The sequence below is a fragment of the Sphaerotilus sp. genome (assembly GCF_031429695.1).
Classification (GTDB): Bacteria; Pseudomonadota; Gammaproteobacteria; order Burkholderiales; family Burkholderiaceae_C; genus Sphaerotilus.
Window position 1 is genome coordinate 1 of the sequence record NZ_JANPAB010000110.1, and the last position, 56636, is coordinate 56636.

52 protein-coding genes, 1 pseudogene and 1 riboswitch (1 of these 54 running past the window's edge) are annotated in these 56636 nt (G+C 69.1%); of the genes and pseudogenes, 36 read left to right on the forward strand and 17 right to left on the reverse strand.

Annotation, left to right across the window (positions count from 1 at the left end; all coding sequences use genetic code 11):
- The first annotated feature begins 398 nt into the window (after positions 1-398).
- From RMP06_RS20985 to RMP06_RS20995, 3 genes and pseudogenes are all read left to right on the forward strand, one after another.
- Positions 399-4667: a DEAD/DEAH box helicase gene (locus RMP06_RS20985; RefSeq protein ID WP_310463740.1), complete on the forward strand. Its 4269-nt coding sequence runs from the start codon at positions 399-401 to the stop codon at positions 4665-4667.
- An 83-nt stretch (positions 4668-4750) separates the two neighbouring features.
- Entirely contained in the window at positions 4751-4954 is a 204-nt protein-coding gene (locus RMP06_RS20990; RefSeq protein WP_310463741.1) for a plasmid stabilization protein, read from the forward strand.
- Positions 4951-5200: pseudogene (locus tag RMP06_RS20995) on the forward strand (PIN domain-containing protein). The gene RMP06_RS20990 and the pseudogene RMP06_RS20995 overlap by 4 nt, the downstream one beginning before the upstream one ends.
- Positions 5201-5234: 34 nt before the next feature.
- Here the strand turns inward: RMP06_RS20995 and RMP06_RS21000 are convergent.
- Entirely contained in the window at positions 5235-6533 is a 1299-nt protein-coding gene (locus RMP06_RS21000; protein ID WP_310463742.1) for an acetyl-CoA hydrolase/transferase family protein, read from the reverse strand.
- Positions 6534-6615: 82 nt separating this feature from the next.
- Between RMP06_RS21000 and RMP06_RS21005 the strand changes: the two genes are divergently transcribed.
- The gene (locus RMP06_RS21005; RefSeq protein ID WP_310463743.1) at positions 6616-7473 is read left to right on the forward strand and encodes a 23S rRNA (adenine(2030)-N(6))-methyltransferase RlmJ; all 858 of its coding nucleotides are present in this window, start codon (positions 6616-6618) and stop codon (positions 7471-7473) included.
- Between the two features lie 6 nt (positions 7474-7479).
- Here RMP06_RS21005 and RMP06_RS21010 read toward each other — a convergent pair whose 3' ends face one another.
- The 8 genes from RMP06_RS21010 to RMP06_RS21045 form a co-directional block, all read right to left on the reverse strand.
- Positions 7480-8802 (reverse strand): ATP-binding protein, encoded by a 1323-nt coding sequence (locus RMP06_RS21010; protein ID WP_310463744.1) that lies wholly within the window; start codon positions 8800-8802, stop codon positions 7480-7482.
- Positions 8799-9458 carry a response regulator gene (locus RMP06_RS21015; protein ID WP_310463745.1) on the reverse strand — a complete coding sequence of 220 codons (660 nt, stop codon included), beginning with the start codon at positions 9456-9458 and terminating at the stop codon, positions 8799-8801. The genes RMP06_RS21010 and RMP06_RS21015 overlap by 4 nt, the downstream gene beginning before the upstream one ends.
- Before the next feature lie 15 nt (positions 9459-9473).
- Positions 9474-10025 carry a cytochrome b/b6 domain-containing protein gene (locus RMP06_RS21020; protein WP_310463746.1) on the reverse strand — a complete coding sequence of 184 codons (552 nt, stop codon included), beginning with the start codon at positions 10023-10025 and terminating at the stop codon, positions 9474-9476.
- A 20-nt stretch (positions 10026-10045) separates the two neighbouring features.
- Positions 10046-10306, reverse strand: coding sequence for a PepSY domain-containing protein (locus RMP06_RS21025; RefSeq protein WP_310463747.1), 261 nt, complete (start codon positions 10304-10306; stop codon positions 10046-10048).
- Positions 10307-10406: 100 nt separating this feature from the next.
- Entirely contained in the window at positions 10407-11354 is a 948-nt protein-coding gene (locus RMP06_RS21030) for a cation diffusion facilitator family transporter (protein ID WP_310463748.1), read from the reverse strand.
- A 29-nt stretch (positions 11355-11383) separates the two neighbouring features.
- Positions 11384-12004 (reverse strand): bifunctional 4-hydroxy-2-oxoglutarate aldolase/2-dehydro-3-deoxy-phosphogluconate aldolase, encoded by a 621-nt coding sequence (locus RMP06_RS21035; protein ID WP_310463749.1) that lies wholly within the window; start codon positions 12002-12004, stop codon positions 11384-11386.
- Positions 12005-12067: 63 nt separating this feature from the next.
- Positions 12068-13885, reverse strand: a complete 1818-nt coding sequence (gene edd, locus RMP06_RS21040) for a phosphogluconate dehydratase (RefSeq protein WP_310463750.1) — start codon at positions 13883-13885, stop codon at positions 12068-12070.
- Between the two features lie 190 nt (positions 13886-14075).
- Positions 14076-14600: an OmpA family protein gene (locus RMP06_RS21045; protein WP_310463751.1), complete on the reverse strand. Its 525-nt coding sequence runs from the start codon at positions 14598-14600 to the stop codon at positions 14076-14078.
- A gap of 122 nt (positions 14601-14722) precedes the next feature.
- On the opposite strand from RMP06_RS21045, the gene RMP06_RS21050 reads away from it, so the two are divergent.
- Entirely contained in the window at positions 14723-15352 is a 630-nt protein-coding gene (locus RMP06_RS21050) for a gamma-glutamylcyclotransferase (protein WP_310463752.1), read from the forward strand.
- Here RMP06_RS21050 and RMP06_RS21055 read toward each other — a convergent pair.
- The gene (locus RMP06_RS21055) at positions 15293-15949 is read right to left on the reverse strand and encodes a nucleotidyltransferase family protein (RefSeq protein WP_310463753.1); all 657 of its coding nucleotides are present in this window, start codon (positions 15947-15949) and stop codon (positions 15293-15295) included. The two genes, RMP06_RS21050 and RMP06_RS21055, sit on opposite strands and share 60 nt — an antisense overlap.
- 251 nt (positions 15950-16200) lie before the next feature.
- Here RMP06_RS21055 and pdxH point away from each other — a divergent pair, with 251 nt between their 5' ends.
- Together pdxH and RMP06_RS21065 are read left to right on the forward strand one after the other, a co-directional pair.
- A complete protein-coding gene (pdxH, locus tag RMP06_RS21060) occupies positions 16201-16839 on the forward strand; it encodes a pyridoxamine 5'-phosphate oxidase (protein WP_310463754.1) in 639 nt (212 codons plus the stop codon).
- 82 nt (positions 16840-16921) lie between these two features.
- Positions 16922-17710: a YdcF family protein gene (locus RMP06_RS21065; RefSeq protein WP_310463755.1), complete on the forward strand. Its 789-nt coding sequence runs from the start codon at positions 16922-16924 to the stop codon at positions 17708-17710.
- Here the strand turns inward: RMP06_RS21065 and RMP06_RS21070 are convergent.
- On the reverse strand, positions 17697-19265 hold the full coding sequence (locus RMP06_RS21070) for a UbiD family decarboxylase (RefSeq protein ID WP_310463756.1): 1569 nt from the start codon (positions 19263-19265) through the stop codon (positions 17697-17699). The genes RMP06_RS21065 and RMP06_RS21070 overlap by 14 nt on opposite strands.
- A 257-nt stretch (positions 19266-19522) precedes the next feature.
- Between RMP06_RS21070 and RMP06_RS21075 the strand changes: the two genes are divergently transcribed.
- The 6 genes from RMP06_RS21075 (at position 19523) to RMP06_RS21100 (ending at position 24272) form a co-directional block, all read left to right on the forward strand.
- Complete coding sequence (locus RMP06_RS21075; RefSeq protein WP_310463757.1) at positions 19523-20461, forward strand: lytic transglycosylase domain-containing protein; 939 nt, start codon at positions 19523-19525, stop codon at positions 20459-20461.
- Between the two features lie 7 nt (positions 20462-20468).
- A riboswitch (ZMP/ZTP riboswitch) is annotated at positions 20469-20602 on the forward strand.
- 64 nt (positions 20603-20666) lie between these two features.
- Positions 20667-21920: a serine hydroxymethyltransferase gene (gene glyA / locus RMP06_RS21080; protein WP_310463758.1), complete on the forward strand. Its 1254-nt coding sequence runs from the start codon at positions 20667-20669 to the stop codon at positions 21918-21920.
- A gap of 19 nt (positions 21921-21939) precedes the next feature.
- Complete coding sequence (gene nrdR / locus RMP06_RS21085) at positions 21940-22389, forward strand: transcriptional regulator NrdR (protein ID WP_310463759.1); 450 nt, start codon at positions 21940-21942, stop codon at positions 22387-22389.
- A 154-nt stretch (positions 22390-22543) separates the two neighbouring features.
- Entirely contained in the window at positions 22544-23107 is a 564-nt protein-coding gene (locus tag RMP06_RS21090; RefSeq protein WP_310463760.1) for a GspH/FimT family pseudopilin, read from the forward strand.
- Positions 23101-23559: a type IV pilin protein gene (locus RMP06_RS21095; protein WP_310463761.1), complete on the forward strand. Its 459-nt coding sequence runs from the start codon at positions 23101-23103 to the stop codon at positions 23557-23559. Before RMP06_RS21090 ends, RMP06_RS21095 begins: the two co-directional genes overlap by 7 nt.
- The gene (locus RMP06_RS21100; protein WP_310463762.1) at positions 23556-24272 is read left to right on the forward strand and encodes a hypothetical protein; all 717 of its coding nucleotides are present in this window, start codon (positions 23556-23558) and stop codon (positions 24270-24272) included. The genes RMP06_RS21095 and RMP06_RS21100 overlap by 4 nt, the downstream gene beginning before the upstream one ends.
- 78 nt (positions 24273-24350) lie before the next feature.
- Here RMP06_RS21100 and RMP06_RS21500 read toward each other — a convergent pair whose 3' ends face one another.
- Positions 24351-24485, reverse strand: a complete 135-nt coding sequence (locus RMP06_RS21500) for a hypothetical protein (protein ID WP_409050215.1) — start codon at positions 24483-24485, stop codon at positions 24351-24353.
- 190 nt (positions 24486-24675) lie between these two features.
- Between RMP06_RS21500 and RMP06_RS21105 the strand changes: the two genes are divergently transcribed.
- From RMP06_RS21105 to RMP06_RS21165, 13 genes are read left to right on the forward strand one after another with little or no spacing between them, the layout of a single operon-like run.
- Positions 24676-25509, forward strand: a complete 834-nt coding sequence (locus RMP06_RS21105; protein ID WP_409050216.1) for a serine/threonine-protein kinase — start codon at positions 24676-24678, stop codon at positions 25507-25509.
- Entirely contained in the window at positions 25506-26699 is a 1194-nt protein-coding gene (locus tag RMP06_RS21110; protein WP_310463764.1) for a hypothetical protein, read from the forward strand. The genes RMP06_RS21105 and RMP06_RS21110 overlap by 4 nt, the downstream gene beginning before the upstream one ends.
- A gap of 35 nt (positions 26700-26734) precedes the next feature.
- Complete coding sequence (gene ribD / locus RMP06_RS21115; protein ID WP_310463765.1) at positions 26735-27883, forward strand: bifunctional diaminohydroxyphosphoribosylaminopyrimidine deaminase/5-amino-6-(5-phosphoribosylamino)uracil reductase RibD; 1149 nt, start codon at positions 26735-26737, stop codon at positions 27881-27883.
- An 18-nt stretch (positions 27884-27901) separates the two neighbouring features.
- Positions 27902-28993, forward strand: a complete 1092-nt coding sequence (gene ribBA / locus RMP06_RS21120) for a bifunctional 3,4-dihydroxy-2-butanone-4-phosphate synthase/GTP cyclohydrolase II (RefSeq protein WP_310463766.1) — start codon at positions 27902-27904, stop codon at positions 28991-28993.
- A gap of 16 nt (positions 28994-29009) precedes the next feature.
- Positions 29010-29474 (forward strand): 6,7-dimethyl-8-ribityllumazine synthase, encoded by a 465-nt coding sequence (gene ribH, locus RMP06_RS21125; RefSeq protein WP_310463767.1) that lies wholly within the window; start codon positions 29010-29012, stop codon positions 29472-29474.
- A complete protein-coding gene (nusB, locus tag RMP06_RS21130; RefSeq protein WP_310463768.1) occupies positions 29471-29989 on the forward strand; it encodes a transcription antitermination factor NusB in 519 nt (172 codons plus the stop codon). The genes ribH and nusB overlap by 4 nt, the downstream gene beginning before the upstream one ends.
- A 32-nt stretch (positions 29990-30021) precedes the next feature.
- A complete protein-coding gene (locus RMP06_RS21135; RefSeq protein WP_310463794.1) occupies positions 30022-31203 on the forward strand; it encodes a pyridoxal phosphate-dependent aminotransferase in 1182 nt (393 codons plus the stop codon).
- 33 nt (positions 31204-31236) lie between these two features.
- Positions 31237-32520, forward strand: a complete 1284-nt coding sequence (locus RMP06_RS21140) for a serine/threonine-protein kinase (RefSeq protein ID WP_310463769.1) — start codon at positions 31237-31239, stop codon at positions 32518-32520.
- Positions 32521-32540: 20 nt separating this feature from the next.
- Positions 32541-32948, forward strand: a complete 408-nt coding sequence (gene ybgC, locus RMP06_RS21145) for a tol-pal system-associated acyl-CoA thioesterase (protein ID WP_310463770.1) — start codon at positions 32541-32543, stop codon at positions 32946-32948.
- Positions 32945-33673, forward strand: coding sequence for a protein TolQ (gene tolQ / locus RMP06_RS21150; protein ID WP_310463771.1), 729 nt, complete (start codon positions 32945-32947; stop codon positions 33671-33673). Before ybgC ends, tolQ begins: the two co-directional genes overlap by 4 nt.
- 1 nt (position 33674) lies before the next feature.
- The gene (locus tag RMP06_RS21155) at positions 33675-34127 is read left to right on the forward strand and encodes an ExbD/TolR family protein (RefSeq protein WP_310463772.1); all 453 of its coding nucleotides are present in this window, start codon (positions 33675-33677) and stop codon (positions 34125-34127) included.
- A 6-nt stretch (positions 34128-34133) separates the two neighbouring features.
- Positions 34134-35063 (forward strand): cell envelope integrity protein TolA, encoded by a 930-nt coding sequence (gene tolA / locus RMP06_RS21160; RefSeq protein WP_310463773.1) that lies wholly within the window; start codon positions 34134-34136, stop codon positions 35061-35063.
- A gap of 10 nt (positions 35064-35073) precedes the next feature.
- A complete protein-coding gene (locus RMP06_RS21165) occupies positions 35074-35370 on the forward strand; it encodes a GNAT family N-acetyltransferase (protein WP_310463774.1) in 297 nt (98 codons plus the stop codon).
- Between the two features lie 23 nt (positions 35371-35393).
- Here RMP06_RS21165 and RMP06_RS21170 read toward each other — a convergent pair whose 3' ends face one another.
- The gene (locus RMP06_RS21170; RefSeq protein WP_310463775.1) at positions 35394-36473 is read right to left on the reverse strand and encodes a S1C family serine protease; all 1080 of its coding nucleotides are present in this window, start codon (positions 36471-36473) and stop codon (positions 35394-35396) included.
- A 119-nt stretch (positions 36474-36592) separates the two neighbouring features.
- Between RMP06_RS21170 and rarD the strand changes: the two genes are divergently transcribed.
- Genes rarD through RMP06_RS21185 form a run of 3 tightly spaced genes read left to right on the forward strand, consistent with a single transcriptional unit; the run spans position 36593 to position 40716 of the window.
- Complete coding sequence (rarD, locus tag RMP06_RS21175; protein ID WP_310463776.1) at positions 36593-37471, forward strand: EamA family transporter RarD; 879 nt, start codon at positions 36593-36595, stop codon at positions 37469-37471.
- Between the two features lie 4 nt (positions 37472-37475).
- Positions 37476-38876 carry a TAXI family TRAP transporter solute-binding subunit gene (locus RMP06_RS21180; RefSeq protein ID WP_310463777.1) on the forward strand — a complete coding sequence of 467 codons (1401 nt, stop codon included), beginning with the start codon at positions 37476-37478 and terminating at the stop codon, positions 38874-38876.
- 13 nt (positions 38877-38889) lie between these two features.
- Entirely contained in the window at positions 38890-40716 is a 1827-nt protein-coding gene (locus tag RMP06_RS21185) for a M24 family metallopeptidase (RefSeq protein WP_310463778.1), read from the forward strand.
- Positions 40717-40722: 6 nt separating this feature from the next.
- On the opposite strand, the gene RMP06_RS21190 is transcribed toward RMP06_RS21185, so the two are convergent.
- The 3 genes from RMP06_RS21190 to RMP06_RS21200 form a co-directional block, all read right to left on the reverse strand.
- Positions 40723-42072 (reverse strand): methyl-accepting chemotaxis protein, encoded by a 1350-nt coding sequence (locus RMP06_RS21190; RefSeq protein WP_310463779.1) that lies wholly within the window; start codon positions 42070-42072, stop codon positions 40723-40725.
- Between the two features lie 267 nt (positions 42073-42339).
- Entirely contained in the window at positions 42340-45132 is a 2793-nt protein-coding gene (locus RMP06_RS21195; RefSeq protein ID WP_310463780.1) for a zinc-dependent metalloprotease, read from the reverse strand.
- Positions 45133-45193: 61 nt separating this feature from the next.
- On the reverse strand, positions 45194-47248 hold the full coding sequence (locus RMP06_RS21200) for an NAD(+) synthase (protein WP_310463781.1): 2055 nt from the start codon (positions 47246-47248) through the stop codon (positions 45194-45196).
- Positions 47249-47318: 70 nt separating this feature from the next.
- Between RMP06_RS21200 and RMP06_RS21205 the strand changes: the two genes are divergently transcribed.
- From RMP06_RS21205 to RMP06_RS21215, 3 genes are read left to right on the forward strand one after another with little or no spacing between them, the layout of a single operon-like run.
- A complete protein-coding gene (locus tag RMP06_RS21205) occupies positions 47319-48476 on the forward strand; it encodes a GNAT family N-acetyltransferase (RefSeq protein WP_310463782.1) in 1158 nt (385 codons plus the stop codon).
- A 19-nt stretch (positions 48477-48495) separates the two neighbouring features.
- Positions 48496-49824: a DUF1615 domain-containing protein gene (locus tag RMP06_RS21210; RefSeq protein ID WP_310463783.1), complete on the forward strand. Its 1329-nt coding sequence runs from the start codon at positions 48496-48498 to the stop codon at positions 49822-49824.
- Positions 49825-49842: 18 nt separating this feature from the next.
- Complete coding sequence (locus RMP06_RS21215; protein WP_310463784.1) at positions 49843-50784, forward strand: LysR family transcriptional regulator; 942 nt, start codon at positions 49843-49845, stop codon at positions 50782-50784.
- Positions 50785-50793: 9 nt separating this feature from the next.
- Here RMP06_RS21215 and RMP06_RS21220 read toward each other — a convergent pair whose 3' ends face one another.
- A complete protein-coding gene (locus RMP06_RS21220; protein ID WP_310463785.1) occupies positions 50794-51714 on the reverse strand; it encodes a LysR family transcriptional regulator in 921 nt (306 codons plus the stop codon).
- Positions 51715-51805: 91 nt separating this feature from the next.
- Here RMP06_RS21220 and RMP06_RS21225 point away from each other — a divergent pair, with 91 nt between their 5' ends.
- The 4 genes from RMP06_RS21225 to tcuA all read left to right on the forward strand — a co-directional run.
- On the forward strand, positions 51806-53890 hold the full coding sequence (locus tag RMP06_RS21225) for a 4-oxalomesaconate tautomerase (RefSeq protein ID WP_310463786.1): 2085 nt from the start codon (positions 51806-51808) through the stop codon (positions 53888-53890).
- 120 nt (positions 53891-54010) lie between these two features.
- Positions 54011-54766, forward strand: a complete 756-nt coding sequence (locus RMP06_RS21230; protein ID WP_310463787.1) for an SDR family oxidoreductase — start codon at positions 54011-54013, stop codon at positions 54764-54766.
- Between the two features lie 49 nt (positions 54767-54815).
- Entirely contained in the window at positions 54816-55799 is a 984-nt protein-coding gene (locus tag RMP06_RS21235) for a Bug family tripartite tricarboxylate transporter substrate binding protein (RefSeq protein ID WP_310463788.1), read from the forward strand.
- Positions 55800-55817: 18 nt separating this feature from the next.
- Positions 55818-56636: the 5' portion of an FAD-dependent tricarballylate dehydrogenase TcuA gene (tcuA, locus tag RMP06_RS21240; protein ID WP_310463789.1), read on the forward strand. It continues 615 nt past the right edge of the window; only the first 819 of its 1434 coding nucleotides appear in the window; its start codon is at positions 55818-55820; the stop codon falls past the right edge of the window.

Here is a 56636-nt window from a genome sequence, read left to right on the forward strand (position 1 = left end):
GCGACCCCCTGGCTCTCAGCGCCTTCGTGTAGGGCGACCAGTTCTTCGTCGTGTACTTCTTCTTCGCCGGCTTGCTCATCCCGTCAGCCTACCTCACCGCTCGACCACCGGCCGGCTGGGTGGGTTGTGCAACAAAGCCACACCAGAATCTCTTGGTCCATATTCATTCCCCTTGCCCGTTTGCCGAGCTGACCCGCATGCGAGCAATTGTTAGGCGAATCTGATGAAGCGACTTGAAATCCATCACGTTTTGCCGGCGGTCGTTTTCCGTACCACGGCTTGACCCCGCGATCAGGTGTTTTCTCGGCATATTCCATATTCAGATCGGAAACCATTTCCGACAGCGGCATCCCGCAAACCGGGTGTCATCCCCCCTGAACCGGGCAGAATGCTGCGCCATGCGTTCCACCGAATCCCCCACCCTGTCTCCCGAGCAGCGCAACGTGCTGCAGGCCCTGGCACTGAGCGTTTCCTACCGCACCCGAACCTGGATCCTCACGCTGCTGGCCGAACTGGCGTGGCCCAACCGGGACGGCAAGCGCTGCACCGGCGAGCAGGTGCGCGAGACGATGGCTGCGCTGGCCGCCGGCGGCTGGATCGTCGAACACCCGCAGCGCCTCGGCCACTGGCGCGTACATCCGGCGCACTACAGCACCGCTTACCTGGCCCTGCTGCAACGGGACGACCCGGACTCCCTGCGCGACGCCTTGCTGAACGCCGAGAGCAGCCGCAGTGCCACCCAGTTCGGCACCACCCACTGGTACTTCGAGAACATGGAACTCGCCTGCGCCGTCACACGGCTGGCGGTCTTCAGCGGGCAGGCACCGGAGCAACTGGAGCGGCTGCGGCTGGCCTGCCGCTGGGGCATGGAGTGGGAGGCGGTGCTGGAGCGGTCGCTGCATGACGTGCTCGACGGCGACTTGTTTGCGCGCATGCATCCATACCTGCAAGCCAAGACACTGCGCGAACACTTCGACCTGCTCGTTCAGCGGTGGGCCAACCCCGGGGCACTGCCGCTGCTGGCCATGGCGGACGCGCTGCGCCAGCGCGCGCAGACCGACCCTGCGCTGGACCAGGCCGTGCGCCTCAGCGGGCTGTCGCTCGCCCAGGCGGAATACCTGATGCTTGCCGGCCGCTTCGACGACATGGCCGCCGTGCTCCAGGCGCTGGTCGATCCGACCGGACAGCCGGAACTCGCGAGCGCCATCGTCATCTGGCGCGCGATGGCGAAGGCATTCGACGCCGTGCGCCAGTTCCGCCGTGCCGACTGGTCGGGCTGCATCGAGACGATGGAGATGGTGCTGGAGGCGCTGCGCCTGGTCTCGGGCAAGCGCAAGGGGCTGCTGCCGATGCCGATTGCCTGGGCTTACCCCCTGGCGCTGATGGCCCAGGGCACGCCCGCTGCGCTGCAGAAGGCGCTCAAGTTCTGTCTGGCCGAAGGCGGCAAGCGCCAGCCGATGATGGAGTCGTCCTGGGGCGTGTTCGCGCTGGCCCTGCAGATGAAGCTGGGCGACGCGCGGCGCGACCTGCAAGCCTTCACGCCCCGCACCAGCACCTTCCACATCGACCAGCTCGACATCAGCCGCTGGCTGGTGCGCGCCTGGCTGAAGGACCGCCCGGAGGCCGAGCCGCTCAACGCCCACCACATCGAAGCCGTGCAGGTGCTCGGGGAACGCCTGCGCAGCCTCGGTCTGGATGACCTGAACGCGCAACTCGACGCGGCTGTCGCCGTGGTCCAGGCACGTCCCGCGCCACCCACCTTTTTTGTCGCGACCCCGGCCGAAGGGGAAGGCTGGCGCAATGCGCTGTCCGCCTTGGCCGCCATCGCCAGTGGCGGCACGGGAGATGGCTCTGGCACCACCGTGGTCACGGCCGAAACCCGGCTGGTCTGGGTGATGACCATCAACGACTTTGGCGCACTCAACGACATCACGCCGATGGAGCAGAAACGCGGGCTCCGCGGCTGGAACAAGCCCAAGGCCGCTTCGCTGCTCAAGCTGTCGAAGGCCGAGGGCTTGCCGACCCACGACGCGGTGGTGGCGCGCACGCTGCGCGTCAATCCGCGTGACCGCAGCCTGCGTTTCGATCTGGCGGCCGCCGCCGTGACACTGGTCGGGCATCCGCACGTCGAGTTCGACGACACGCCGGACGTGGCGGTGGCGCTGACGGAGGTGCCGCCGGTGCTGGACGTGACGGACCTCGGCGACCGGCTGCGCGTAACGCTGCAGCCACCGCCGCGCTGGACGGATGCCAAGGCCGAACGGCAGGAGCCGCAACTCTGGATCACCAGCGCGGCCGATCAGAAGGAGGCCGACGCGCTGCGCGTGCTCACCATCCTGCGCGACGGGCCACAGCACGCCCGGCTCGTCCGCTTCAACGCCGCGCAGACCCGTGCCGCGCAGCTCATCGGCGCTGGGCTGGAGGTGCCGAAGGCGGCGTCGGCACAACTGGACGAGGTGCTGCGCAGCCTGGGGGCGCATTTCCAGGTCCACAGCGACACGACCGCGGCGGCGCGTGACGTGCCGACCGAATCCCGTCTGCGCGCCGAACTCACGCCCGAGGGCGACGGGGTGGCGCTGCGGCTGATCGTCATGCCCTTCGGGACGGACGGGCCGCGGGTCAATCCGGGCAGCGGTCGGGCGCGGATGATCACCAAGATCGGTGATGAGACGCTTGAGGTCCAGCGTGACCTCAGCGCCGAGCGTTCGCACCTCGAAACCACGGTGGACGCCTGCCCGATGCTCGCGCCGCCGCTGACGGATGCGCCCGCTGCGTGGCTGGTCGAGCAGCCGGACCAGGCGCTCGCGCTGCTGGAGCGGCTGCACACGCTCAACGCGGTGATGGCGCTGGATTGGCCCAAAGGCAAGGCGATCCGGGTGGACAGCGTGGGGCTGGGGCAGCTCAAGGTCAACGTCAAATCCGGCTCGGAGTGGCTGGCTCTGCAGGGCGGCGTGACGCTCAACGAGCAGTTGGTGGTCAGCCTGGGTCGCTTGCTGGACTGGAGCACGAGCGAGAAGAGCCGCTTCATCCCGATGGGCGAAGGGCGTTATCTGGCGCTGACGGAGGAGCTGCGCAGCCGGCTGGACGAACTCGCCAGCGTCGCCGAGATTCACCGCACCGACGCCGCCCGCGTGACGCCGGTGGCGGCGGCGTGGCTGGACACGACGCTGAAGGGCGCGGATCTGGACAGCGACAAGGCGTTCCGTGAGCGGATCGACCGGCTGGTGCAGGCGCAGCAGTTCGAGCCGGTGTTGCCGCGCACGCTGCAGGCGACGCTGCGGCCGTACCAGGAGGAAGGCTACCAATGGGCGATGCGTCTGGCCGAGACGGGGCTGGGCGCGGTCCTCGCCGACGACATGGGGCTGGGCAAGACCTTGCAGGCGCTGGCGGTGCTGCTGGCGCGGGCGGCGGGCGGGCCGGCGCTGGTGATCGCACCGACCTCGCTGATCGGGAACTGGCAGGCGGAGGCGCGGCGGTTCGCGCCGTCGCTGCGGCTGCTGCCTTATGCGGAAGGCGATGCGCAGGGGGACCGCGACGCGCTGCTGGCCGACCTCGGGCCGCAGGATGTCGTGCTGGTGTCCTACCAGTTGCAGCTGCTCAACGGGGCGGCCTTCGCGGCGCGGCAGTGGCACACGCTGGTGCTCGACGAGGCGCAGGCGATCAAGAACGCCACCGCCAAGCGCAGCCAGGCCGTGCATGAGCTGGGGGCGGATTTCCGCCTGGCGCTGTCGGGCACGCCGATCGAGAACCGGCTGTCGGAGCTGTGGTCGATCATGCGGGTGTGCAATCCGGGGCTGCTCGGGACGATGGGGACGTTCAACCTGCGCTTCGCGGTGCCGATCGAGCGCGACCGCCACCGCGGGGCGCAGAGGACGCTGAGGAAACTGATCGCGCCGTTCATCCTGCGCCGCACCAAGGCGCAGGTGCTCGACGACCTGCCACCGCGCACCGAGCTGACGATGCTGGTGGACGCCGAGGCGACCGAGCACGCGCACTACGAGGCGCTGCGACGGCAAGCCTTGCGCGACGCCGAGAAGGCGATGGAGGGCGACAAGCCGGGGCAGTCGCACCTGAACATCCTCGCGCAGCTCACGAAACTGCGCCGTGCGGCGTGTGATCCACGGCTGGTCACGCCGGAGATCAAGCTGGTGGGCGCCAAGGTGAAGGCGTTCGGGGAACTGGCGGCCGAACTCGCCGCCAACGGGCACAAGGCGCTGGTGTTCAGCCAGTTCGTCGATTTCCTGGCGCTGCTGAAGGAGCCGCTGGACGCCGCCGGGCTGCGTTATCAGTACCTCGACGGGTCCACGCCGTCGCTGGAGCGGACGAAGCGGGTGGCGGCGTTTCAGGGCGGAGATGGGGACTTCTTCCTGATCAGCCTGAAGGCGGGCGGGTTCGGGCTGAACCTGACGGTGGCCGACTATGTGGTGATCGCCGATCCGTGGTGGAACCCGGCCGCCGAGGACCAGGCCAGCGGACGCGCCCACCGCATCGGCCAGCAGCGACCGGTGACCGTCTACCGGCTGGTGCGGGCGGGGACGCTGGAGGAGAAGATCGTGGCGCTGCACCAGGACAAGCGGGAGCTGGCGGACAGTGTGCTGGAGGGCAGTGAAGTCGCTGGTGTGTTGCGGGCGGAAGAGTTGATGGCGTTGATGCAGGAGGGGCGGTAACGCGGAAGGCGGTCGATACGGTTGCAGCACCGTTGGCAAGCACCCATCATTCAGGCATCGCCATCCACCGCAGGAGTTGCAAGATGACTTCCGTGAACAGCCGAAATCTGCCTGACGAGGTGCATCGCGACATCGTGGAAACGGCCGTGAAGCCGCAAGGCAGGGTCAAGCTGGGGTCGCTGCTCGCGGGAATCGGCTGCGAGGCCAAGCTGACCGATGAGGAGTTCGCCATCTTCGAGGACGTGCGGGACCGCTCCCTGGCCCGTTCAGCGAGTTTCGACGAATGAAACCGCTCGACACGAATGTGGTGTCGGAGCCGCTGGAAACGCTCTTCCTGTCGGCGATCACGGTGGCCGAGTTACGCGCTGGCGTGGCGCTGATGCCGGTGGGCAAGCGCCGGACGCAGCATTGCGACAGCCGATGCTTGCATTGCCGCGATTGCCATGGCCAACGGGCTGGTCGTGGCCACTCGCGATACAAGCCCGTTTCAGGCGACAGGGTTGACAGTCATCAACCCCTGGGACGACCGTTGAACCCCCGCGTGGCGGAAGGCCCACCGAGCCGCCGTCACGCCAGCGCCATCGCCCTCGCCGCATGCGCCAGCTCCTCCCGGAACGCCGGATGCGCCACCGCAATCAACTCCCGCGCCCGCTCCCGCAGACTCTTCCCCCGCAGTTGCGCCACCCCGTACTCCGTCACCACGTAGTTCACGTCGTTCTTGCTGGTCGAGACGAGCGTCCCCGGCGTCAGCGTCGGCGCGATGCGCGAGATCGTGTCGCCCTTGGCGGTGGACGGCAGCACGATGATCCCGCGCCCGCCGTTCGAGCGGTTCGCCGCGCGGATGAAGTCGGTCTGCCCGCCGGTGCCCGAGTAGGGATTCGGCCCCAGGCTTTCCGAGCCGCACTGGCCGAACAGGTCCACCTGCAAGGTCGCGTTGATCGCCACCAGGTTGTCGTTCTGTCCAGCGATGGCGGGATCGTTGGTGAAATCGACCGGGTGCATCTCCAGCATCGGGTTGCGGTGCATCGCGTCGTAGAGCCGGCGCGTGCCCATGCCGAAGGTGGCGACGATCTTGCCGGGCAGGAAGTTCTTGCGCCGCCCTGTCACCGCCCCCGCTTCGAGCAGTGAAATCAGCCCGTCCCCGATCATCTCCGTGTGGATGCCCAGATCCTTCTTGCCGCCAAGCTGCATCACCACCGCGTCGGGGATGCTGCCGTAGCCGAGCTGCAGCGTGTCGCCGTCCTTCACCAGCTCGGCCACATGCAGCCCGATCGTGCGCTGGATGTCGTTCACCTGCGGCAGACCCACCTCCCGCAGCGGTGCCTCCGACTCGATCAGCGCGCTGACCTGCGAGACGTGGACGTGGCAGTTCCCGAAGGCGAAGGGCACGTTCGGGTTGACCTCCAGCACCACGTCGCGGGCACGCTCGATCGCCGCCATCGTGAAATCGGGGCTGAGACTGATGGAAAAGAAGCCGTGTGCGTCCATCGGCGAGGCCATCGACATCACCACCTCGCACCGCTGCTCGCACCGCCGCACCAGCCGCGGAATCTCCGAGAAGTGGCAGGGCACCAGATCCGCCCAGCCCGCCTTGAATCCGGCCCGCACCGCCGCGCTCAGGAACAGCGAGCGGTGGCGGATGTGCGGCGTGCTGTCAGCGGCCATGTACGCCTGCGGGGACAGCGGCAGCAACTGGCTCAGGGTCACGCCACTCAACTCCGTGCGGCGGGCGGCGAGGGCCTGCAGCAGCGTCGGCGGCTCGCCCACCGCCGAGGCCACGAGCACCGTGTCGCCGTCGCGCACGCGGCGGGCGGCCTCGGCGGCGCTGACGAGTTTCTGGCGGTAGAGGGACTGGGCAGCGGACATGCGGACTCCGGGAAGATGGATGGGCAGTGAAAGGAATCCCGCATTCTAGGAAGCACAGCCCGCCAGCGGCGACAATCCCGCCATGCTCGCCTACCGACACGCCTTCCATGCCGGCAACCACGCCGATGTCCTCAAGCACCTCGTCTTCACGCAGGTGCTGCGCTACATGGCGGAAAAGGACAAACCCTTCACCCTCGTCGACACCCACGCGGGTGCTGGCGGCTATGGGCTCGACAGCAACCACGCCCGCAAGCACGCCGAGTACGACGACGGGGTGGGCCGCCTGTTCGGCCAGAAAAACCTGCCCGCCGCGCTGAACGACTACCTCGCGCTGGTGCGCCGCTTCAACCCGCAGCCCGACCGCCTGACGCGCTATCCCGGGTCGCCCGCGCTGGCGCAGATGCTGCTGCGCGCCGACGACCGGATGCGCATGTACGAGCTGCACTCGACCGACTTCCCGCTGCTGCAGACCTCGCTGGAAACACGCCGTGAAACCGCAGTGATGAACTCCGACGGCTTCGCCGCGCTGCGCGCCGAGCTGCCGCCGCCGTCACGCCGTGGCGTGGTGCTGATTGACCCGAGCTACGAGATCAAGACCGACTACGCCAAGGTGGTCGGTGCCGTGCGCGACGGGCTGGAGCGGTTTGCCGACGCCGTGATCCTGGTGTGGTATCCGCAACTGCAGCGCCTCGAACCCAAGGAGATGACCGATCGCCTCAAGGCCGCAGCCGATGCGCAGTCCAAGCGCGGCTGGGTGCATGTGCGCATGTCGGTGGCCGAGCCGGACCAGAGCGGCTTCGGCATGCTCGGCAGCGGGATGCTGGTGATCAACCCGCCGTTCGTGCTGCACACGATGCTGCAGGAGGTGATGCCGCTGCTCACCGAAACATTGGGGCAGTACGCCGGAGCCAATTTCGTTCTTGAAAAACGTTCGAAATAGTTTTTTCTACTCGGGCTGCGCGGTGACGGCCAGCGTCAGCTCTGCACCCAGACCGCCCTGCACGCCACGGCTCAGGCGCAAACGACCCCCGTGCGCCCGTGCGACCAGGTCGGCCAGCACCAGGCCCAACCCGGGGAAGGCGGCATGGTCCTCGCGGTCGAGCGCCGATTGCAGGGCCTGCAGCCGGTCGGCCTCCAGGCCAGGCCCGTCGTCGCTCAGGCGCACACAGGCGCTGCCCACCTTCACGGTCACACGGCGGGCACCATGGCGCAGCGCGTTGTCGAACAGATTGGCCAGCGCCGCGGCCAGCAGATCGGGATCGGCGTTCAAGCGCCGGGACGGCCCGGCGTCGGACACCTGCACGTCCAGCCCTGCAATCGGCATCCGTGCCAGCATCGCCGCCACATCGACCGGCTGCCGATGCAGTTCTGCCCCGCTGCGGAACAGCGTCAGCAGCGCACTGACCACCCGCGCAAAGCGGCCCGCGGCGTCGCGTACACGCTGCAGACGGAGTTGCTGTTCAGGCGCGCATTCGCGCAACGCCACCGCAAGCTGTGCGTCCATGCCGGCCAACGGCGTGCGCAATGCGTGGGCAGCGTGCGCGGCGAAGGCACGTTCGTTCCGCACGCGCACGGCGAGCCGGGCACCGAGATCGTCGATGGCGTCACGGATCGGGCGCAGTTCCTCGCGCGTCACGGGTGGCAGGGGGTTCGTGGCGTCCATCGGGTCATGGTCCTGCACGTCAGCCACCAGCCGGTCGATCTGCGCCAGCTCGGAACGCATGCGCCGCAGCAACCCGATGACACACACCGCCCAGACCACCAGCGACGCCAGCATCGTGCTGACGGCGGCATCACGCAACGCTTCCGAGCGTTCGTCCAGCGAGTGCGCGACATAGAGGATCTGGCCCTGTCCGCCGACCTCCACGCCCAACACCCGCCAGCCGGACGCGGCATCCGACAAGCCGGTCCGAACCTGCGGAACGAAAGGCTCCGGCGGCGCGAGGGGTGAATGCAGCAGCACCTCACGGTCCGGCCCGACCAGCTGCCAGGCGAAGCGCCCGCGCACATAGCCGGCGGTCGGGTTGATCACCAGGCCGCCCGGGGGATGCCTGCGTGCCGCAGGCGCCGCAGGCAGCGGCGCCTGCACGATGCCGGACAGCGCCTCGGCCGAGGCCCGCAGCGTGTCGTCCAGCAGCTCATTGATTTCGTGGCGGATGGTCAGCACCACCATCAACGGCGCGACCACGCCCCAGACCACCGAGGTCCAGAGCAAAGCCGCCAGCATCCGGCGACGGATCGAGACCGGTGTCGGCGTGCTGCGCATCATGAAGCGACGGTGATGCGGTAGCCGAGGCCGCGCACGGTCTCGACGAAGCTCCGGCCGAGCTTGCGGCGCAGGTTCGAAATGTGGACTTCCAGGACATTGCTGCAGACCTCGGCGTCCTGCCCGATCACCAGTGCGTCCAGATCGCTGCGCGACACGATGCGCCCGGCGCGCAGCACCAGCGCTTCCAGCAGCGCCCACTCGCGCGCCGTCAGCTCGACACGCAGCTGCGCCAGCCAGACAGCCTTGGCGGTGAGATCAACCTGAACCGCACCAAAGTCGATGCGCTCGCCGCCCGTGCCTGCCGTGCGGCGGCACACCGCGCGCAGCCGGGCGGCCAGCTCCTCCGGCTCGAAGGGCTTGACGAGGTAATCGTCGGCGCCAGCATCAAGGCCCTGCACGCGGTCACTGAGCAGATCGCGGGCCGTCAGCATCAGCGCGGGCGTGGTCAGGCCGCGCTGGCGCAAGCGGCGCAGCCAGTCCAGACCGCTGCCGTCGGGCAGTTGCCAGTCGATCAGCAGCGCATCGTATGGCTCGCTGAGCAGCACGGCGGCCTCGGCCAGCTGCACACACCAGTCCACGATGTGGCCCTCGGCGCGCAGGTAGTCACGCAAGCCTTCACCGAGCATCGGGTCGTCTTCCAGCAGCAGCAAGCGCACGGGGAACCGTTTCGGTCAGAAGCGGCGCTTGACGCCGGTGAACATCGCCGCCACGAGGTTGGTGCGCTCGATGCGGCTCATCAGGAGGGCTGCCGCTGCATGCAACCCGGCCAGCGCCATGAGGGCCGAAGCGATCAGCTCGTGCAGTTCCTGCAGCCATTCTTCACCCCAGAAGGTGTTGGTGGTCTGCAGGAAGCCGGTCACGCCCAGGCCCAGCACGGTCGCCATCAGCACCAGCATCATCAGTGCGCCGAGCGGGTTATGGCCCGCGTGGTGCTCGATGCGTCCCTCCCGCAAAGCGACCAGGTGCGACCTCAGGCGGGATGGTGTCGGAAAGAAGTCGGCAAAGCGCGCGTGGCGCGTGCCGATGAACCCCCACACGATGCGCAGCACCACCAAGGCGCTGGCCGCATAGCCGATCCACTGATGAAGGTCTTTGCCGTCATCCACGACGAAGTAATTCGTCAGGACACAGGCGACCAGGCTCCAGTGGAAGATCCGCACGAACGGATCCCAGACCTGAACATCCGGCTGAGCGCCCGGCTGGATCAATGGGGGTGTTGGCATGGGTCAGTTTCGGCGTGGCATCACTGGAAAGCAACCGGGGTGGCCGTGGCCGGGTCGTAATGGATCTCGACCTTCTTGCCGGCCTTGTCGGTGCCGTAGATCTCGTAGCACTGGCCCTTGGTGACCTTGAAATTCTTGACCTTGAAGCCTTCGGCGGCCACCTTGGCCTTGAAATCAGCCTCGCTCATCCACTTGTCCTTGGGCGAGGTGCAGGTCGGGTCGGCCGCCAGCGTGGCGGTGGCGGTCAGCAGCGCGGCAATGAGGGCGAGGAGCTTGTGCATGGGGATTCCTGAGGGAGTGGGAGTTGGTGAAACCCATTGAACCCATCCGACATGAAGCCAGCGTGAAGTGAAAATGAACAATCGTGCGCAGCTCGCCGCGTCAACCCGCCACAGGTTCGTGGTCGCGGTCCGGTCGGTGCCAGGGATCGACATGGGTCATCAGGTTGAGCACGCGGTGGAGCTGCATGACGCGGTGGCGCGCCTCGACGGCGATGTCATGGCCCTGCTCCACCGTCAATGTCGCGTCCACCTCGATGTGGGCATCGACGACGATCATGTCGCCCATCTTGCGGGTGCGGATGTCGTGGACGCCGCTGACACCAGGTGTCTCGACCAGCGTGCGGCGAATGGCGGAGAGTTCCTCGTCATCGACGGCGCGGTCCATCAGATCGTGCATCGCCTCCCAGGCGAAGGCCCAGCCCATCCGGCCGACCATGAAGCCGACGATCAGCGCCGCGATCGGGTCGAGGATCGGATAGCCCAGCAGATTGCCGGTGATGCCGATGCCGACCACCAGCGACGACGCGGCATCCGAGCGTGCATGCCACGCATTCGCCACCAGCAGGCTCGACTTGACCCGCTTGGCCACCACCAGCATGTAGCGAAACAGGGCTTCCTTGGCCAGCAGCGCAGCCCCGGCGACCCACAGCGCGATGACGCCGACTGGGGCCACCGTCTCGGGGGATTGCAGCTTCTGGAACGCCGACCAGACCATGCCGAGGCCCACCGCCAGCAGCAAGGTGCCGAGCACCAGCGACGCCGCGTTCTCGACCCGCTGGTGGCCATAGGGATGGCTGTCGTCGGCGTCACGCTGGCTCTGGCGGTTCGCCACCAGCACGACAAAGTCGGCCACCAGATCGGACAGCGAGTGGATGCCATCGGCGATGAGGCCCTGGGATTTCGACAGGACACCCACCGTGATCTGGAGCGCCGTCAGCAGCAGATTGACCACCACGCTCACCCAGGTGCTGCGGGCCGCAGCGGTGGCACGCTCCTGGGCGGAGTATTCGGTGTCTTCGGGGTCGTCGGTCGGGTTGGAAAACTGCATGCCCCGAAGCGTACCCGAACCGTGCAAGGTCAGCGCAGCGCCTGCGCCTCGGCCGCCAGCTGCGTGATGCGCGCCCAGTCACCGGCCTGGACCGCGTCGGCCGGCGTCAGCCAGGAGCCGCCGCAGACCTTGACGTTGGGCAGCGCGAGGAACTGCGGCGCCGTCGCCAGGGTGATGCCGCCGGTGGGGCAGAACACCACGTCGTGGAAGGGGCTGGCAAACGCCTTGAGCAGGTTGATGCCGCCCACTGCCGTCGCCGGGAACAGCTTCAGGAAGCGGTAGCCATCGGCGTTGGCCATCATGACTTCGCTGGCGGTGGAGACGCCCGGCAGCAGTGGCAGGCCGATGTTCAGACAGGCGCGGCCGATCTCGCTCGTGTAGCCCGGGCTCACGGCGAACTGGCAGCCGGCGTCCTTGGCCGCCTGCGCGTCTGCAATGGAGCGCACGGTGCCGGCACCGACGATGGCCTCGGGGACGGCAGCGACCATGGCGCGGATGCAATCCAGCGCGGCCGGTGTGCGCAGCGTCACTTCCAGCACACGCACACCGCCGGCCACCAGCGCACGGGCCAGCGGCACGGCGTCTTCGACGCGGTCGATGACGATGACGGGGATGACGGGGCCGCAGGCGGCGAGTTCAAGGGTGTTCATGGTCAGGATCCAGAGGGTTCGGGTTCAGTGGGTCAGAGAGGGCATGCGGAGCGGTTCACAGGCTCACAGCCAGGTCACGGCGCCTTCTTCGGCGGTGAGCACGTTGCGGCGCATCCCGCCGAACAGCTCACGGCCCATGCCGTGACCCGCATCATCGGCCAAGGCATCCGACCGGCCTTCGACGGCACGGGCCGCCCATTCCTCGGCGGGCACAAGCGCCTCCAGCACACCCGTCACGGCATCGACACGCACCAGGTCGCCCGTGCGCACCTTGCCCAGCGGACCACCGGCCAGCACTTCGGGGCTGACGTGGATGGCGGCCGGCACCTTGCCTGACGCACCACTCATGCGGCCGTCCGTGACCAGTGCGACGCGGAAACCCTTGTCCTGCTGCACGGCCAGCGGCGGCGTGAGCTTGTGGAGTTCGGGCATGCCGTTGGCTTTCGGACCCTGGAAGCGCACGACGGCGACAAAGTCGCGCTCCAGCTCACCGGCCCGGAAGGCCACGTGCAGCGCCTCCTGGCTGTCGAAGACGATGGCGGGGGCTTCGATGACATGGCGGTCCTCGGGCACCGCACTGACCTTCATCACACCGCGGCCGAGATTGCCGGCCAGCAGCTTCAAGCCACCCGATGCGCTGAACGGCACTGCCGCGGTACGTACGATGGCGTCGTCGATCGGCGTGGTCGGAAGGTCGTGCCACACCAGCGTGCCGTCCGCGGCCTGGGTCGGCACGCGGCCGTACGCTGCCATGCCGCCATCGGCCACCGTCAGCACGTCGCCGTGCAGGCAGCCAGCGTCCAGCAGCTCGCGCAGCACGAAGCCCGGGCCGCCCGCGGCCTGGAACTGGTTCACGTCCGCCTTGCCGTTCGGATAGACCCGCGACAGCAGCGGCGTGCAGGCCGACAGCTCGGAGAAATCGGTCCAGTCGATCACGATGCCCGCCGAGCGCGCGACCGCGACCCAGTGGATCAGGTGGTTGGTGGAGCCACCGGTGGCCAGCAGCGCGACCATTGCGTTGACGATGCAGCGCTCGTCCACCAGCTCGCCGATCGGCGTGAAGCGCTGGCCCTTGCGGATCGACAGCACGGTACGCACGGCTTCGCGGGTCAGGGCTTCGCGCAGGCCGGCGTGCGGGTGGATGAAGGCGGTGCCGGGGACGTGCAGGCCCATCGACTCCAGCAGCATCTGGTTGGAGTTGGCGGTGCCGTAGAAGGTGCAGGTGCCGGCGCCGTGGTAAGCGGCGGACTCGGCTTCGAGCAGCTTGTCGCGGCCGACCAGCCCTTGTGCGAACTGCTCGCGGACCTTGGACTTGTCGCTGTTGGACAGCCCAGTGCTCATCGGCCCGGCCGGCACGAACACACACGGCAGGTGCCCGAAGTGCAGCGCCCCGATCAGCAGACCAGGGACGATCTTGTCGCACACGCCCAGCAGCAGCGCCGCGTCGAACACGTCATGTGCCAAGCCGACCGCCGTGGCCATGGCGATGGTGTCGCGCGAGAACAGGCTCAGCTCCATGCCGGCGAAGCCTTGCGTCACGCCGTCGCACATCGCCGGCACGCCGCCCGCCACCTGCACCGTCGCGCCATGGCGGTGGGCCTCGTCGCGGATCAGCGCCGGGTAGCTCTCGTAGGGCTGGTGCGCCGACAGCAGATCGTTGTAGGCCGTGATGATGCCGATGTTGGGGGCCTTCTCGGCCACCACGCGGAACTTGTCGGACCCCGGCAGCGCGGCGAATGCGTGGGCCACGTTGGCACACCCCATCCGGTCGGCGCCGCGGGGCCGGGCCGCCGCTGCCCGGGTCCGGCGAAGGTAGGCCTCGCGCTGCGGGCGGCTGCGTTCGCGGATACGGGCGGTGATGTCGGCGATCTGGGATTTCATGGCAGTGTCGATCTTGAAACTTGACACACGATTAAAGCGTAACAAAGTTACAGCGTCAAATCTTTCCATCCCGAAACGACTGCAGCCCGTCAAGGCGGAAAGCTTCCGGCATGACGGGCTGCAGGGGCAACTCACCGGAGCCACGTCAGGCGTAACCTGACTGTAACCCCGTGATTCGCCGGTTTGGGCCTTACTGGGCGTCGACGATGCGGATCTCCACGCGGCGCGCTTCGCGCCCGGTGCCCGTGCCGGTGGTGCTTTCCGGCTTGCGCAGCATCACCTGGTTCAGCGGCACGCCAGCGACGACCAGCGCAGCGCGTACCGCCTTGGCGCGCTGTTTGGCCAGTTCGGCGTTCATGGCCGGATCGCCGGTCGAGTCGTGGTAACCCGACAGCAGCACGCGGCGGGTCGGCTCGGCAGCGAGTGCCTTGATGGTCTCTGCCAGACCAGGATCGGCTTCCGGGGTGAGTGCCGCCGAGGCAGACTCGAAATACACCACGGCCAGCGCCGGGCCCGTCGGCGTGAGGTCCACCAGCACATCGGCCACGTCGACGCCACTGGCAGCCGCTGCCGCAGACTGGGCCACAGGTACAGCAGGGGCCTTCAGTGAACGGACCACGGCAAAGCCAATCACCCCCGCCAGCAGCACGGCCACGCTGGAAAACACCACCATCAGGCCGACCTTGCGGCCTTCGTCGCGATCATCTTCACTCATGCAATCCTCCTTATCGTTAAAAGATGCACAAGTTTAAAGGGCCAAGGCTCACCTGCGCTTGACGCCCCCCGTCACACCGAGGGCTTGTCGCAGCGGCACCACTGCGGTGACACTGACACGCCATGAACACTACTTCGACCTGTTCCGCACACTCGCTGGCTTTGCTGCAGACGACCCGACAGCAGTTGGTCAAGCGGCTGGACCAGGGCGGGCACTTCTGGCTCTACGCCTACGGCTCGCTGCTGTGGCGGCCGCAGTTCGAGCCGGCCGAAATCCGTCCAGCGCGGCTCTGGGGCCACCACCGGGCGCTGCGCATGCGCTCGCGGGTCAACCGCGGTTCACCGGAATGCCCGGGGCTGGTGTTCGCGCTGTTGCCCGGAGGCTCGTGTGTCGGGCAGGTCCACCGCGCGGGTGCCGCAGACGCAGTGCTGCAGCTCGACGCACTCTGGGAGCGCGAGATGCCCAACGGCGTCTACACGCCACGCTGGCTGCGCTGTCACACACCCGACGGCCCCGTCGAGGCACTGGCCTTCACGCTCGATCCTGCCCATCCCTCCCACGCCGGCCGGCTCGACGACGCCACGCACCTGACGATCTTCCGCGACGCCGAGGGCCGTTATGGCCGGACCGTGGACTACCTGCACCGCACCGCGCTGTGCCTGCAGGCACTGTCCATCCGCGACACCGAGGTGTCACGCCTCGTTCGGTTGGCCCGCGGAGACGGACTGCTGCCAGGCGACGACGGTGCTTGACGCGCGCAGGCGCTCCAGATCGGCGGTGGTGTTGATGTCCTGCAGCACGCCAGGGTCGGTCACCTCGACCGCATTCGACGGATAACGCACCAGCAGGCGCCGCAAGCCCTCCTCGCCGCTGAGCAGCACCAGCTCCGAGTACAGCTCGGCCGACAGACCCACCGGGAAGCCCTGCCGGCCGCGGTGCTGGGCATAGGCCACCGGCGCCGAATCCAGCGCGCGTGCCACCGCGCGCAGTGTCTCCGGCCGCACCAGCGGCATGTCGCCTGGCAGGATCAGCCAGCCCGGCACATGCGGGCGTGCACTGACACCCGCGGCAATGGAAAAGCCGACGCCCAGCGGCTCCCGGCTGGCCGATCCCACGGGTGGCAGCAGAATGATGTCGCGGGACGCCACGACGCTGCGCGCCACGTCGACCAGCGCTGCCACCGTCACCACCACCAGCGGCATCCCGGCGGACACCACGGCGTCCAGGGTGTGCGCCAGCACGCTGGCCGGGCCGAGCGTCTGCCCGAGCTTGGGGCCGGCGCCCTCGAAGCGCGTGCCACCACCTGCCGCCAGCACCACCACAGTCGGCAGACTCCGGGTGGGGATCATGTCGTGTTCCTCGTCTCGGTGCCGGCTGCGTCCATCATCCATCCCATCCCTGTTGACCCTGGTTCGCAATGCCCTCGCAGGCGTGGCCTTCCATGCCGACATGGGAACCCACATCGTCCATCAAGTGAACTGGTGCCTTCACTTAAGGAGAACTGCTAGCCACACCTGCCGGAAGGGATCAGTCCGACGTCAGGGAGGTGTGTTGCGCTGGAGCAGTGCGCTGGCATGGGGACGTTCCTATACTGCCGGGCATGAACCACATCGCCGATCTGCGCAAGAGCTACGAAGCCGGGGAACTCGACGAGCACAGCGCCACCAGCGCCCCGCTGCAACAATTTGACCAGTGGCTGCAGCAGGCCCTGAAGGCTGGCGTGCCGGAGCCGAACGCGATGACCGTGGCCACGGTCGGCGCCGATGCCCGCCCGTCGACCCGCATCGTGCTGATCAAGGGCTACGACGAACGCGGCATCGTCTGGTACACCAACTACGACAGCCGCAAGGGGCAGGAACTGGCCTTGCACCCCTGGGCGGCGCTGCAATTCCACTGGGTGGAGCTGGAACGGGTGGTGCGCATCGAAGGGTCGGTCGAGAAAGTGTCGGCCGAAGAGTCCGACGCCTACTACGCGTCGCGGCCACTGGATTCGCGCCTCGGCGCCTGGGCCTCGCCGCAAAGCCAGCCGATCTCCTCGCGCGCGGTGCTGGTCGGCAATGCAGCCCGTGCCGCGGCGCAGCACGGGCTGCACCCGCCGCGTCCGCCGCACTGGGGTGGCTACCGGCTCGCGCCGCAGCGCTGGGAGTTCTGGCAGGGCCGCAAGTCGCGCCTGCACGACCGGCTTGTCTACCGGCAGGACACCGACGGCCACTGGCTCCGCGAGCGTCTGGCACCCTGATTCCGCAGGAATCTGCGGAAATCGGCAGGCCGGTCGGGCAGAATGCGCCGTCCTGACCCACCCGGCGCCCGCCCTGTTCACCGTGCTGTTCGATCCGTCCTGGAAACCCTTGCTGTCCGTGCTGGTGCAGCCACCGGCCAGCCTGCTGCTGCTGATCCTGCTGGGCCTGTGGCTGATGCGACACCGGCCAAGGCTGGGGGGCACGCTGATCGTGTTGTCCACCGCCGGACTGTGGCTGATGTGCTGCCTCGGCACCGCCCACTGGCTGCAGGACAGCGTGCTGCGTCCCCCGCAAGCGCTGACCACTGCACAGATCCGCGCGCTGGTGCGCAGCCCGAACCAGCCGCCGACCGCCATCGTCGTGCTCGGCGCAGGTCGCCACCGGCTGGCCGCCGAGTACGGCACCGCCAACCTCTCCCAGCAAGCGATGGTCCGGCTGCGCTACGGCGTCTGGCTGGCGCGGCAGACGGGGCAACCGCTCGCCTACGCGGGCGGGGTCGGATGGGCGCAGATCGGCGAACGCTCGGAGGCCGAGACCGCCGCCCAGATCGTGCAGGACGAGTACGGCACCAGCCTGCGCTGGACCGAATCCCGCTCGCGCGACACGCGCGAGAACGCCGACCTGATGGTGCCGATCCTCGATGGGGCCGGCGTCAAGCGCATCGTGCTCGTCACGCACGCGGCCCACATGCCGCGGGCGATGCGCGCCTTCCGGGAGGCCGCCGGCAAGGGCCTGGTGGTCGTCCCGGCCCCTGTCGCCGCCGTGACCCGCGATGACCAGCCGATGCTGGACTGGCTGCCCTCGCAGCACGGTTACGGCCTGGTCCACAACGCGCTGCACGAGGTGCTGGGTCTGATCACGGGCTCTTGAACAGCGCCGACCACAGCACGTCCATGCGCTGCGTCACCGCCTTGTCCATCTCGATCGTGCGGCCCCATTCCCGGCTGGTTTCGCCCGGCCACTTGTTGGTCGCATCCAGCCCCATCTTGCCGCCCAGGCCCGACACCGGTGAGGCGAAGTCCAGATAGTCGATCGGTGTGTTCTCGACCAGCGTCGTGTCGCGGACCGGGTCCATCCGGGTCGTGATGGCCCAGATCACCTCCTGCCAGCTGCGGATGTCCACGTCGTCGTCCACCACCACGATGAACTTGGTGTACATGAACTGGCGCAGGAAACTCCAGATCCCGAACATCAGCCGCTTGGCGTGTCCCGGGTAGCTCTTCTTGATGCTGACGATCGCCATGCGGTAGCTGCAGCCCTCGGGCGGCAGGTAGAAGTCGGTGATCTCCGGGAACTGCTTGCGCAGGATCGGCACGAACACCTCGTTCAGGGCCACGCCCAGGATCGCCGGCTCGTCGGGCGGCTTGCCGGTGTAGGTCGAGTGGTAGATCGGATCCCGGCGCGTGGTCATGCGGCTGATCTCGAACACCGGAAACCAGTCCTGCTCGTTGTAATAGCCAGTGTGGTCGCCATACGGCCCTTCGAGCGCGTGCAGGTAACCATCCTTTTCCTTAAGCGGAATGCCTTGTTCGCTGCGACCTTCGAAGCCAGGCGCCGCGGGCGGGATGTGGCCTTCGAGCACGATCTCGGCAAAAGCGGGCACCTGGAGCATCAGATCCCCCTCGCCAACGCCGCTCTCGGCCAGCTCCGTGCGGCCTCCGCGCAGCAATCCGGCGAACTGGTACTCGGACAGACTGTCCGGTACTGGCGTGACCGCACCCAGAATCGTGGCCGGATCGGCGCCCAATACCACTGCGATCGGAAAGGGCATTCCAGGATTTGCGTGCGCAAATTCACGGAAATCCAACGCTCCTCCACGGTGGGCGAGCCACCGCATGATGGTTTGGCGCGGTCCGATCACCTGCTGCCGGTAGATGCCGAGGTTTTGCCGTTTCCGGGGCCGTGGAACCGACTGTGGACCGCGGGTTACCACCAATCCCCAGGTGATCAGCGGGGCCACGTCCCCTGGCCAGCAATGCTGGATGGGCAAATTACCCAGATCGATTTCATCACCCGAAATGATCAATTCATGGCAGGCCGGCCGACGCACCAGGGTCGGTTTCATGTCCCACACGGTCTTGGCCATTCGTAACAAACGACCGGTGTCCTGCAGCCCTCGGGGGGGCTCCGGCTCCTTGAGGCGCGCCAATAGTTCACCAATTTCACGTAACGAAGCGACATGCTCGGCGCCCATGCCGAGTGCTACCCGCTCCGGCGTTCCGAAAAGATTGGTAACAACCGGGATTGACGACGCGCGCCCACGAACTGTCGGGTTCTGGAACAGCAGCGCGGGACCGCTGTCACGCAAGGTGCGGTCAGACAGCCAGGTCATCTCCAATTCGGTCGCAACCGGTTCTTTCACTTTGAGCAAGGCCTTACGTTGCTCTAACAAGGCCAGAAAGTCTCTCAGATCGCGGTATTTCATAATTTTACAATCTCATTACGTTGTTTCTTATTGTTGACTGGTTATTTGGACGACTTCTAAAATTCGTCCGTTTTCGAACAAAGGGGGCTTGTGGCCTGCCGCGATCTGCGCAGCTGCCCCCTTCGATCCCGTTGCATGGGGATAGACCACCCGACAAGAATCACTCGAACGAGGGCTGTCAGGTGTTGCGCAACGGGGATTATCTAGGCGCCAGCCAATGGCCACACGGCGCCTGCAGTGATCGAAAGAGGAGTTGCATGACTGCACCCCGATCCTGGAAGCAAGTTCAGTCCGCCACCGCGCAGTCGGTGCGGGTGTTCATCGCGGATCTCGGTAACGGCCTGCTGGCCGTCAGCCACAACAGTCTGGCCGTCATTGGTCTGGCTGTCCTTAGTGTCACCTTTGTCATTGGCGGTCGCGCCGACGTGCGGAGCATGCTGGAAGAGCGTGCGCTGGACTGGCTGGTCGAGCGGCAGGAAGCACGCTCGGCTGCAGCGACCCAGCTGGACGAACCGAGCCTGCTGGCCCAGGGCGATTTCTCGGCCGTGGACCGGGCGACTGCCATTGATCCGAGCGAACTCAACCGCCAGCAGGCGGCGGTCGCTCAGTGGCTGGCGCGCCGCTACAAGGTGGCACCTGAACCGGTCAGCCGGCTGGTGCAGGAATCGTGGTCGCTGGGCAAGCGGGTCGGGCTGGAGCCGACGCTGATCCTGGCCATCGTCGCCATCGAGTCCTCGTTCAACCCGTTCGCCCAGAGCGCGGTCGGCGCACAGGGGCTGATGCAGGTCCTCACCCGCGTCCACGACGACAAGTACGTCGCGTTCGGTGGCAACCACGCGGCCTTCGATCCGCTGACCAATCTGCGCGTGGGCGTACAGGTGCTCAAGGACTGCATCGCCAAGGCCGGCTCGGTCGAGGGCGGACTGCGCCACTACGTCGGCGCGGCCAACCAAGCGAACGACGGCGGCTACGCCTTCAAGGTGCTGTCGGAGCAGGAGTTCCTGCAGCAGCTCATCAAGGGTCGCTCGGTGCCGGTGACGGCCCGCCTGCCAGTGCCGCCGGTGTCTGCGCCCATGGAGACGCCCGCGCCCAATCTGAACACGCCGGCCTCGCAAGGCAATCGCCCCTCGGCCAGCAATGGTGCCAACCCGGTACTGCAAGCCCGGCCAGATCGCGTGGCCGCGCTGAGCTACTGATAAACTGCCGCCACCACGCAACTGGCGTTCACGGACCCCGCCTGGGGTCCAAGGTGGGTCAACCACCGGGGAGCGTGGTCGCGGCAGACCCGGATCGGGGTGCTTGCCGCGGACTCTTTGCCGTGCGCCTGGGCAGCCCACCACCTCTGTTCCCCTGCGGGACGGGGTCGGCGGGGCCGGACATCACCGACAGGACTGCCTCCACATGTTTGACCGCGCTACCCAGACCCTCGCCGCCATCGATCCCGAGATCACGGCTGCCATCAACGCCGAAGTGCGCCGCCAGGAAGAGCACATCGAGCTGATCGCCAGCGAGAACTACACCTCGCCCGCCGTCATGGCCGCGCAAGGCTCTCAGCTCACCAACAAGTACGCCGAGGGCTACCCTGGCAAGCGCTACTACGGCGGCTGCGAATACGTCGATGTCGTCGAGCAGCTCGCGATCGACCGTGCCAAGCAGCTCTTCGGCGCCGAGCACGCCAACGTCCAGCCGAACTCCGGCTCGCAGGCCAACCAGGCCGTGTTCTTCGGCCTGCTGCAGCCCGGCGACACCATCATGGGCCTGAGCCTCGCGGAAGGCGGCCACCTGACCCACGGCATGCCGCTGAACATGTCCGGCAAGTGGTTCAAGGTCGTCTCCTACGGCCTCGACGCCAAGGAAGACATCGACTACGACGCGATGGAGCGTCTGGCCCACGAACACAAGCCGAAGCTGATCATCGCCGGCGCATCGGCCTTCGCGCTGCGCATCGACTTCGAGCGCTTCGCCCAGGTCGCCAAGGCCGTCGGTGCCTACTTCATGGTGGACATGGCCCACTACGCCGGCCTGATCGCCGCAGGCGTCTACCCGAACCCGGTGCCCCACGCCGACGTGGTCACGACGACGACACACAAGACCCTGCGCGGCCCGCGTGGCGGCCTGATCCTGATGCGCGGTGATGACATCGCCAAGAAGATCAACAGCGCCATCTTCCCCGGCATCCAGGGCGGCCCGCTGATGCACGTCATCGCCGGCAAGGCGGTGGCCTTCCTCGAAGCGCAGCAACCCGAGTTCAAGGCGTACCAGGAACAGGTGGTCAAGAACGCCGCCGCCATGGCCGAGACGCTGACGAAGCGTGGTCTGCGCATCGTGTCGGGCCGCACCGAGAGCCACGTCATGCTGGTCGATCTGCGCCCCAAGGGCCTGACCGGCAAGGAAGCCGAGGCGCTGCTGGGCCGTGCGCACATGACCTGCAACAAGAACGGCATCCCCAACGACCCGCAGAAGCCGATGGTCACCAGCGGCATCCGCCTGGGCTCGCCGGCCATGACCACCCGCGGCTTCAAGGAAGAGCAAGCCGTGCTGACCGCCAACCTGATCGCCGACGTGCTCGAAGCGCCGAACGACGAGGCGGTGCTGGCCCGTGTGCGCGAACAGGTCGCGGTGCTGACGCGCGACTTCCCGGTCTACCGCGGCTGATCGACACCGTGTCCTGACGATGCGCTGCCCCTACTGCGGTCACCAGGACACCACGGTCGTCGAAACCCGCGCCTCGGACGAAGGCGACGCGATGCGCAGGCGCCGCCGCTGCAGTGCCAGCACCTGCGACAAGCGCTTCACCACCTACGAACGGGTCGAACTGGCCATGCCTGCAGTGGTGAAGAAAAACGGCAACCGCATCGAGTTCGACCGCGCCAAGCTGCGCGCGTCGATGATGCTGGCCCTGCGCAAGCGCAACGTGAGCGTGGACCTGATCGACGCCGCCATCGCCCGCATCGAAAGCACGCTGTTCACCAGCGGCGAGAGCGAAGTCACCACCTCCCACATCGGCGAACTCGTCATGCGCGAACTCAAGCGCCTCGACAAGGTCGCCTATGTGCGCTTCGCCTCGGTCTACCGGCGCTTCGAGGACGTGGACGCCTTCAACCAGCTCATCCGGGAAATCTGAGGCGCCCGACTCCCCCGCCTCTCCCCCGAAATACCCCGCGCACTCCCCCTTCGGAGGGAAGCGCCCGCTTGCTCCGCCTGCCTAGACTGAACGCCTGCACATCACCACAGGCGGGCGGGGCAAGCGGATGATCCGGACAACGATTCAAGCCACCATGCGCGCGCCCCGTGTGCCCCACGCTGCCCGCGCCTGCGGTCTGACGCTGGTGGAGCTGCTGGTGGTGATGGCGCTGACCGCGCTGGTGCTGCACAGTGCCACGCTGTCCTTCTCGGGCTGGCTGCAGCGCCAGCACCTGCTGGGCGTCTCGGCCCAGTTCAACGCCGACCTGCAGTGGCTGCGCAGCGCCGCCGTCACCCGCCACCGCATCCTGCGGCTGAGTTTCCAGGACACGCCGGCTGGCACCTGCTACCTCCTGCACAGCGGCGACGCCGACGCCTGCCGCTGCACCGCCGATGTCCGCGCCGAGCCCGCGGTGCAGTGCGTGGACGGCACCGAACTGCTGCGCGCCGCGCTGGTGCCCGCCTCGCGCCGCATCCGCCTGCAATCGAACGTGGCCAGCCTGCGTGTCGATCCGCGCCACGGCACCTTCACGCCGACCGGCAGCGTGGACGTCGCCGCGCTCGACGGCAGCAGTGCGCTGCGCCACGTCATCAACATCCTCGGTCGGGTGCGTACCTGCACGCCTGGCCCGCGCTTTCCGGGATACAGCCCATGCTGATTCGCAGTCGTACCCGCGGCATGACGCTGATCGAGCTAGGCATCACGCTGGTCGTCGTGGCGCTGCTGGCGTCGCTGGCCGTGCCGGGCTGGCAGAACCAGGTCCACCGCACACGCCGCAGCGACGCCATCACCACGCTCGCGCAACTCCAGCAGGCGCAGGAACGCTGGCGCTCGCAGCGGCCGGTCTACGCCAGCGGGCTGGGAAATGACGGCCTCAATCTGCCCGCGGTCAGCCCCGCCGGCCACTACGACGTCGGCACCTCGGTGCTGCCGGACACCGCGCACCGGGACTACCGCGTCACCGCCATCGCCCGCGGCGCCCAGGCCGACGACCGCCTGTGCCGCTGGCTGGTCCTCGACGTGGACGCAGGACAGCTCCACCACCGCTCCGGCCCCGACGCGCAGCTCGCCAACACCGAGTCGCAGAACCGCCAGTGCTGGAAATCGTGACCCCAGCCCGCAGCGCCCGCGGCTGGAGCCTCGTCGAGCTGATGCTGGCCATCGCGCTGGGCTTGCTGCTGTTGACCGCACTGCTGCAACTGGCCGCAGGGCATGTGGACGAGCAGCGCCGGCTGCTGCTGGAGAGCCGCCTGACGCAAGACCTGCGCACCGCGATCGAGCTGGTCTCGCGGGACGTCCGGCGCTCGGGCTACTGGGGCGATGTGTCCGGCGGCGTGTGGGACAGCGCCAGGCCGACCGCCACGCTCGCCGCCAACCCCTACCGCGGCGCCGTGCTGAACGGCCCGTCCGTCGCCCCGTGGCTGGGCTACAGCTACAGCCGCGACCTCACCGAGGACCACGTCAACAGCAACCAGGAAAAGTTCGGCCTGCGCCTCAACACGGCAAGCCAGGTCATCGAGTGGCGCCTGTCCGGCAGCGCCATCGCACCCGACGAGCGCGACCAGTGGCAGGCGCTGACCGACCCGGCGCTGCTGCGGGTCACGCGCCTGTCGATCCGGCTGGAGGAGCAGCGCCAGAGCTTGCTGGACTACTGCCCGCAGACCGCCTGCAATGGCCAGGCGCGCTGCCCGCCCGAGCGGATCCAGCGCTGGGTGCGGATCGAACTCGATGCGCAGGACACCCGCGACAGCCGCGTCCAGCGCCAGCTCGCCACCGAAGCACGCCTGCGCAACGACGAGGTCAGCGGTGCGTGCCCGCTCTGAGTCGCGGCAGGACATGGGCGGCGCCGGCACGCTCGCGATGGTGATGACCCTGTTGCTGATCGCACACCTGAGCCTGCTCTACAGCCACCGGGCGCTGCTGTTCGAGCAGCGCGCCAGCGCCAGCCAGATCCGCGCCGTCCGGGCGCAGGAAGCGGCGCAGGCGGGCATCGACTGGGCGGTGTCCCGGCTGAACGACACGCGGAGTGTGGACATCCAATGCCTGCCGACACCGCAGTCCCCCGATGCCGCCCCGGCCACCGTGCGTGCGCGCTGGGAGCGCAGCCTCACCGCCGCCGTGCCGTGGCGGCCGGCCTGCGTGCAGACGGAGACCACGCCGGACTGGCAATGCCAATGCCCCGACAGCGGGACGGGCCAGATGCCGGCGCCCGCCACCACTGCCGACGTGCCCGCCTTCACCGTGGCCCTGCAGACCGGCCCCCGCGCGGGCCTGTGGACACTGACGGCCGAAGGCTGCTCCCACCCCGGCCCGGACTGCGCCGACGACAACGCCACCGAGCCCGACGGGCGCTACCGCGTCAGCACCGTGCTGGCCGCGCTGGGTCAGGTGGTGCAGCCACCGCTGGCGGCCCTGACCAGCGTGGGTGCGGTCGCCCTGTCCGAGGGCGCCAGCGTGGTCAACGCCGACTCCGCCAGCGGCGGCACCACCGTGCACAGCGGGGGCGCGGTCACGCTGCAGGCCCCCGCCAAGGTCCACGGTCCACCCGGACAACCCGCCGCCGCCGGCATCGTCACCGACGATCCGCCGCTGTCGGCGGGAGCTGATGCGCTCTGGCGGCGCTTGTTCGGGCTGGATGCAGTGACGCTGCGAGCATTGCCCACTTGGCAGACCGTGGCGTGTGCGGGCGGCTGCACCGGCAGCGACCTCGACAGCGCGTGGCGGCTCGGCGCCCGCGCGCTGTGGCTGGACGGTGATCTGGCGCTGGCCCAGGGGCGCTGGGGATCGGCCGACACACCGCTGCTGCTGGTCGTGCGCGGCACGCTGCAGATCGGCCCTGACGCGGTGGTCCACGGCCTGGTCGTGGCGGGCCGCGTGGACATCCGGACGCCGACCACCCCCCGCAGCCTGCTCCGCGGCGCGCTCGTCAGTCTGGACACCACCACCCTGGGCGGGGCCTTCGATCTGGTCCGGGATGCGGCGGTCCTCGCACGCACCGCGGGACTGGGCAGCGTGCTCGCGCCGGTGCCGGGCAGCTGGTTCGATCCGCACACCCGATGAACCGGCGCAGCCCCGGCCTGGCGCTGATCGAACTGCTGGTGGCGGTGGCGCTGCTCGGGCTGGGCACGGCGTCGCTGCTGCGCCTGCATCTCGACCTGCGGCGCAGCACCGATCTGTCCCGCCAGCGCAGCGAAGCCGTGCGCCACGCGGCGGCCGATCTGGAGCAACTGCGCTGGCGCGGGCCGGCCGACATCGCGGACACCGGGCCGGCACCGATCGACGCTGCGTCGTCGCCCACGCGCTACACGCTGCAGCGCCGGGTCCACACCGATGCCGCCGGCCGACTGCGCAGCGTGGCCACCACCGTGCGCTGGGAGGACCGGCAAACCGTGGGCTACGCGGTGACGCTGGGCACGGCGCTGACCGCAATCGACCCTGCGCTGGGGGCTGCCAACCTGTTGAACCGCGTCACAGCGTCGACCGGCCAAGGCGGCTCGGCGGCGCCGGAACGCTCGCTGCGCATCCCCGTGGCGGCCCGCGATCTCGGCGATGGCCGCCACGCCTTCAAGCCGCGCACCGACGAGGCACTGGTCTGGCTGTTCGACAGCCGCTCGGGCGAAGTGATCGGCCGCTGTGACAGCACGGCCGGGCTGCCTGCCGATGCGCTGAATGCCGGCAGCCTCGGCACCTGCAAGGCCCTGAGCGGTCTGCTGCTCAGCGGCCACATCCGGTTTTCCACCGACCGCGACACCGCCACCCTCACCGACGCGGAACAGCCCGCCAGCCTCGCCATGTCCACCGGACTGCGCCTGAGCCTCAGCACCACCGGCCACCCCAGTCCCGCGTGGGAATGCGTGCAGGACGGTCCCACCGGCGTGCCACCGGGCACCACGCTGAAGACTTCGATCGCCTACCACTGCGTGGTCCAGCCGGTGCCCCCCGCATCGGGCGGCGCGGCACGCTGGTCGGGGCGGCTCGATCTGGTCCCGCAAGGCTGGCTGCTGGTGAGCAGCTCCGGCGGCAACACCGGGCGGTTCCGCATCTGCCGCTACAGCGCCGACCACGACGGCAACGGCCACATCGACAACCCGGAGCACCCCGCCAGCTACAGCGTGGTGACCACTGCGCTGGGCAACCAGAACTTCCTGGTGATCCGCGCGGCAGCGCGCTGTCCGGTCGATGCAGGGCCGTTCGGACCGTTTGCAGCCGGCAATCCCGTGGACGACAGCACCGTGGCGCATCAACCCTGAGGCCCGTCGCCCGCGGCAGCGCACACAATCACGCCATGAGCGACACACCGACCTCTCCGTTTTCGGCCCACGACCAGGTGGCGATGGCCCAGGCGCTGACCTGGGCCGAGCTGGGCATCGGGCTGACCGATCCCAATCCGCGGGTGGGCTGCGTCATCAGCGACGGCCGCGGGCGTGTCCTCGGCGCCGGCCACACCCAGCAGGCCGGCGGCCCGCACGCCGAGGTCATGGCCTTGCGCGCAGCCCAGGCCGATGGGCACGACGTGCGCGGCGCAACCGTCCACGTCACGCTGGAGCCCTGCGCGCACCACGGCCGCACGCCGCCCTGCACCGACGCGCTGATCGCCGCGGGTGTGGGCCGGGTCGTTGCCGCCGTGCTGGACCCGAATCCGCTGGTCGCCGGGCAGGGACTGGCGCGGCTGCAGGCGGCCGGCATCATCGTCGCCCACGGACTGATGGCCGACGCGGCGCGCGAACTGAACATCGGCTTTTTCTCGCGCATGTTGCGCGGGCGGCCCTGGGTGCGGCTGAAGGTGGCCGCGAGCCTCGATGGCCGCACCGCGCTGCCCGATGGCACCAGCCAGTGGATCACCGGCCCGCAGGCCCGTGCTGACGGCCACGCGTGGCGCCGCCGCGCAGGGGCCGTGCTGACCGGCATCGGCACCGTGCGCGAGGACGACCCGCGCCTGGACGTCCGCCTGGTGCCCACGGCGCGCCAGCCGCTGCGCGTGGTGCTCGACGCCCGGCTCGACACGCCACCGACCGCCCGGCTGCTGGAGGCGCCCGGCGAGGTGCTGCTGGTCTGCGCCGCCGCTGCGCTGAACAACCCGCGGGCGTCGGCGCTGGCCCGCTCGAATGTCACCTTGCAGCCGGTCGCGACCGACACGAACGGCTGGATCGACCTGCCCGCCGTGCTCGACGCCCTCGGCCAGCGCGGCGTGAACGAGCTGCACATCGAGGCCGGTCAGCACCTCAACGGCAGCTTCGTGCGCGCCGGACTGGTGGACGAATATTTGGTCTATCTGGCGCCCCGGCTGCTTGGCGCCGGGCGCGACATGGCCGCCTTCGGGCCGCTGGCGCAGATCGCCGACGCCCCGCCGCTGGTCTTCACCGACCTCACCCGCGTCGGTGCGGATGTGCGACTGATGGCACGGTCTGCAACGGCATTCGGCTCACCGGCCTGAGCCGCCTACAATCGCGGGATGCCGATTTCACCCATTCCCGAGCTGGTTGCCGAGCTGGCGGCCGGTCGCATGATCATCCTGGTGGACGAAGAAGACCGGGAAAACGAAGGCGATCTGGTCTTTGCCTCCGATCTGGTCACTCCCGAAGCCATCAATTTCATGGCCCGTTACGGCCGCGGACTGATCTGCCTGACGCTCACCCGCGAGCGTTGCGAATACCTGCAACTGCCGCCGATGGCTGCCCGCAACGGCACCAAGCACAGCACCGCGTTCACTGTCTCGATCGAGGCTGCCACCGGTGTCACCACCGGCATCTCGGCCGCGGACCGCGCCCGCACGGTGCAGGTGGCGGTCGCCCGCGACAGCGTGCCGCGTGACCTGGTGCAGCCCGGCCACATCTTCCCGCTGCAGGCGCAGGACGGTGGCGTGCTCATGCGCGCCGGCCACACCGAGGCGGGCTGCGACCTGGCCCGCATGGCCGGGCTGTCGCCGTCGGCCGTGATCTGCGAGATCATGAAGGACGACGGCACGATGGCCCGCCTGCCGGACCTGCAGGAGTTCGCCCGCGAGCACAACATCAAGATCGGCACCATCGCCGACCTGATCACCTACCGCAGCGGCAACGAGTCGCTGATCGAGTGCCTGCACCAGGACCGGCTGACGACGCCCTGGGGCGCCTTCGACAGCCGCGTCTACCGCGACCGCACCGGACAGGTCCACCTCGCATTGAGCGCAGGGAGCTGGTCCGACGAGGACGAGGTGCTGGTGCGCGTCCACGAGCCGCTGTCGGTGATGGACCTGCTGGACATCGGCCGCGCGCGCCACTCCTGGTCGCTGCCGCAGGCGCTGACCACGCTGCAGGAGAACGGCCGCGGTGTGGCCGTGCTGCTCAACGTGGCGCAGGACGCGCAGGCACTGCTCGGCGTTGCGCTGCCGCAGACCGGCGAGCCGCCGCGCGCCACGATGGACCTGCGCACCTACGGCGTCGGCGCGCAGATCCTGCGGGACCTGGGCATTCGCCGCATGAAGCTCCTCAGCAACCAGCGCCGCATGCCCAGCATGGTCGGCTACGGCCTAGAAGTCACCGGTTTCATGCCGGTGGCGGGTTAACCCAAGGAACACCACCATGCAAGGCGCAGACAAGGGCACGACACCCCGCCTCGACGGGAGCGACCTCCGGGTGGCGATCGTCCAGGCCCGCTTCAATGCGGCCATCACCGACGCGCTCGCCGAGCACTGCACGAACGAGCTGGTGCTGCTCGGCGTGGAACGCAAGCACATCCGCCATGTCGGCGTGCCCGGCGCGCTGGAAGTGGCCATCGCGCTGCAGGCGCTCGCCGAGTCGGACGACTACGACGCCCTGATCGCGCTGGGCTGCATCATCCGCGGTGAGACCTACCACTTCGAACTGGTCGCCAACGAGAGCGGTGCGGCGATCACCCGCGTGTCGCTCGACCATGGCGTACCGATCGCCAACGCCATCCTCACGGTCGAAAACGACGCCCAGGCCTGGGCACGCACCGAAGAGAAAGGCCGCGACGCCGCCCGCGTTGCCGTCGAAATGGCCAATTTGCTGGAAGACCTGACTTGAACCCGACCCCAAAACCCCGCCAAGACACGTCCAGCACGACCGGACCGGGAGCCGCACGTCCCAAATCCGCCCGCCGCCGCTCCCGTGAACTGGCGCTGCAGGGCCTGTATGAATGGCAGATCAGCCGCGCCGACATCAGCGTCGTGCGCTCGCACATGCGCGAGCAGGACGAGTTCAGCAAGTGCGACAACGCAATGTTCGACGCCCTGCTCCAAGGCTGCATCGAGCAAGCCCCCGCGTTGGACAGCCTGCTGACGCCACACCTCGACCGTCCGATCGCCGAGCTGTCGCCGATCGAGCACGGCGTATTGATGATTGGCCTGTACGAACTGCAGCACTGCCTGGATGTGCCCTACCGGGTGGCCATCAATGAGGCGGTCGAGCTGACCAAGTCGTTCGGCGGCACCGACGGCCACAAATATGTCAATGGCGTGCTCGACAAGGCCGCCGTGGACCTGCGTCCCGCCGAAGTGGCCGCCCAGCGGCTGGCCCGCTCGGCTTCCCGCGCCGAATGAGCCTGCGCCCCGTGCCGTTGACGCCCGATCCGCTGCGCCTGGCGCAGCGCGTGGCCGGCATCGAACCGTTCTGGGTGATGGAGTGTGCCAAGGCGGCCGACGCCATCGCTCGAACCCCGGCATGCGACCCGGCGCAGGGTGGCGAGCGGATGATCTACCTGAACATCGGCGAGCCGGACGAGACGGCGCCCCGCGCGGTGGTCGCTGCCGCGCAGGCCTGCCTGGACGCTGGCCGCACCCAGTACACCCACGCCGTCGGTCTGCCCGCACTGCGCCGGGCGTTGTCGGACTGGTACGCCAGCCGCTGGGGTGTCCAGGTCGATCCCGGCCGCATCGTGGTGACCGCGGGCGCTTCGGCGGCGTTGCAGTTGCTGTGCACCGCGCTGGTCGAGCCGGGCGACGAATTCCTGATGCCGGACCCCTGCTACCCCTGCAACCGCCACTTCGTGACGGCCTCGGGCGGCACGGCGCGGCTGATCCCGACCACGCCGGCGCAGCGCTTCCAGCTCGACGCCGCTTCGGTCGCCGCAGCCTGGGGGCCAGCGACCCGTGGCGTGATGCTGGCGTCGCCGTCGAACCCGACCGGCACTTCGGTGCCAGCCGAGACGCTGGCGGGCATCGTGGAGGTCGTGCGCGCCCGTGGTGGCATCACCATCGTGGACGAGATCTACCTCGGCCTGAGCTATGACGGCGACGCGCGCACCGCGCTGTCGCTGGGCGACGATGTGCTGGTGGTCAACAGCTTCTCGAAGTACTTCGGCATGACGGGCTGGCGCCTGGGCTGGCTGGTGCTGCCTGAAGCGCTGGTGCCGCCGATCGAGAAACTGGTGCAGAACCTCTACATCTGCGCGTCCGCCATCGCACAGCAGGCGGCGCTGGCCTGCTTCACGCCTGAAACACTGGCCGTGTGCGAGGAGCGCCGCGCCACGATGAAAGCCCGCCGCGACTTCATCGTGCCTGCGTTGAATGCGCTCGGGCTGACGGTGCCGGTACAGCCGGATGGGGCCTTCTACGTCTGGTTCGACGTGACCGCCCACGCACCGGACAGCTGGCAGTTCTGTTTCGACATGATGGAGCGCGCCCACATCGCGCTGACCCCAGGCCGCGACTTCGGCCACGCCGAGACGGGCCGCTACGCGCGGCTGTCCTTCGCCAGCGCGATGGACGACCTGCGCGAGGCCGTGCAGCGCCTGCAGCGCGTGCTGGGACACTGACGGATCCGGGCCTACCCAGCGCCGCCACTGCCCATGACCCGCCTGATGACCCCGACGATTCGAACGCCCGACGCCACCCGCGCTGAACTGGGCGTTGACACGGACGTCCTCGGCCTGTGGCTGCCCACCAGCCCTGGCGATCTGCCCGATGCCAGCGACGGCACGCCGCCCGACAGCCGGCTCTTCGAGCAGCGGATCGACGAGGCACTGCAGGTTCCCGGGCGGCGCCGCACCGCCGCACCGACCATCGACGGGCGTCAGCTGCAGGGGGACACCGACTTCCCGGTCGACAGTGGCGAGATGGGGCGCTATGTGCTGGAGCGTCCGCTCGGCGCGGGTGGTCTCGGGACCGTCTGGGCCGCCTACGACACCGTGCTGGCCCGCCGCGTGGCCGTGAAAACCTTGCCACTGGCGGTGCCGGACCCTGAACGCGCACGCCTGACCGAGCGCGTGCTCGACGAAGCCCGCGCCGCCGCTCGCCTCAGCCACGCCCACATCGTCACCGTGCATGACGCCGGAGTCAGTCCGGAAGGCGCCTACATCGCGATGGAGCTGCTGCGCGGCAAGGACCTGTCGCAGATGCTGCGCACGGGCTGGCGCCCGACGGCCGAGCAGGCCGCGCTGATCGTGCGCCGGGTCGCCGACGCGCTGAGCTACGCGCATGGCAAGGGCGTGGTCCACCGCGACATCAAGCCCGCCAATATTTTCATGGTCGGGCGCACGCGGCCGGTGGTGCTCGATTTCGGCATCGCCCAGTTGTTGCACCAGACCGAAGCGGTGAGCGGGCCGGCGCTGGGGTCACCGTTCTATGCCGCGCCCGAGCAGTTCGAGGGCCGCGAGTGCGGGCCGCGCACCGATGTGTACTCCCTGGGGGTCGTGCTCTACGAATTGCTCACCGGTCACCGGCCCTACGGCGGCACCTCGCTCGCGGAGATCCGTGCCGCGGTGCGTGCGGCACGACCGCGACCGCCCCGTGACCACAACCCGGACATTCCCGCCCCGCTGGCCGCGATCGCGCTGCAGGCCATCAGCCTCGACCCGGAACAGCGCCAGCGCACTGCCGGCACAGTCGCCCGCGAGTTGCGCGCCTGGCTGGCCACGCAGACGCAGACCGGCTCGGACACCGATCCAGTCACGACCCCGACGGTGCCGCTGCGGACAACAGACCGCGACCCACTCCCCACACTCCCCGGCGCCCTGCCCGACCGCCGGCCCTACCCGATGAAGGAGCGCCCGAGCTGGATCCTCAGCACGCTGCTCGCGGGTGTGCTCATCCTGCTGCTGCTGGTGGTGGCGATGCTGTGGACGACCACCTGAACACCCACACGGACACCCCCATGGCCGACCCGCTGTTCCGCTGGCCCCTGCGCATCTACTGGGAAGACACCGACGCCGGCGGCGTGGTGTTCTACGCCAATTACCTGAAGTTCTTCGAGCGCGGTCGCACCGAGTGGCTGCGCCATCTCGGCGTGTCGCAGGAAGCCCTGCGCCGCGACGAGGGCGTGATGTTCGTCGTCAGTGACACGGCGGTGCGCTACCTGCGTCCGGCACGGCTGGACGACGAGGTCGTCGTCACCCTGCGGCTGGCCGAGTCCGGCAAGGCCAGCCTCGCGCTCGACCAGCAGGCGCTGCGTGGCGGCGACGTGCTGGCCGAAGGCCGCATCCGCATCGGCTGCGTGGACGCACGCACACTGCGTCCACGCCGCATTCCCCCCAACATCCTCGCCTCCATCGGACTCGCATGAACCAGGACCTGAATATCCTGCAACTGATCCTCCACGCCAGCGTGGTGGTGCAACTCGTGATGGCCATCCTGCTGATCGTGTCGCTGGCCAGCTGGGCGGTGATCTTCGGCAAGATCGTCGGGCTGAAGAAGGTGAGCCAGGGCAACGAACAGTTCGAGCGCGACTTCTGGTCCGGCCGCCACGTCAACGACCTCTACCAGCAGAGCGAGCGCAACGCGCAGCACGCCGCGCCGATGGAGCGCATCTTCACCGCCGGCATGCGCGAGTTCCTGAAGCTGCGCGAGCGCAAGGTCAGCGATGGCGGTGCGCTGCTGGACGGCGCCCGCCGCGCCATGCGGGCGAGCTGCCAGCGCGAGCTGGACGTCGTCGAATCGCACCTGTCGTTTCTCGCCACCGTCGGCTCGGTGTCGCCCTACGTCGGCCTGTTCGGCACGGTCTGGGGGATCATGCACGCCTTCACCGGGCTGGCGAACCTGCAGCAGGTCTCGCTGTCCACCGTGGCGCCCGGCATTGCCGAGGCACTGGTGGCCACCGCCATCGGCCTGTTCGCCGCCATCCCGGCCGTGATCGCCTACAACCGCTTCGCCCGCGACATCGACCGCATCGCCATGCAGCAGGACAACTTCATGGAAGAGTTCTCCAACATCCTCGCGCGCAACGCCAACCAGTCACCTTCGGCCGGCGCTGCAGCCCCTGTCCCGGTGTCCGCACCGGGCCGGTTCTGACATGTCCGCCGTGAGCCGCCGCGGCGCCAGTCGCCGCCGCACCATCAGCGAGATCAACATGGTGCCCTTCATCGACGTGATGCTGGTGCTGCTGATCATCTTCATGGTGAGCGCGCCGCTGATGACCCCCGGCGTGATCGACCTGCCGACCGTCGGCCAGGCGCAGCGGCAGCCCGATCGCATCGTCGAGGTGCAACTCGATGCGGGCGAGCTGCTGCGCATCAAGGTCGATGGCAAGGCAGACGCCGGCAACCCGGACTCCGAGGGCGAGCGCATCGCGCTGCCGCAGCTCGCCAAGCGCATCCAGGCGCTGCAGAACGGATCCTCGCAGACGCCGGTCATCATTTCCGCCGACAAGGGCGTGAAATACGAAGCCGTCGTCAAGGTGATGGACGCGCTGCAGAAGGCCGGCATCGCCCGGGTCGGACTGGCCGTGCGCACGACCGGGGCCTGAGCGACGATGGCCCGTCCGACTCCGCTGTCACCGCCCGAGGACACTCCGCGCGATCCCGTGCGCCATCCTCCGTCCGCGGACAGCCTGCGCCTGGGCACGACGGTCGCGCTGCTCGCGCACGTCGGGCTGATTGCCGCGCTCGCCTATGGCGTGGCGTGGAAGCGCCAGGAGATCGCCACGGTCAGCGCCGAGCTGTGGTCGGCTGTGCCGCAGCAGGCGGCGCCCGCAGCGCCCCCGCCTCGGCCCGCGCCCCCGCCTGCGCCGGTCGTCAAGCCCGCCCCCCAGCCTCCGCCTCCTGCCGCCGCGCCCAAGGTAGTCGAGCCGCCGCCCGCCCCGCGCGAAGCCGACATTGCCCGCGAGAAGGCGGACAAGCGCCGACGCGAGGCCGAGGAAGCGGAGAAGCAGGCCCGGCTCGACAAGGCGGACAAGAAAGAAGCCTCCCGCAAGGAGGCAGAACTGAAGGAAGCCGAGCGCAAGGCCGCGACCAAGGCAGCGGAGAAAGCCGCCGCCGCGGAGAAGGTCAAGGATGCGGCGCAGCAGGAGAAAACCGCCAAGTCCCGCGAGGACAACCTCCGGCGCCTGCAGAAGCAGCTCGGCGACGGCAGCGATGCCCCCGCTCCTGGCGCCACACCGGGCGCCGGTGCAGCGGCACAGTCCTCCGGCCCATCCGCAGGTTACGCCGGCCGCCTGCGCGCCTACCTCAAGCCCAAGCTGGTCTACACCGGCCGCAACATCGGCTCGACGCCCGCCGTGGTGCGGGTGCGGGTCGCGCCGGACGGCACCATCATCTCGCGCGAGCTGATCAAGTCCAGCGGCCAGGCCGATTGGGACCAGGCCGTGCTCGACGCGATCGACCGCGCGGGCGTCGTGCCGCGCGACACCGACAACCGGGTTCCGCCGGTCATCGACATCCCCTGGACCGCATCGGAACGCTGACGACCCCCCTATGCCCACCCTGCCTGCCACCCCGATTTCCATCATCCACAACGAACTGGCCTCGCGATTCGAAACCACGGTGGACGGTCAACTCTGCGTGGCCGCGTACCGCCGCAGCCCCGGCGTGGTGGACCTGAACCACACCGGCGTGCCCTCGGCACTGGGAGGCCGGGGCATCGCTGCTGCGCTGGTGCACGAGGCGCTGACCTGGGTGGCGGCCGAAGGGCTGGCAGTGCGACCGTCGTGTTCGTATGTGCGGGTCTATCTGCGCCGACACCCCGAATTGTCCTTGCGCCAGGCGGACTGAGGGGCGCGAAAACCGCAGCGCAGTCAGGCCCGCAGGTCGATCACCTTGACCCGCACCATGCGCTCCTTGTCGCCGCGGCGCACGGTCAGGTCCACCGTCGCGTTGATGCCCGCACGCTCCAGTTCGCCGACGAACGTGGACAGCGTCTGCACCGGCTTGCCGTTGACGCCGACGATCACGTCACCGAGATCACCGGTCTGCGGGTTGTAGGGCACCAGCCCGGCCGAGGAAGCGGGTGTGCCACGCCCGACCGCCCCCAGCACCACACCCGAGATCCCCGCCCGCGACACCTGGTCCGGCGAGATCGGCGTGACGCCAATGCCCGGCAGCGGCGCGTGGCCGCGGTTGATCAGCGACGGCACCACCCGGTTCACCAGATCGACCGGAATCGCAAACCCGATGCCCGACGAGCTGCCGCTGGTCGAGCGGATCGCCGAGTTCACGCCGATCAGCCGCCCCGCACTGTCCAGCAGCGGCCCGCCCGAGTTGCCAGGATTGATCGCGGCGTCGGTCTGGATCACACCGGCCACCTCGCGGAAGTTCGCCGTCGGCAGCTCCCGGTCCAGTGCGCTGACGAGGCCCTTGGTCAGCGTGCGCTGCAGGCCGAAGGGGTTGCCGATGGTGTAGACGGTTTGTCCGATGCGCAGGTCGCGCGAGCTGCCCACCGGCACCGGGCGCAGGTTCTTGGGCACCACCTTCAGGCGCAGCACGGCGAGGTCGTACTCGGCCGCCCCACCGATCGGCTCCGCCTCGATCGGCTTGCCGGCGTCCAGCCGCACGAAGACCTTGCGCGCGTCCTTGACGACGTGGAAGTTGGTGACGATGTGGCCGGCGCTGTCCCAGACGAAGCCCGAACCCGCCCCCTGGCTGACCTCCGCGCCACCGAAGTTGCCGCGCTGCACCGTCTCGGTGGTGATGTAGGCAACGGAAGGCGCGGACTGTTCGAACAGGTTCACCACCGCCTGCTCGTCCGCCAGCAGCGCACCCCGGCTGGCCACGGGTCGCGGGCCGGCCGCAGTCTCCTCGCGCCCGCACGCCACCAAGGGGCAGACCAGCGCCAGCAACAAGCACCAGCGGGCAGGGTGTGCGTGACCGTTGTTCATCATGGAGTGTCCAATCTCAGGCGGGAACCGATGTTTGACTTGCATTTTGTCACCAGTGCGGCGGGTATCCTCGGTCCCATGCACACACCTGTTTCGGCCGCCCGGCCCCTCCCCTTCTGATGCGCGGCGGCATCGTGCAGGCGTCGCTCGCCTATGTGATCTGGGGACTGTTTCCGCTGTATTTCCGGCTGCTGCACGGTGTCGTGGCGCTCGAAGTGCTGGCACACCGGGTCGTGTGGTCGCTGGTGTTCCTGCTGGGTGTGCTGACCGTGCGGCGGCAGTGGGACTGGCTCGGGCCGGCGCTGCGCAACCGGCGGGTGCTCGGGCTGTTCCTGGCGTCGTCGGCGCTGATCGCCACCAACTGGTACGTCTACATCTGGGCGATCGGCCATGGCCGCGTGGTGGACGCGAGCCTGGGTTACTTCATCACGCCGCTGGTCAATGTGCTGACGGGCTGGCTGGTGCTGAAGGAGCGGTTGCGGCCGGTGCAATGGGCGGCGGTGGTGACAGCAGCCGTGGGCGTCGCCTGGCTGACCTGGGCGCAGGGCACGCCGCCATGGATCGCGCTGGTGCTGGCGGCGAGCTTTTCCACCTACGGCCTGCTGCGCAAGACGGCCACGCTCGGCGCCCTGGAAGGGCTGACCCTGGAGACGCTGCTGCTCGGGCCGATCGCGCTGGCGGGCCTCGGCTGGGCGATCACGCAAGGGCACGCGGTATTCCCTGGTGCGACACTTGACCTGCAAGGACTGCTGGTGCTCACCGGGCCGCTCACCGCCGTGCCGCTGCTGCTGTTCGCGGCCGGAGCGCGGCGCATCCCGCTGAGCCTGCTCGGCATGCTGCAGTACATCGGGCCGACGATCCAGCTCGCGCTCGGCGTGTGGCTGTTCCATGAACCCTTTGCGGGTGCGCGGGCGCAGGGCTTTGCCATCATCTGGGCAGCGTGCGCGCTGTTCAGTGCCGAACTCTGGTGGCGCAGCCGCCAATCCGCCACGATGTGACCCCATGAGCACACTGCCCCAACCCCTGATGCGCCACACCGGCACCGCGCTGCTGCGGGTGCGCTCCGCCCTGATCTCGCTCAAGGAGATGCTGATCACGGGCGGCCCCGTGCTGCTGCTGGCGGTGGGCCTGGTGTGGATGGCCTACACCATGCTCGATCCCAACCCGCCGCGGCGCATGGTGCTGGCCACCGGTACCGCGCAGGGCGCGTATTCCGAGTTCGGCCAGCGCTACCGGCAGGCGCTGGAAAAGCACGGCATCGAGGTCGTGCTCAAACCGACGCAGGGCTCGCTGGAGAACCTGCAACTGCTCAAGAGTGGCGAGGTGGACGCCGCCTTCGTGCAGGGTGGCTCCGACGAGGTGCAGCTCGGCGACGAGGCGCCGGACGACACGCTGCTGAGCCTGGGCAGCCTGTTCCGCGAGCCGGTCTGGGTGTTTTACCGCGACGACACCGCCAAGGCCAAACTCGGCCGCGAGACGCTCGACAGCCTGTCGCAGATGGCCGGCTGGCGGCTCAACGTGGGCCAGGATGGCAGTGGCGTGACCAACCTGATGCGCCGCCTGCTCGACGCCAACGGACTCGATACCGCCTCCATGCCGCTAACCCGGCTGGCCACCACCCCCGCCGTCATGGCCCTGCTGGCCGGCGAGATCGACGCGATGGCGATGGTCTCGGCGCCGGAATCGCCGATCGTGCGGATGCTGCTGATCACGCCGGGCGTGCGGCTGCTGGACTTCGCGCAGGCGGAGGCCTATGCGCGGCGCGTGCCGCAGGTGTCGCCGGTCGGGCTGCCGCGGGGCGTGGTCGATCTGGCGAAGGATTTGCCGGCGCAGGACGTGCGGCTGGTGGCGGCGACCGCGATGCTGGTGGTGCGCGACGACACGCACCCCGCCTTGCAGCAGTTGCTGGTGCAGGCCGCCCGCAAGATCCACGGCGAACCCAACTGGTTCCAGTCCAAGGGCGAGTTCCCCAAGGGAGTCGGCGGCGACTACCCACTGGCCCCTGAAGCCCAGCGCTTCTATGCCTCGGGTGAGCCGATGCTGCAGCGCCATGTGAGCTTCTGGATGGCCAATCTGGTGGACCGGATGTGGGTGGTGCTGGTGTCGATCATCGCGGTGCTGATTCCGCTCTCAAGGGTGGTGCCACCGCTCTACAACTTCCGCATCCGCTCGCGCATCTTCCGCTGGTACGGCAGCCTGCGCGAGATCGAGCAGCACATCACCGACGGCACCAGCAGCCGCGCCCTGCTCACCAGCGACCTGGACCGCATCGAGGAGCTGGTCGAGCGCCTGCCGGTGCCGCTGTCGTATGCGGACGAGCTGTATTCGCTGCGCAGCCACATCACGCTGGTGCGCCAGCGACTCGACGGGATGCCCGATGCGCCCGTGACCTCTCCGACCTGAACCACACACCGCCATGACGCACGCCCCGATTCCCGAACGCCTCACCCTGCTGCGCGCACGTCTGCAGCACCACGGACTGGCCGCCGTTCTCGTGCCGTCCGCCGATCCGCATCTGTCCGAATACCTGCCCGAACGCTGGCAGGGCCGCGTGCGCTTCTCGGGCTTCACCGGCTCGATGGGCACGCTGGTGGTCACGCCGACCCGCGCCGCTGTCTTTGCCGACAGCCGCTACTGGACGCAAGCCGAAGCCGAGCTGGCCGGCACCACGGTCGAGCTGGTGAAGATCCCCACCGGCGCGGCCACGCACCACCTCGACTGGATTGCGCAGACGCTCGCCCCGGGAGAAGTGCTGGCCGTGGACGCCGCCGTGCTGGGGCTGGCCGCCGCGAAGCAGCTCGGTGAGGCATTGGCCGCTCACGGCATCGTGCTGCGCACCGATCTGGACGTGCTCGACGAGGCGTGGCCGGGCCGGTCGGGGCTGCCCGCTGCGGCGGTCCACGAACACCGCGCCCCGCACGCAGCCGTCTCCCGCGCCGACAAGCTCGCCGCTGTCCGTGCCGCGATGCAGCGGGCAGACGCCACGCACCACCTCGTCTCCACCGTGGACGACATCGCCTGGATCACCAACCTGCGCGGCGCGGACGTGGACTACAACCCCGTCTTCCTCGCCCACCTGCTGATCGACGCCACCGCCACGGCACACCGGGCCACGCTCTTCGTCGGCGCAGGCAAGATCGACGCAGCCCTTCAGGCCCGACTGGCGGCGGACGGCGTGGCGCTGGCCGACTACGCGGACGCGGCCCCGGCACTCGCCCGACTGCCGGCCGGCACCACGCTGCTGGTCGATCCGAAGCGCATCACGCTGGGGCTGCGCCAGGCGGTGCCGGCGGAGGTGCGCGTCGTCGAGGCGATCAACCCGAGCACGCTCGCCAAGAGCCGCAAGACCGCCGCCGAGGCCGCCTTCGTGCGCAAGGCGATGGAGGTGGATGGTGCGGCGATGTGCGCGTTCTACGCCTGGTTCGAAGCGGCCCTCGGCCATGAGGCGATCAGCGAACTGACCATCGACGAGCGCCTGAGCGCGGAGCGGGCGCGCCAGCCAGACTTCGTCTCGCTGAGCTTCCCGACCATCGCCGGCTTCAACGCCAACGGCGCAATGCCGCATTACCGGGCGACCCCCGAATCGTTCGCTTGGATCTCGACGCCGGACGGTCTCGTCGCCGAAGGGCTGCTGCTGATCGACTCCGGCGCGCAGTACCTGGGCGGCACCACCGACATCACCCGCGTCTGGCCCATCGGCACGCCGAGTGCGGCGCAGAAGGCCGACTACACCCGCGTGCTCAAGGGCACGATCAACCTGTCGCGCGCCCGCTTTCCGCTGGGCACGCTGTCACCGCACCTCGACACGCTGGCCCGCGCCCCGCTGTGGGAAGCCGGGCTGGATTTCGGCCACGGCACGGGGCACGGCGTGGGCTACTTCCTGAACGTGCACGAAGGGCCGCAGAGCATCTCGCGGGCGGTGCCGGATGCCTCGATGGCGATGTGGCCCGGCATGATCACCTCGATCGAGCCGGGGCTGTACCGCGACGGCCGCTGGGGCATCCGCATCGAGAACCTGGGGCTGAACGTCTCGGTCGGCGAACCCGACGAGTTTGGCGAGTATCTGGCGTTCGAGACGCTGACCCTCTGCCCGATCGACACGCGCTGCATCGACTTCGGCCTGCTGCGCGAGGATGAGCGGCAATGGCTGAACGGCTACCACGCCGAGGTGCGCCGCCGTCTGGCGCCGCGGCTGTCGGGTGCGGCGCTGGACTGGCTGGTGGCCCGCACCGAAGCCGTCTGAGCGGGCTCAGTAGGTCGTCGAATCGCCGCCGCTGCCGTCGCCACGGTCGTCCGTGCGGCGGCGCATGCGGGCGGCGGCCTGGCGGTTCTCGTCCAGCGTGCCCCAGTCGGCCGAAGGGAACGGCGGGGTCGGCGAGACCTGCTGACCCTTGGCGCGCTGGCGGGCGCTGGCGATGGCGTGGTGGGCGTTCCAGGCGGCTTCCTGGGTCTGCTGCAACATCTGGAAAGCGCTGACCACCTTCTGCAGCCGCTCGGCCTGCAGGCGCAGGGCTTCGGCGGTGGAGGCGCTCTCGGCGGCCATGGTCGCGTTGCTGGCGGTCAGGCGGTCCAGCAGCGCGACATCCTGCTCGGGCAGCACTGCCTGCGCGCTGCCGAGTTGCGGGTGCTGGCGGCGCTGCTCCAGGCAGTCGGTCATGCGCTGCACCGAAACGACGATGGCGTCCATGGTCAGATCCGCATCACGGGCCAGCTGGCCACCGAACTCGACCTTTTCCGCCGAAGCGTGGACCAGCGTCTTGATCTCCTTGGCTGCATTGGCCGCACGCACCGCCAGCGCCCGTACCTCGCCGGCCACCGTCGCGAAGCCTTTGCCCTTCTCGCCAGCCTGCGCCGCCTCCACCGCGGCGTGCAGCGCCAGCAGGTTGGTCTGGAAGGCGATGTTGTCGATCTTGCCGATGATCTCGAAGATTTCGCGGCTGGAGGTGCGGATGTCGTCCATGTTGGCCACGACCTGCGACACCACTTCCCCGCCCCGCTGCGCCGCCGTCACGGCCACGCTGAGCATCTCCTGCGCGGTACGGACAGAGACCTGCAGCGGCTGGTCGCCATCGGCAAAGCTGGGACGGTCGGTCTGCACGCCCAGTGCCTCGGCGCTGTCGGCGAGCGTGGGCGCGGCTCGGGCCGTCACCAGCGCGGCATCCTGCGTGGCGGATTGCAGGCGGCGGCGGATGTCCGTCATCGCCCGCAGCAGGTGGCCGAATTCATCTTGCTGGTGGGCATCGGCCAGATCATGGTCCTCGCCATCGGCGAGGCGCTCGGCGATGTCCACCGCCCGGTCCAGCGGCCACTTGATGCTGTCCACCAGCGTCCAGGCGATGAGCGAGCTGCCCAGCAGCGCCAGCGCACCGAGCGCGCCCAGCAGCAAGGTCCACTGCTGCTGCTGCGATTGGAGCTGTGCAAGCTGTTCTGCGGGCACGTTACCGAGCTGCATCAACTGGACGTAGTTGTCTTGCAGCGCATAGACACCGAACAGCGTCAGCACCAGCATCAGGGCGATCAGGGCACCGAAGCCCAGCCCCAGGCGGGTGACCACGGTCAGATCGGCAAGCAGGCGGCGGGTGTGGTGAAAGGCAAGCATCGGGGGACGGGCTCCGGTCTCTGGTCGATGCCCCGATTCTGTTCAAGGTCTACGTTTTGCGAAATACATCACGTCCTGTCACACCAGCGTCGAAATGCAAGAGCCTGCATGACGTGCCTGCGAGCAGGGGAGCCGGATCCCGCAATCCGTTCCTGAACGTGCCCTGTGGCGCCGAAGGTTGTAAATATGAACCTCCATTCAGAGGTTTCGGGGGCCCGCAATCCAAGGTTTTTCGCCCCGCACGGAGCCCCCGGATCCCCTCGCCCTTCACACATTCGGTCGTACCACCTTGGCCTGCAGGGCCTCGCGCAGCATCTGGATGCTGTCCTGCAAGTGCGAAGCCGTCTCGGCAGACCAGCCGGAACGATAACGTACCGCGCGCAGCCGCACCAGAAGATCCTCTGCACGCTGGCGGATGAGCGTGCGCAATTCCACACGACCGAGCTGCGCGGGCTGCATCAGCACGCCTATCAGGCGGGTGGTGTGGTCCCGCTGCAGCGCCCGGCGCATGGCCGGGATGTCGCCACGGCCCGGTGCCAAGTCGGCCCAGACTTCGGCGTCGATGCGCCGGTACAGCTCCGCCAGCGCCAGACTCTGCGACGGCTCACCCACCTTGGCCACACCGTCGAGCAGGCGCACCGCCACCCCCTCGCTCATGAGCTGCGCCAGCACGCCGCGCTGCAGGTCCGACATCTGCGTCTGGGGCGTGAAGTCGGTGGCGACTGCAGCACCGCCGCTGAACAAGGCGTCGGCGCGCTCCAGATAGTCGGGCGCCAGTCGGCGCTGCAGGCTCGGCGATACGCTCAGGCTGTCCGGAGAAAGCACCTCGGCGGCCAGCGTGTCGAGTGCCGAGCGCTGCTGCGCCGCGGGCACAGGTGTCAATGGATCGCGGCCGGTGCCCGGCGCGTCACGCAGCGTGCGCAGGCCGCCGATCTGGCGCAGCAGGATACCGCTGACCCGCGCCACATCGCGCAGCGCGTAGGACACGCCGCGGCGCAGCGTCACGTAATCGGCTTCGGCGGCCGGCCGGGCTTCCAGCCGACGCAGCAGGTCACGCGCGATGGCGATGCGCTTGCGGGCGAACACCACCGGATCGTTGCCCAGATCACCCTGCAGCGACTCGGGGTCGATGCCGAACAGGTTGTCCTCGTCGGTGCCGTAGGCGAGTTCCGGCTCGCCGCTGCGGGCAGCGATGCGCGTGAGTTCGGCGCCCTCCTGCTCGACCGCCAGCGGACGGTAGGCGTACTCGATCGCCCAGTGGTCATAGGGGCCGAGCGTGGTCAGGAACGGTGCCACCACTGGCTGACCGCGTCCCGGCAGGTTGACCGCCGAGTAGTCCATCACCGAGCCAGACAGCGCATGGGTGCGCGTGAACTCGGGGTCGGACAACTGCGCCTCGCTGTAGACGTGTGACGCCCGGAAGTTGTGGCGCAGGCCCAGCGTGTGCCCGACCTCGTGCATCGTCACGTCCTTGAGATAGGCCTCGACGAAGGCAGCCGCCTCGGGGCTGGCCGGGTCGGCGCCATCGCGCAGCGCCAGCACATCGAGCGCGTAGCTCAGTTGCTCGCCGGCCATGTCCCCGTGCTGACAGAAGTCGTTCAGCGTGAACGGTCTGGCGAATGCCCCGGCCGTCGCCGGGCGCTCACGCTGTGCATCACGGGCCTGCATCAGCGCCAGCCAGTCGTCCACACCGGGGTGGGCCAGGATCTGGGATTGCAAGGTGCGGATCGCGCGCGAACTCAGGCTCTCGATGGCGATGTCGGCGTCGAGGATCTCGCCGCTGCGCGGGTCCACATGCACCGGGCCGACCGCGCCGAACATGGCGCTGGCGTTGGTCATCCAGCGGATCGAGGCGATGCCGGTGTCGAGCGTGTCGAAGGTCGCGTCGTCTGGCTGGACCTTGACCACGATGGCGTCCTTGAACCCCAGCGGCTCGAACGCCTTGTTCCACTCCAGGATGCCGGCCGTGATCGGCGCCCGGTAACGCTCGGGCACGCTGCGGTCGATCCAGTAGGTGATCGGCTTGACCGGCGGGGACAGCGCGGCGGCCGGATCCTGCTTTTCCAGGCGCCAACGGTGGATGTGGCGCAGGCGCGGCGTGCGGGCGATATCGTCGCTGTAGTCATCGACGGTGGTGAGGAAAGGGCCGATGCGCGCGTCGGCGCGGCGCGGGGCCATCGGTTTCTCGGGCAGGCGCGACAGCGAGTAGTGCAGCTGCACGAACAGACTGCGGGCATCAGGCAGCGTGGTCGGCACACTGGGGCTGGCGGCTGCACCGGGCTGGCCTTCGCTCAGCGAACCGGTGGCGAAATGGCTCTGCACCTGCACGACCAGCAGATCCGGCTGGGCGCGCACCGCCGTGATGGCCGAGTTGCGCGGATCCAGCCCGTAGCCCTGGCGGTAGGTGCGCTGCAGTTGCGCGCCGATGCCGAGCATGTCGCCCATGAAGAGCGCGCTCGCGTCGATCAGCACGGTCTTGCGGTCCGGGTGCGGCTGGCTGGCGATCGCCGTGCTGGCCAGCAAGCTGGGCGAGAAGGCGGCAGCCACGGCGCGGGCTTCGGGCGTGCCAGCCTTGGCGACGTACTGGGCGTTGCGCGCGATGAGCTGCACCTGGTTGTAAACCCGCCGGAACTCGACCCACTGCGCCCGTCCTGCCCCGGTGCGTCCGCCCATCAGGCCACCGAGCACGCCACCTTCGCCGATGCCGCCCGCGATCTTGGGGGACAGGAAAAACGGCACGTTGAAGTCGTGTTCCGACAGCTCCAGCCAGACCTTCTCGTCCTTCTGCCACGCGGTGATCATCCCGCCGAAGCGTTTCGCATCGCGGGTCACCAGCGCGAACAGCGGCAGCGGATTGACCACCGGTGGCAGGGCCGCGGCCGCTGGCGCACCCGCTGCGGGCGCGACCCCCGTCGGCGCACTGGCTGCGCTGGCCGGCCGGACCGCGGACGCTGCCAGCGCAGGGGCCGCAACCGCAACGGCCGTCGTTGCCGGCCCGTGGGCACAGCCGGTCAGCGCCACCAGCGCGGCGGCAAGAGAGGTCAGGGTACGCGGCGACATGCAGATCCAGTGCGACGAAGGGAAACGAGGAGAACCAGGGATTGTGGCCGCCGGCCACCACTCAATCGGGCACGCGGTCCAGATCGCCCAGCCAGACCGTGGCTTCTGCATCGCTCGGCGCGCGCCAGTCGCCCCGCGGCGAGAGCGATCCGCCCGAGCCGACCTTCGGCGCGTTCGGCACGCAACTGCGCTTGAACTGGCTGGTCTTGAAGAAGCGCCACAGGAAGGTGCGCAGGTGGCGCTTGATCTCGGGCAGCGGATAGGCGTTGTGGGCGCCGATGCCCTCGGGCCAGCGGCCGGTCTGTGCGTCGCCCCAGGTGTGCAGCGCGAGGAAGGCCACCTTCGACGGCGCGAAGCCGAAGCGCAGCGTGTAGTAGAGGTGAAAATCCTGCAGCTCGTAAGGCCCGACGCTCGATTCGCTCGACTGCTGTGGCTGCCCGTCGGCGTTGCCCGGGACCAGCTCCGGGCTGATCTCGGTCTCGACCACGTCGAGCAGCGTCTGGCTGCAGTCCGGCCCGAACTCGCCCTTGCCCGCCACCCAGCGCACGAGGTGCTTGATCAGCGTCTTGGGCACGCTGGCGTTGACGTTGTAGTGCGACATGTGGTCACCCACGCCGTAGGTGCACCAGCCCAGTGCCAGCTCGCTCAGATCGCCGGTGCCGACCACCATCGCATGGTGGTGGTTGGCCAGGCGAAACAGGTGGCTGGTGCGCTCGCCGGCCTGCACGTTCTCGAAGGTGATGTCGTACTGCGGCTGGCCGTCCGCGAACGGGTGGTCGATGTCGTCGAGCATCTGCTGGCAGCTCGGGCGGATGTCGATCGTCTGCGCCGCACAGCCCAGCGAGTCCATCAAGCGCAGTGCCTGGTCGAGCGTGCGCCCGCTGGTGGCATAGCCGGGCATGGTGCAGGCGCGGATGTTGGTGCGCGGCAGGCCGAGCCGGTCCATCGTCTTGGCGCAGACCAGCAGCGCGTGCGTCGAATCGAGCCCGCCCGACACGCCGATCACGAGCTGCTGCACGCCCGACGACTGCAGGCGCTTGGCGAGTGCCTGCACCTGGATGTGGTAGACCTCCTCGCAGCGGGCATCGAGGCTGCGCGGGTCGGACGGCACGTAGGGAAAGCGGTCCACCCAGCGTTTCAGCGGCAGCACCGCGTCGTCCGGCCGCTTCAGCGCGACGCGCACCGTGCGGAACTGCGCCACCTCGGCGCGGTGGCGTGCGGCAGAAGCAGCGTAGCTGGTCTGGCGCATGCGCTCGCGGGACAGGCGCTCCAGGTCGATGTCGGCGGTGAGGAGCTGCGCGTCCATGCGGAAGCGTTCGGACTCGGCCAGCAGCGTGCCGTTCTCGCAGACCAGGGCGTGGCCGTCCCAGGCCAGGTCGGTGCTCGATTCGCCGTAGCCGGCCGAGCTGTAGAGGTAGGCGGCGATGCAGCGGGCCGACTGCTGCGCCACCAGCGCCTGGCGGTAGTCGGCCTTGCCGATCGTCACGTTCGACGCCGACAGGTTGACCAGCACCGTCGCCCCGGCCAGCGCCGCGAACGACGACGGCGGGATCGGCACCCACACGTCCTCGCAGATCTCGACGTGGAACTTCAGGCCCGGCAGCGCCGCCCCCGCGTCGAACAGCATCTGCGCACCGAACGGCACCGTCTGGCCGCAGAGCAGCACCTCGGTGGAAATCGCCTGCGTGGCCGGAGCGAACTGGCGCGCCTCGTAGAACTCGCCGTAGTTCGGCAGGAAGGTCTTGGGCACGACGCCGAGCAGGCGGCCGTCCAGCACCACGGCCGCGGCATTGAACAGCGCGTGGTCCACCCGCAGCGGCAAGCCCACCACGGCCACCGCCTGCACGCCGACCGACGCCGCCACCACCTGCGCCAGCGCCGCCTCGCAGGCGTCGAGCAGCGCGCGCTGGTGGAACAGGTCGTCACAGGTGTAAGCAGACAGCCCCAGCTCCGGAAACGCCACCAGCACAGCCCCCTGCGCTGCAGCCTGGTGGTGCAGCGCAATGGTCTGCTGCGCGTTGAACGCCGGATCGGCCACGCGGCAGACGGGCACGGCCACCGCCACACGGGCGAAGCCGTGGGCGTACAGATTGAAGAACGAGTCCGATGACGCCAAGTCGATTTCTCCAGAGCAACCCAAGGGTGGAGTGAACTGTAAGCCGGCTGGCGTGCGAACATCCGCCGCCATGACCTCGACCCTACGCCTGCATGACGACCCGGGCGCGCTCGACGCCGACGCATGGAACGCGCTGCTCGCCGCCTGCCCCGCGCCGACGCCCTTCTTGCGCCACGAATTCCTCGCCGCGCTGCACCGCAGCGGCAGCGCCGTCAGCGGCACCGGCTGGCAGCCCGTCTTCATGACCCTGACCGCCGAGGACGGCACGCTGCAGGCGGCTGCCCCGCTCTATCTGAAGCGCCATTCCTACGGCGAGTACGTCTTCGACTGGGCCTGGGCGGACGCCTGGCAACGCGCCGGGCAGCGTTACTACCCGAAGCTGCTCGGCGCGGTGCCGTTCACGCCCGTGCCGGGCAGCCGGCTGCTGGCGCGCTCGGACGCGGCGCGGGCGACGCTGCTGCAGGGCATCGAGGCCTTCGCCCGCGATCAGGGGCTGTCGTCCGCACACCTGCTCTTCCTTGACGACGCAGACCGTGCCGCCGCACAGGCACAGGGTTGGTTGCTGCGCGAGGGCGTGCAGTTCCACTGGACGAACCGCACGCCCGAGCCCTACACCGATTTCACCGACTTCCTCGCCAGCCTGAGCCGCGACAAGCGCAAGAAGATCCAGCAGGAACGGCGCTATGTGCGCGAGGCGGGCGTCACGTTCGACGTGCTGCGCGGCGCGGAGATCGGCGAAGAGGACTGGGACTACTTCTACCAGTGCTACGACAACACCTACCGCGAACACCGCTCGACGCCCTACCTGACGCGGGCGTTCTGGGCCGAGGTCGCGCGCACGATGCCCGGGCACTGGCTGCTGTTCGTCGCCCGGCGCGGCGGTGAGCGGGTCGCGGCGTCGCTGGTGGCCCTTGATCCGGCGCAGCGCGTGGCCCATGGACGCTACTGGGGCTGCACCGAATCCGTCCCGCACCTGCATTTCGCCGCCTGCTACCACGAGCCGCTGGACTGGTGCGTGCGCGAACGCTTCGTGCGCTTCGAGGGCGGCGCGCAGGGCGAGCACAAGATGGCACGCGGGCTGCTGCCGGTGAAGACCACCTCGGCGCACTGGCTGCGGCATCCGGGTTTTGCCGATGCGGTGGCGCGGTTTCTGGACGAGGAGACGGCGGGGATCGCGGCGTATGTGGGCGAGTTGCAGGAGAGGAATCCGTTCAAGGCGGAGCCGTGAGCCCGGATAATCGCCGCCCATGACACGCACCCTGCGCCTCGCCGCCCTGGCCCCGCTGATGGCCGGACTGGCCGCCTGCACCACGCTGCCCAGTAACCGCCTGCCACCCGCGCCCGCCCCGGCTCCGGTGATCACGCTGCCGTCCACGCCGGTCCCGTCGCCGACGCCTTCGCCGCTGCCCGCGCCGGCACCTGTTCCGGCCCCGGTGCCCGTGCCCCCCCCACCGCCCGCCCTGCCCCCGCTGCCGCCCGCTCCACCGCCGCCACCCGCGCCCCCACCGGTCAGCGCAGCCGACGTGCGCGCCGTCGCGCTGCGTGTGCTGCCGCCGAACATCGCCGAGCGCAGCGCCTGGGCCGACGACATCGCCACCTCGTTCGCCGCACTGTCGATCCCCGCGCAGACGCACAAGGTCTGCGCGCTCGCCGCCGTGATCGAGCAGGAATCGACCTGGCAGGCCGATCCGCCGGTCGCCAATCTGGCCAAGGTCGCGGCATCCGAACTCGACAAGAAACGCGCCAAGTACGGCATCCCCAAACCGGTGTTCGACCTGGCGATGGCCCGCACGTCGCCCAACGGCAAGACCTTCCAGCAGCGGCTCGACACGCTGCGCACCGAGCGGGAACTGTCGCTGCTGTTCGAGGACATGATCCGCGAGATCCCGATGGGCACGACGCTGTTCGAGGGCCAGAACCCGGTGAAGACCGGTGGCTCGACGCAGGTCAGCGTCGCCTTCGCCGCCGAGCAGATGCGCGACACGCCCTACCCGTGGCGCCCGGCCGGCACACCCCGCGAGGAGGTGTTCAAGCGCCGCGGCGGGCTGTACTTCGGCGCGGCGATGCTGCTGGACTATCCGGTGTCATACAACCGGATGCTCTACCGCTTCGCCGACTACAACGCCGGGCGCTACAGCAGCCGCAACGCCGCCGTGCAGGCGCTGCTGGCGCAGTTGACCGGCCAGAAGATCGACCCGGACGGCGACCTGCTGCGCTACAAGGCGGGCGAGCCGGTGTCGCCGCGCACGGAGCCGAGCCAGGCGTGGCGGGCGCTGCTGGCGCTGCAGGCCGAACTCGGGGTCAACGCCGCGCAGATCGAGCGTGACCTGAAGCTGGAGAAGCGCTTCGAGTTCGAGCAGTCGCCGACCTACCGGCGGCTGTACCAGCTGGCCGACAAGCGCGGGCTGAAGCCAGCACGCGAGCAGTTGCCCGACATCGACCTGAACAGCCCGAAGATCACGCGCAAGCTGACCACCGCGTGGTTCGCGGAGCGCTGCGAGATGCGCTACCGGGTGTGCATGGCGCGGGACACGGTCGCACCGCCAGTGCCCGCCGCCAGCGATCCGCGACCCTGACCCGGAGGGCAGGCGGCGATGGAGCTGCGGCAACTGCGCTACTTCGTGAAGGTGGTCGAGCTGGGGGGCATGGGCCGCGCGGCGCGTGACCTCGGCGTGGTGACCTCGGCGCTGAGCCAGCAGATCAGCCGGCTGGAGAGCGAGCTGTCCACCCGGTTGCTGCAGCGCACCCGGGGCGGGGCGGTGCCCACCGACGCCGGCGTGGCCTTCTGGCACCAGGCGCAGCTGGTGCTGCGCCACGCCGACGCCGCGATGATCGCCGCGCAGCAGGCCCGCCTGTCCGGCTCGGTCAGCGTCGGGCTCGCCCCGTCCACGGCGGCGGTGCTGGGCTTGCCGCTGATGCAGGCCATGCGGGCGCGTTACCCGGAGGTGCGCCTGCACCTGGTCGAGAACCTGTCGGGCCACCTGACCGCGATGCTCAACGCGCGGCAACTTGACCTGGCGGTGCTGTTCCAGGTGGACGCGACGCGGCGCTGGAGCGTGCTGCCACTGCTGGACGAGCTGCTCTACCTCGTCGGGCGGGCGGACCAGCTCGACCGGCACGAGGACGCCGCCCCGATCGGCCTCGACCAGCTCGGTGCGCTCGGACTCGGTCTGGTCCTGCCCAGCGGGCCGCACGGGCTGCGCGCCTTGCTGAACACGGCGTTTGCACGGGCGCGGGTCGAGCCGCTGATCGTCGCGGAGATCGACGGGCTGGCGATGCTGATGGATGCCGTGCAGGCCGGCATCGGCGCGACGATCCAGCCGGGCGCGGCCACCGCGCGCCAGCCGCCGGGCTCGTTGCGGCTCATCCCCATCGCCGACGCACACGCCCGGCGCAGCAACCTGCTGGTGAGCCTGTCGGACGACGAGCTGTCGCCCGCGGCGCTGGCCGCGCGCGTCGTGCTGGCCGACGTGGCGGGGGAACTGGTCCGCCAGGGGCGGTGGATCGGCGCCCGGCTGCTGCCCGAGCGGTCCTGAGCACCGCGGTCAGTCGCCCGCCGTCGGGCGGTCGGACATGCGCTCCATCTCCATCAGGAAGGCGTGCAACTGCTGGGCGGCCGGCGAGAGCGAACGCCCCTTGCGCCGGATCACCCCCACCGTGCGCTTCACCACCGGGTCGGACAGCGGCACGCTGACCAGCAGCGGGTGGTCCTCGTCCGGCATCGCCATGGACGGCACCGCGGCGACCCCCAGCCCGGCCTCGACCAGACCGAGCGTGGTCGTGACGTGCTGCACCTCGTAGATGCTCTGGGGCCGCTCACGCAGGCTGGCCAGCGCCTGGTCGAGCAGCACCCGGTTGCCCGAGGACTGGCTGACCGAGATGAAGTCGTAGCGCCGCAGGTCGCTCCACGCCACGCTGCGCTCGCGGGCCAGCGGGTGGTCACGGCGGCAGGCGGCGACGAAGCGCTCCTCCAGCAGCGGCTGGAAATCGATGTCCGGCTCCTGGCTGCCGATGAAGTTGAGCCCGAAATCGGCCTGCCCGCGCGAGACGGCCTCCAGCACCTCGTTGGCGCTCGCGTCGAGGATGCGCACGCGGATCTTCGGGTAGACCTCGTGGTAGCGGCGGATCACCTTCGACAGGAAGTAGTACACCGCCGACGGCACGCAGGCGATGCTCACCGCGCCCATGCGCGTGGCCGACACGCCGCGGATACCCAGCAGCGTCGCGTCCAGGTCGTCGAGCAGGTCGTTCACCTTGCGCGCGAAATCGCGGCCCACGGCGGTGAGCGTCACGCTGCGCGTCGTCCGGTCGAGCAGCCGCACACCCAGGGCGTCCTCCAGCTTCTCGATGCGGCGGCTGAACGCCGGCTGCGACAGGTTGATCGACTCGGCCGCCTTGCGGAAATTCTGCAGCTCCGCCACCGCGCGGAAGGCCAGCAGGTCGTTGAGATCGAAGTTGAGGGCCATGGCGAACGCTCCTGGATTGATGCGTTCAGTCTATCAATTGATCCCAACAATGCAATTCACACGCATCGATCGGAGCGAGATGATTTGACCCATGCACCCGATCACCCTCCCCTGTGTCCTGATGCGCGCCGGCACCTCGCGCGGCCCGTTCTTTCTGCGCGACTGGCTTCCGGCCGACGAGACCGCCCGCGACGAAACCCTGATCGGCGCGATCGGCGCGTCGGACCTGCTGCAGGTGGACGGCGTCGGCGGCGGCAGCACGCTCACCAGCAAGGTCGCCATCGTCTCGCGCTCCAGCCAGCCGGACTGCGACGTGGACTACCTGTTCGCCCAGGTCGGCGTCGGCCAGCGCTCGGTGGACACGCGGCCCAACTGCGGCAACATGCTCTCGGGCGTGGCGCCGTTCGCCATCGAGCAGGGCCTGATCGCCGCGCAGGACGGCCAGACCACGGTCCGCGTGTTCAACGTCAACACCCGGGCGCGCATCGACGTGACCGTGCTGACGCCGGGCCGGCGCGTCACCTATGACGGGCTGACCAGCATCGACGGCGTGGCCGGCACCGCCGCGCCCATCCGGCTGAACTTCCTCGACGCCTGGGGCTCGGTGACCGGCTCGGTCTTCCCGACCGGGCGGCGCATCGACGTGATCGACGGGGTCGAGGTGACCTGCATCGACGCGGCGATGCCGCTGATGATCGTGCGCGCCGCCGACCTCGGCGTGGGGGGGCGCGAGCCGCCGATCGAGCTGGACGCCAACCGGGCGCTGCTGGAACGGCTGGAGCGGCTGCGCCTGGTGGCCGGCGAGCGCATGGGGCTGGGCGATGTCTCGACCAGCGTGATCCCGAAGCCGGTGCTGGTCAGCCGCGGCCACGACGACGACAGCGTCACCTCGCGCTACTTCACGCCCCGCCGCTGCCACGCCTCGCACGCGGTCACCGGCGCCATCGGCGTGGCCACCGCCTTCGCGCTGCCGGGCACGGTCGCCAGCGGCCCGACCTCGGTGGCCGGCGTGCGCAAGCTCTCGGTGCTGCACCCGCAGGGCCGCATCGACGTCGAGGTGTCCATCGAAGGCGAGGGCGCCGACGCCCGCATCCAGCGCGCCTCGCTCGTGCGCACCGCCCGAAAGATCCTGCAGGGCGAGCTGCACATCCCCGACTACGTCTTTTCCCGCCCGATCCAGAGACATGACCAGAACCATGAAGGAGACAACCCCATGCTGAAGCACCTGATCGCCCCGACCCTGGCCGCCGCCTTGGCCGCCACCGCCCCGGCCGCCGTGGCGTTCCCGGACAAGGCCATCACCATCGTCGTGCCGACCGCGGCCGGCGGCGGCAACGACGCGATGGCCCGCACCATCGCCCAGAAGCTCGGCACGCTGCTCGGCCAGACCATCATCATCGACAACCGCGCTGGCGCCAACGGCTCGATCGCCAGCGAGTTCGTCGCCCGTGCCCCGGCCGACGGCCACACGCTGATGTTCGGCTACATCGCCACGCACAGCATGAACCCGGCGCTGCAGAAGCTGCGCTACGACCCGGTCACCGACTTCGAACCGATCGGCCTGGTGGGCTACTCGGCCACGCTGATGGTCGCCAACGCCAATGTGCCGGTCAAGGACGTGAAAGACCTCGTCGCGCAGCTCAAGGCCAAGCCGGACAAGTACACCTACGCCAGCGCCGGCAACGGCACCGCGCCGCACTTCGCCGCCGAGCTGTTCAAGATGAACGCGGGCGTGGTGATGCTGGGGGTGCCGTACAAGGGCTCGGCGCCGGCCGTCGGCGACACCATCGGCGGACAGACGCAGTTCATGTTCCCGAGCCTGTTCACCGCGCTGCCGCACGTCAAGTCCGGCAAGCTCAAGGCGCTGGCCATCGCCGGACCGAAGCGCTCGGCCAGCCTGCCGGACGTGCCGACGCTGAAGGAAGCGGGGGTGGACGGCGTCGATGTGATGCAGTGGTACGGCCTGTTCGCGCCGGCCAAGACACCGAAGTCGGTCGTGGAGCAGCTCAACAAGGCACTCAACCAGATCCTCAACGACAAGGACATCGTCAAGCGCATCGAGGACCACGGCGCCGACGTCGAGACCAGCACGCCGGAGCAGCTCGGGGCGCTGGTCAAGTCCGAGCTGACGAAGTGGAAGGCCGTCGTGCAGAAAGCCAAGCTCACGGCGGATTGAGCCCGGGGGTGTTCAGGTTTCGTGAACAGGTGATGTGATTCCCGGCTCTAGTGCGCAGGGAAACGGCTCCGTACAGTCGCCGCACCCTGGACATTGAACCCTGAACCCAACGGAGCACGGATGGACCTGCAACTCACCGGGCGCACCGCCCTCGTCACCGGCGCGAGCGTCGGCATCGGCCGCGGCATCGCCAAAGCCTTGGCCGCCGAAGGCGTGCGCGTGGCGATCTCCGCGCGCCGCGTGGACAAACTGCGTGAAGTCGCTGCCGAGATCGTGGCGGCCGGTGGCGCCGAGCCGGTGCTGATCGAGCAGGACATGTACGCCGAGGACGCCGCCCGCCGCATCGCCGAAGCTGCCGTGGCCGGGCTGGGCCGCGTGGACATCCTCGTCAACAACGCGGGCGGCTCACGCAGCTTCAAGGAGCTGCATGTCAGCGAGGAACAGTGGCAGGAGGCGATCACGCTGAACTTCCACCGCCCGCGCCAGCTCGGCGATGCGCTGATCGACCAGATGATCGCCAACCGCTGGGGCCGCATCGTCAACATCACGGGCAAGAGCGAGCCGGAGCACATCAACGGCGCCTTCTGCGCGAAGGCGGGGATGCACAGTTGGGCGAAGGGCCTGAGCCGCATGGTGGGCAAGCACGGCATCACGGTGAACTGCATCCCGCCGGGGCGCATCCACTCCGAGCAGATCTTCCGCAACTACACGCCCGAGTACCGGCAATGGCAGTGCGACAACGAGATCCCCGCCGGCCGCTACGGCGAGCCGGAGGATCTGGCCAACCTCGTGTGCTTCCTGTCCAGCCCGCTGGCGAGCTACATCACGGGCACGGTGATTCCGGTGGATGGAGGGTTGCGCCGCTACCAGTTCTGAGCCGAGTTTCGGACACTGGCACGACCCATTCCAACGAGGAGACTCCCGCATGACCATCGACCGTCGCCATTTCCTGTCCGCCACCGCGGCGCTGGCCATACCCGGACTCGCCACGGCGCAGGCAACCGCCTCCGGCTGGCCGAAGCAGTCGATCCGCTTTGTCGTGCCGTTCGCGCCGGGCGGCACGTCGGAGATCGTCGCGCGCACCGTCGCCGCCGAGCTGACCAAGCAGCTCAGCCAGACCGTCTACGTGGACAACAAGGGCGGCGGCGCCGGCATCCCGGCAATGCAGGACGTGGCCAAGGCCGCGCCGGACGGCCACACCATCATCCTCGGCCATGTCGGCTCGCTGGCGGTGAACCCGTACCTCTTCCCGAACCAGCCGTATGACGTGAACAAGGACTTCATCCCGGTCACGCTGCTGGCGAAGGTGCCGAACCTGTTCGTGATCCACCCCGACGTGCCGGCGACCAATTTCAAGGAGTTCGTCGCCTATGCGAAGAAGAACCCCGGCAAGCTCAACTACGGCTCGGCGGGCAACGCGAGCGCGGGCCACCTGGCGATGGAGTACCTGAAGCTGGTGACGGGCATGTTCATCACGCACATCCCCTACCGCGGCACCGGCCCGCAGCTCACCGACCTGCTCGCCGGACGCACGCAGGCGAGTTCGGCCGGCCTGCCCGCGCTGCTGCCGCACATCAAGGCGGGCAAGCTGCGCGCCATCGCGGTCGGCACGCCGCAGCGGCTGGCGGCGCTGCCGGACGTGCCGACGGTGGCCGAGATGGGGTTCAAGGACTTCGAGACCTCGCAGTGGTACGGCATCCTGGCGCCCGCCGGCACGCCCGCCGATGTCGTCAAGAAGCTCCAGGAGGAGTCGCTCAAGGCGCTGAAATCGAACTCGGTGACCGAGCGCTTCGCCAGCGACAGCGCCGTGGGCGGCGGCGGGCCGTCGAGCGAGTTCGCCGCCTACATCGCGCAGCAGCAGAAGATCTGGAAAGAGATCGTCAAGCGCGCCAGCATCCGGGCAGATTGAGGCAAGGCGGGAACCACGATGGTCGATGTGCTCGTGATCGGCGGCGGCAACGCCGCGCTGTGCGCCGCCTTGATGGCCCGGGAGGCGGGGGCGTCGGTGCTGCTGCTCGAAGCGGCACCGCGGGCCTGGCGCGGCGGCAACTCCAGCCACACCCGCAACCTGCGCTGCATGCACGATGCGCCGCAGGACGTGCTGGTCGAGGCGTACCCGGAAGATGAGTTCTGGCAGGACTTGCTGAAGGTCACGGGCGGCAGGACCGACGAGGCGCTGGCCCGGCTGGTGATCCGGGCGTCGTCGAACTGCCGCGACTGGATGCGCTCGCATGGCGTGCATTTCCAGCCCTCGCTGTCGGGCGCGCTGCACACGGCGCGCACGAATGCGTTTTTCATGGGCGGCGGCAAGGCACTGGTGAATGCGTACTACCGCAGCGCCGAGCGGCTGGGCGTCGAGATCCGCTACGAGGCGCCGGTCGATCGGATCGAACTCGACGGGGAACGCTTCGTCGCCGCGTTCGTCGGCGAGGAACGCATCACGGCGCGGACGTGCGTGCTGGCGTGTGGCGGGTTCGAGTCGGATCGCGACTGGCTGCGGGCCGCCTGGGGCCAGAACGCGCGCGGCGAGTGGCCGGCGGACAACTTCCTGATCCGCGGCACGCGCTTCAATCAAGGCACGCTGCTGCGCGAACTGCTCGCCCACGGCGCGGACCCGATCGGCGATGCCACGCAGGCGCACATGGTCGCCATCGACGCCCGCGCCCCGCTCTACGACGGCGGCATCTGCACGCGCATCGACTGCGTGTCGCTCGGTGTCGTCGTGAACCGCGAAGCGCAGCGCTTC

Excerpts from the sequence above, each read along its gene's own strand:
- RMP06_RS20985 (WP_310463740.1), top strand. The coding sequence starts at position 399 with ATGCGTTCCACCGAATCCCCCACCCTGTCTCCCGAGCAGCGCAACGTG.
- RMP06_RS20990 (WP_310463741.1), top strand. The coding sequence starts at position 4,751 with ATGACTTCCGTGAACAGCCGAAATCTGCCTGACGAGGTGCATCGCGAC.
- RMP06_RS21000 (WP_310463742.1), bottom strand. The coding sequence starts at position 6,533 with ATGTCCGCTGCCCAGTCCCTCTACCGCCAGAAACTCGTCAGCGCCGCC.
- RMP06_RS21005 (WP_310463743.1), top strand. The coding sequence starts at position 6,616 with ATGCTCGCCTACCGACACGCCTTCCATGCCGGCAACCACGCCGATGTC.
- RMP06_RS21010 (WP_310463744.1), bottom strand. The coding sequence starts at position 8,802 with ATGATGCGCAGCACGCCGACACCGGTCTCGATCCGTCGCCGGATGCTG.
- RMP06_RS21020 (WP_310463746.1), bottom strand. The coding sequence starts at position 10,025 with ATGCCAACACCCCCATTGATCCAGCCGGGCGCTCAGCCGGATGTTCAG.
- RMP06_RS21025 (WP_310463747.1), bottom strand. The coding sequence starts at position 10,306 with ATGCACAAGCTCCTCGCCCTCATTGCCGCGCTGCTGACCGCCACCGCC.
- RMP06_RS21030 (WP_310463748.1), bottom strand. The coding sequence starts at position 11,354 with ATGCAGTTTTCCAACCCGACCGACGACCCCGAAGACACCGAATACTCC.
- RMP06_RS21035 (WP_310463749.1), bottom strand. The coding sequence starts at position 12,004 with ATGAACACCCTTGAACTCGCCGCCTGCGGCCCCGTCATCCCCGTCATC.
- edd (WP_310463750.1), bottom strand. The coding sequence starts at position 13,885 with ATGAAATCCCAGATCGCCGACATCACCGCCCGTATCCGCGAACGCAGC.
- RMP06_RS21045 (WP_310463751.1), bottom strand. The coding sequence starts at position 14,600 with ATGAGTGAAGATGATCGCGACGAAGGCCGCAAGGTCGGCCTGATGGTG.
- RMP06_RS21050 (WP_310463752.1), top strand. The coding sequence starts at position 14,723 with ATGAACACTACTTCGACCTGTTCCGCACACTCGCTGGCTTTGCTGCAG.
- RMP06_RS21055 (WP_310463753.1), bottom strand. The coding sequence starts at position 15,949 with ATGATCCCCACCCGGAGTCTGCCGACTGTGGTGGTGCTGGCGGCAGGT.
- pdxH (WP_310463754.1), top strand. The coding sequence starts at position 16,201 with ATGAACCACATCGCCGATCTGCGCAAGAGCTACGAAGCCGGGGAACTC.
- RMP06_RS21070 (WP_310463756.1), bottom strand. The coding sequence starts at position 19,265 with ATGAAATACCGCGATCTGAGAGACTTTCTGGCCTTGTTAGAGCAACGT.
- RMP06_RS21075 (WP_310463757.1), top strand. The coding sequence starts at position 19,523 with ATGACTGCACCCCGATCCTGGAAGCAAGTTCAGTCCGCCACCGCGCAG.
- glyA (WP_310463758.1), top strand. The coding sequence starts at position 20,667 with ATGTTTGACCGCGCTACCCAGACCCTCGCCGCCATCGATCCCGAGATC.
- nrdR (WP_310463759.1), top strand. The coding sequence starts at position 21,940 with ATGCGCTGCCCCTACTGCGGTCACCAGGACACCACGGTCGTCGAAACC.
- RMP06_RS21090 (WP_310463760.1), top strand. The coding sequence starts at position 22,544 with ATGCGCGCGCCCCGTGTGCCCCACGCTGCCCGCGCCTGCGGTCTGACG.
- RMP06_RS21095 (WP_310463761.1), top strand. The coding sequence starts at position 23,101 with ATGCTGATTCGCAGTCGTACCCGCGGCATGACGCTGATCGAGCTAGGC.
- RMP06_RS21500 (WP_409050215.1), bottom strand. The coding sequence starts at position 24,485 with ATGTCCACACTCCGCGTGTCGTTCAGCCGGGACACCGCCCAGTCGATG.
- RMP06_RS21110 (WP_310463764.1), top strand. The coding sequence starts at position 25,506 with ATGAACCGGCGCAGCCCCGGCCTGGCGCTGATCGAACTGCTGGTGGCG.
- ribD (WP_310463765.1), top strand. The coding sequence starts at position 26,735 with ATGAGCGACACACCGACCTCTCCGTTTTCGGCCCACGACCAGGTGGCG.
- ribBA (WP_310463766.1), top strand. The coding sequence starts at position 27,902 with ATGCCGATTTCACCCATTCCCGAGCTGGTTGCCGAGCTGGCGGCCGGT.
- ribH (WP_310463767.1), top strand. The coding sequence starts at position 29,010 with ATGCAAGGCGCAGACAAGGGCACGACACCCCGCCTCGACGGGAGCGAC.
- RMP06_RS21140 (WP_310463769.1), top strand. The coding sequence starts at position 31,237 with ATGACCCGCCTGATGACCCCGACGATTCGAACGCCCGACGCCACCCGC.
- ybgC (WP_310463770.1), top strand. The coding sequence starts at position 32,541 with ATGGCCGACCCGCTGTTCCGCTGGCCCCTGCGCATCTACTGGGAAGAC.
- tolQ (WP_310463771.1), top strand. The coding sequence starts at position 32,945 with ATGAACCAGGACCTGAATATCCTGCAACTGATCCTCCACGCCAGCGTG.
- RMP06_RS21155 (WP_310463772.1), top strand. The coding sequence starts at position 33,675 with ATGTCCGCCGTGAGCCGCCGCGGCGCCAGTCGCCGCCGCACCATCAGC.
- tolA (WP_310463773.1), top strand. The coding sequence starts at position 34,134 with ATGGCCCGTCCGACTCCGCTGTCACCGCCCGAGGACACTCCGCGCGAT.
- RMP06_RS21165 (WP_310463774.1), top strand. The coding sequence starts at position 35,074 with ATGCCCACCCTGCCTGCCACCCCGATTTCCATCATCCACAACGAACTG.
- RMP06_RS21170 (WP_310463775.1), bottom strand. The coding sequence starts at position 36,473 with ATGAACAACGGTCACGCACACCCTGCCCGCTGGTGCTTGTTGCTGGCG.
- rarD (WP_310463776.1), top strand. The coding sequence starts at position 36,593 with ATGCGCGGCGGCATCGTGCAGGCGTCGCTCGCCTATGTGATCTGGGGA.
- RMP06_RS21180 (WP_310463777.1), top strand. The coding sequence starts at position 37,476 with ATGAGCACACTGCCCCAACCCCTGATGCGCCACACCGGCACCGCGCTG.
- RMP06_RS21185 (WP_310463778.1), top strand. The coding sequence starts at position 38,890 with ATGACGCACGCCCCGATTCCCGAACGCCTCACCCTGCTGCGCGCACGT.
- RMP06_RS21190 (WP_310463779.1), bottom strand. The coding sequence starts at position 42,072 with ATGCTTGCCTTTCACCACACCCGCCGCCTGCTTGCCGATCTGACCGTG.
- RMP06_RS21195 (WP_310463780.1), bottom strand. The coding sequence starts at position 45,132 with ATGTCGCCGCGTACCCTGACCTCTCTTGCCGCCGCGCTGGTGGCGCTG.
- RMP06_RS21205 (WP_310463782.1), top strand. The coding sequence starts at position 47,319 with ATGACCTCGACCCTACGCCTGCATGACGACCCGGGCGCGCTCGACGCC.
- RMP06_RS21210 (WP_310463783.1), top strand. The coding sequence starts at position 48,496 with ATGACACGCACCCTGCGCCTCGCCGCCCTGGCCCCGCTGATGGCCGGA.
- RMP06_RS21215 (WP_310463784.1), top strand. The coding sequence starts at position 49,843 with ATGGAGCTGCGGCAACTGCGCTACTTCGTGAAGGTGGTCGAGCTGGGG.
- RMP06_RS21220 (WP_310463785.1), bottom strand. The coding sequence starts at position 51,714 with ATGGCCCTCAACTTCGATCTCAACGACCTGCTGGCCTTCCGCGCGGTG.
- RMP06_RS21225 (WP_310463786.1), top strand. The coding sequence starts at position 51,806 with ATGCACCCGATCACCCTCCCCTGTGTCCTGATGCGCGCCGGCACCTCG.
- RMP06_RS21230 (WP_310463787.1), top strand. The coding sequence starts at position 54,011 with ATGGACCTGCAACTCACCGGGCGCACCGCCCTCGTCACCGGCGCGAGC.
- RMP06_RS21235 (WP_310463788.1), top strand. The coding sequence starts at position 54,816 with ATGACCATCGACCGTCGCCATTTCCTGTCCGCCACCGCGGCGCTGGCC.